Origin of the sequence: Sphingomonas sp. ABOLE (assembly GCF_003950455.1) — a bacterium.
In the GTDB taxonomy this organism is placed as follows: domain Bacteria; phylum Pseudomonadota; class Alphaproteobacteria; order Sphingomonadales; family Sphingomonadaceae; genus Sphingomonas; species Sphingomonas trueperi.
The window spans coordinates 1-43,299 of sequence record NZ_QQWY01000041.1; the positions used below are offsets into that span (position 1 = coordinate 1).

A 43,299-nucleotide genomic window follows, 5' to 3' on the forward strand; every position below is an offset into this window, starting at 1 on the left:
TGTGTGAGCAGCCCCGCGCCGAGGCCCCTCCGCTCTCTCCCGAGGAACAGCTCCTCCTGGGCGACTGGCGCATCACCGGCGTCGACGGGCACGCGACCGTGCCCGGCAGCCGCGCCCGGCTGAAGCTGGAGGGCCTGCGGATCAGCGGCTATACCGGCTGCAACGCGCTGGGCGGCAACTACCGGGTGGAGCGCGGCTACCTCACCACCGGCGGCGTGATCACCACCCGCCGCGCCTGCTCGGCGGCGCTGATGCGGCAGGAAAAGGCGCTGCTGGCGCTACTCGACCAGCGCTTGGCGGTCCGCCAGAGCCATCGCGGCCGGCTGCTGCTGACCGGGCGCGACGGGAAGACGCTGGTGCTGGTGCGGGCACTTCACTCAGCGGCCTAGATTCGGAGGCCGCCGAGCTATTGCCTTTCTCATTCCTCCAGCATGTCCCGCACCATGCCGTGCGGATCAAACGCGAACTGGCGCTGGATACGGAAGTGCGGCGTGTCCTCAAGTTCCACCGTGTCGATGCCGTATTTGCCCATCCCCAGAAGCCGCGCCTCAGGCAGAGCCATCAGGATCGGCGAGTGCGTCGCCATGATGACTTGTGCCTGCCCCGCCGTCTGAATGCGTCGAAGTAGCTTGAGAAAATCAAACTGTCGCAAGGGCGAAAGCGCGGACTCGGGCTCGTCGAACAGGAACAGGCCCGGCCGGGCACAGCGCTCCTCGAAAAGTCTGAGAAAGCCTTCGCCATGCGAATGCGAGAGGAAGTTCGCCGAGGTGCTCCCCGCTTCATCGAGATAGCGCGCGACCGAGAAGAAACTTTCGGCGCGGAAGAACCAGCCCTGCCCGATCTTAGGCAGCCAGCTCGCCTTCAGCGCCGAGACAAGCGCGCCGCCACTGCGTTCCAGCGCACGGCTATGATCCACCGCCCGATGACCGGGGGCACCACCAGCCTCATCGAAGCCGGCCAGAACGGCGATAGCCTCCAAAAGCGTCGATTTCCCAACGCCGTTTTCGCCCGCAATGATGGTGACGGGCGAATCAAACTCCAGCGAGAACTCGCCCCGAAAAAGCGGCAGGCACCACGGGTAGGCCTGCCGATCGATTTCGGATTCGCCGTTTAGCCAGACGCGCTTGAGATAGGGCGGCGGCAACGTCGTATGGCGATACCGCACCATCCCGCCTCACTCCGCCGCAGCCGCTTCCTCGACCTCACCCCCCTCAGGCGCCGGCAGTTCCGCCGTCGGCGCCCGCGCGATCACGTCGACGCTGTCGATCGTGTCCAGATTGCTGTTGCCGATATCCACGTTGAGCGCCTGGAAGCGCCGCGCGGAGACCATCACCCGGCCTTCGAAGCTCGCGACGAACTTGTTGTAATTCTCCACCGCGCTGTTCAGCCCGCCGCCGACGCGCTTGAGGTGGCTCGCCGCCGTCGCCAGCCGCTCGTACAGCTCCTTGCCCAGCTTGCCGACTTCGCGGGCATCCTCGGTGAGCTTCTGCTGGCGCCACATCGCCGCCACGGTGCGGGCGAGTGGCAGGAAGGCCGAGGGGCCGGCGATGATCACCCGGTTGCGCGCCGCGCGCTCCCACAGCTCCATGTCCACCTCCAGCGCGCTGGACAGGAAATTGTCGCCGGGGATGTACATGATCACGAAATCGGGCGCCTTTTCGAACTGCGCCCAATAGGCCTTGCGCGACAGCGCGTCGGCATGGGTGCTCATCGCTTTCGCATGCGATTTCAGCGCCGCCGCGCGCTCCTCGGCGCTGGTCGCCTCGGCCGCCTGGAGATAGCCGTCGAGCACGCATTTCACGTCGACGATCAGCTGCTGGTCGCCCGGCAGGCGGATGATGAAGTCCGGCCGCAGCATGCCGTCCTCGGTAGTGACCGAGACTTCCGATGCGAAATCGACATGGCCGGAAAGCCCGGCGATCTCGATCAGGTTGCGGAACTGCTGCTCGCCCCAGCGGCCGCGCGTCTTGGGGGCGGCGCGCAGGGCATTGACCAGCTTGGAGGTTTCCGCGCGCGTCTCGCCCAGGCTGGCATGGACGGCGCTGATCGCCTCGCGCAGCTGGCCATAGCTGTCGCTGCGATCCTTCTCGACGCGCTGCAGCCCTTCCTCATAGCGCTTGAGCGTGGTGTCGATCGGCTGGAGCAGCGTGCGCAGCCGCTCCTCGTTCTTCTCGCCAGCCTGGTGGAAGCGCGCCTCGGCGCGTTCGAGGAAGGCGCGCTGCGTCTCGCCGAGCATGGTCGAGGCGAGTTCGCGGAACTGGCCGGCCATCACTTCGCGGGCGTTGACGAATTCGGCGAGCCGCTCCTCGAACGAGCCGGCCTTGGCCTTGAGTTCGGCCAGCTCGATGCGCGCGGCGTCGCGCTCGTTGCGGAGCATCGCCGCTTCCTCGCGCAGGCGGGGGAGCTGCGCCACGCGTTCCTCGGCCATGGCGAGATCGGTGATCGCGGCCTTGAAATCGGCCTCGCGCCGGGCGCTTTCGGCCCGCGCCTCGCTCGTGCCGCGCGCGCCGATCAGCCAACCGACCACCACGCCCACGACCAGGGCAACCATCACAAAGGCAACAACAAACGGATCCAACACACGCCTCCCGGGGAACAGGACGCGAACTTACGCCGTGCGGGACGGGGCCGCAAGGGCGGGTGCGGTCGGTTCGGCGCGGGTTGGAGAGGGTTCGGTGGATAAGTGGCGGACGCCCCTCGTCCCCCTCCGTCATTCCGGCGAAAGCCGGAATCCATTGGGGTCACCGTCACGGCTTACGCCGAAACGGCGTGGCGAATGGATCCCGGCTTTCGCCGGGATGACGGCAGAAGGGAATGGCAGCCCTCAGGCGGCCTTGCGCGCCTTGTTGAGCTTCTTCAGCAGCATGTCGCGCTTGAGCCGCGAGAGATGGTCGAGGAACACGATGCCCTCCAGATGGTCCATCTCGTGCTGGATGCAGGTGGCGAGCAGGCCCTCGAACAGTTCGTCATGGGCCACGCCCTTCTCGTCGAGCCAGGTCACCCGGCAGCGCGCGGGGCGCTCGACATCGGCGAACTGGTCGGGGACCGACAGGCAGCCCTCGGTATAGACCGAAAGCTCCTCGGCGGGCTCGTGGATCTCGGGGTTGATGAAGACGCGCGGGTGCCGGATCGGCTTGCCCTCCTCGTCCTCTTCCTCCTGCAGGTCCATCACGATCAGCCGCTTGGGCACGCCCACCTGGATCGCGGCGAGGCCGATGCCCGGCGCATCGTACATCGTGTCGAACATGTCGCCGATCAGCGTGCGGATGTCGTCGTCGACCGCCTCTACGGGAGTGGAGACGAGACGCAAACGCGGATCGGGTACTTCGACGATGGGAAGGATGGCCATCGCCCAAATTTAGGAGCGCGGCCCCAAAGCGTCAAGCAACCGGCCGCCGCGCGCGCAGCGCCTGGGCGAGCGTCCCCTCGTCGAGATAGTCGAGCTCGCCGCCCACCGGCAGGCCATGGGCGAGCTGGGTGACGCGGATCGGGAAGGCTTCCAGCCGCTCGGAGACATAATGCGCGGTGGTCTGCCCCTCGAGCGTGGCGTTCATCGCGAGGACGACCTCGTCGATGCCGCCCGCGCCGACCCGGCGGACTAGCGCGTCGATGCGCAGGTCCTCGGGCCGCACCCCGTCGAGCGCGGAGAGCTTGCCGCCCAGCACATGGAAGCGGCCGGGGAACAGCCGCGCGCGGTCGAGCGCCCAGAGGTCGGCGACCTCCTCGACCACGCACAGCGAACGGTCGTCGCGGCGCGGGTCGGCGCAGATCGCGCAGGGGTCATGCGTGTCGACATTACCGCAGACGTGGCAGGTCGTAAGCTTCTGGCTGACCGCACTCAGCGCCGCGAGCAGCGGGTCGAGCATCGTCTCGCGCTTCTTGAGCAGGTGCAGCACCGCCCGCCGCGCCGATCGCGGCCCGAAACCGGGCAGCCGCGACAGGGCCTGGGTCAGCGCTTCGATTTCGGGAGAGGCCATGGCGCTTCACATAGGGGCTTGCATGCGCGCCTGCCAAGCGGTTGAGGGGAAGGCATGCGCATCCTCTTCATGGGAACCCCCGATTTCGCCGTGCCGGTGCTCGATGCCCTGGTCGAAGCCGGGCACGACATCGCCGCCGCCTATAGCCAGCCGCCCCGCCCCGGCGGCCGGCGCGGCAAGGTGCTGACCCCCTCCCCGGTCCATGCCCGCGCCGAGGTGCTGGGGATCGAAGTGCGGACGCCGCTGAGCCTCAAGGGGGCGGAGGAGCAGGCAGCGCTGTCGGCGCTCGAGGCGGATGTGGCGGTGGTTGCCGCCTATGGCCTGATCCTGCCCAAAGCGGTGCTGGCGGCGCCGCGGCTGGGATGCCTCAACGTCCATGGCTCGCTGCTACCGCGCTGGCGCGGTGCGGCGCCGATCGAGCGGGCGATCCTCGCGGGGGATGCCGAGACCGGCGTCGGCATCATGCAGATGGAGGCCGGGCTCGATACCGGTCCGGTACGGCTGGAGGGGCGCACGCCGATCGACCGCAAGACGGCGGGCGAGCTACGCGCCGAGTTGAGCGCAACGGGCGCGCGGCTGATGGTAGAGGTGCTCGCCGATTTCGACGCCTATCCTGCCGTATCGCAGCCCGAAGAGGGCATCACCTACGCGTCCAAAATCGACAAGGCCGAGGCTCGGCTGGACTTCACTCGCAGCGCCGTGGAAGTCGAGCGGGCCGTGCGGGCGTTCAATCCGGCCCCTGGGGCCTTCTTCGAGCTGGGTGAGGAGCGCTTCCGTATCCATTCCGCCGATCTGGTCGACGCTAGCGGACCGGCAGGCACCGTCGGAGAGAACCTGCTGATCCATTGCGGCGCAGGCGCGATCCAGCCGACTTCGATCCAGCGCGCCGGCCGCGGCGTGATGACGGTGCCCGAACTGCTGCGCGGCTTCCCCATCTCGGCGGGGACGCAGCTTTGACGCGCTTCGCCCTGACGGTGGAGTTCGATGGCCGGCCGTTCATGGGCTGGCAGCGGCAGGATCATGGCCCCAGCGTCCAGCAGGCGATCGAGGACGCGGCCTATGCGGTGACGGGGGAGGACGTGGTGGTCCATGCCGCCGGCCGTACCGATGCGGGCGTGCACGGCCTCGGCATGCGCGCGCATGTCGACATCGCCAAGCCGATCGCCCCCTTCCGGCTGATGGAAGCGCTCAATGCCCGCATTCGCCCGCATCCGGTCGCGATCCTCGCCTGCGAGGAAGTCTCTGAGGAATGGCATGCGCGTTTCTCATGTCTTAGTCGCCATTATGAATATCGCATCATAACGCGCCGCGCCCCGCTGACCTGGGAGAAGGGTCTCGCCTGGCGTCTCTCCGGGCCGCTGGATGTTGGGGCAATGCAGGCAGCCGCGGCCTATCTGGTGGGCCGCCACGACTTCACCACCTTCCGCTCGGCGCACTGCCAGGCGGAGAGCCCGGTGCGCACGCTCGACAGGCTAGAGGTCGTCGAGACCGGCGACCGGATCAGCATGTTCGCCTCGGCACGCTCCTTCCTGCACCACCAGGTCCGCTCGATGGTCGGTTGCCTGTCCTTGGTTGGCCAAGGCAAATGGGCGCCGGAAGACGTCCGCGAGGCGCTGGTGGCGCGCGACCGAACAACATTGGGCTTGAATGCGCCGCCCGATGGCCTGTTTTTCCTTTGGGCCGAATATCCTAGCGTGTGAACTTCGCTGCGAGTTCGACATGGGTTGACCAGCGGAACTGGCCCACCGGCTGCACCCATTCGAGGCGATAGCCGCCCTTGCACAAGACCTCCGCATCGCGTGCGAAGGTACTGGGATTGCAGGAAACATAGGCCAGAATCGGCGCCTTGGAGCCGGCCAGTTCGCCCACCTGCTCGCGCGCACCCGCGCGCGGCGGATCGAGCACCACGGCGTCGAACCGATCCAGTTCCGCAGTCGCCAGCGGCCGCCGGAACAGGTCACGATGGTCGCCGAACACCTGTCGCCCCGCGGCACCGCCCGCCGCTTTGAGCGACAGGATCGCGTCGCGCGCCGCCTCGCCCGCATAGACCCTCGCCTGGTTCAGCGCGAAGGTGAAGGTGCCCAGCCCGGCGAACAGGTCCGCAACGGCTCCCGCCCCGCCCGCGATCTCGCGTACGGCCGCCACCAGTGCCGCTTCACCCTCAGGCGTGGCCTGGAGAAAGCTGCCGCTCGGCAGCGGCACTGCGACCCCGCCCAGCGTGATCGTTACCGGCACCGGCTCCCAACGCGCGGTGGGGCCGAAGCCCTCGTCGATGGCGAAGCGGGCCAGCTTCTCGGTTTGGGCAAAGGCGGTGATCGCCTCGGCCGCCGCCAGACCTTCGGGATCGATACCCTCGACCAGCACGTCGCGCCCTTGGTCGCTCAGCGCGAGATGCACGTTCACCCGCCGCGCATCGGGCAGCAGCGTCGCGAACAACCGGCGCAGCGGTGCCAGCAGCGCGAACAGCTCGGGGGCAAGAACATGGCATTCGGCGAGATCGATCAGCTTGTGGCTGCCCGCCTCGGTAAAGCCGATCCGCACCTGCTTGCCGCGCCGCTCGGCATGCAGCGTCGCCCGACGGCGCGTGCGCGGCGGCGAGAGCAAGGGCGTGCGGATCTCGGTTTCCAGCCCCTGCGCTGCGAGCGCGGTCCGTACGCGCTCGGCGAGGAAGTGGCTCCACATTTCATCGTCGAGATGCTGGAGCTGGCAACCGCCGCAGCCCGGGAAATGGCGGCAGGGCGGCGTCTGGTGGTGCGGGCCAGGGCGGACGGCGCCATCCTCGCCGACCCAGTCGCCGGGCGCGGTGAGCGGGAAATGCCGTCCGTCGCTGGTCACCCCATCGCCCCGCGCCGCGACCCGCACCACTTCCACTTCGCTCACAGACATTCCGAACACGCTTCCGGCAGTTGAGCGACGAGCTGATCGGCGAAAAAGGCGGGACCTGCAAGCTGCGCCGCACGGCCGTGCAGCCACACCGCGGCCGCGGCCGGATCGACCCCGCTGCCGCCCTGCCCGATCTGCGCGCCCAGCAAGCCGGCGAGGACGTCGCCGGTCCCCGCAGTCGACAGCCAGGGCGAGGCGCCCGCGAGCACGCGAACGCGGCCATCGGGCCCGGCGATCACCGTGTCGCCCCCCTTGTGAACGACCGTCGCGCCGCTGGCCGCCGCCTGCAGCGTGCGATCAATCTTGCTGCCCGTGCCGGCGAACATCCGGTCGAACTCGCCGCCATGCGGGGTGATCCACACCGGCGCCTCGCGCGCGGCGAGCGTGGCGGCCGCGCTGGTCCCGAGCAGGCTCAGCGCGTCTCCATCCAGCACCAGCGGCTTGTCGACGGCGAGACCTGCCCGCAAGAACGCCTCGGCCCGACGATCACGGCCGAGCCCGGGGCCCAGCACGACGGCATCGATCCGGTCGCCGGCCAGGAAATCGGCAAGATCATCGGCGTCGTCGATCGTCCGGCGGACCAGCGCGTCAGGTGCAGGCCCCGCGGGGTCGGGCCCAGCAAGCATCACATAGCCCGCGCCGCTTGCCATGGCCGCGCGCGCGGCCAACCGGCCCGCGCCGGGCATCGCACCTTCGACCACCGCGACCAGCCCACGGCTGTACTTGTGGGTCCGCGGACCCGGCGTCTCCATCTGCGGCCGGGCAACGCTGCGCCAGGCACTTTCAACCGGGATGCCGATATCGGCAAGCAAGACATGGCCGCAGCGCGAGAGCCCGTCGCCAAGCACATGCGCCGGCTTGAGCGCGCCGAGCGCGACCGTGGCGTTCACGCCGCGCGGGGCGCCGAGCTCGTCGCCGCTATCGGTATCCATCCCCGAGGGCAGATCGATCGCCAGCGTGAACTCGGCCCCGCGCACCAGTTCGGAGAGCACGGCGGCGATGCTGCGCTCCAGCGAGCGCGTGACACCGATTCCGAACAGCCCGTCGATCACCACCGGCCGCACCGGCGCGCCATAGAGCGAGGTCGTTGGCCCCTTCCAACGGGCGTGCATCCGTTCGGCAGCGCCCTGCTTGGGTGCGCCCGAGGCGGCGACCAGCACATCGAGCCCTGCTTCGCGCAAATGTCGAGCGACGACATAGGCATCGCCGCCGTTGTTGCCGGGGCCTGCGAGCACCAGCACCGACCGCCCCATCGCGAAGCGCACCGCCTCGCGCGCAACCGCGGCGCCGGCGCGCTCCATCAGTTCGTCCTGGGAAACGCCGCGCGCGAAGACCGCCTCCTCGGCGGCACGCATTGCGTCGGCAGTGAGGATCGGGGCGCCGGGCGGGATCATTGCCCCGCTGTAGCGCCCTTGCCCGCAAGACGATAGCGCATCCCGCCGATCGCCACCTCGGTGGCACCGCCGACATGGCGGGTCGCTGCAAGCTCGGCGCCATCCGCCGCCGTGATCGCGTTGCCTTCCATCCGCAGCCGCCGAAAGCCGCCGTCCGGATGGTGGAGGACCAGCAACCCATCCGCGCCGCGCTCCAGCGTGCAAACCGGCAGCAGGGTCTCGCCGACCGGCCCGCACGCGACCGTCTCCCCCGCTTGCGCAGCGGGCTGCGATGCCGGATCGGCACCGCAGCCCGCCACAAGCAGCATCAGCGCGAGACTAGATATCCGCGTAGACATGGCGCTCGGCCTTGGCTCCGGGGTGCGTCACCGCCCCCTGATAGGCCGGGCCGACATTCTGCGCATAGCGGTAGAGCGCGCCCGACTGATAGTCGTTCACCCGCGGCTGCCAGCGCGCCCGGCGCTCGGCGAGCACGTCCTCGGCGACGTCGAGGTCGATCGTACCGGCTTCCGCGTCGATGCGGATCGTGTCGCCATCCTCGACCAGTGCAATCGGGCCGCCCTCCGCCGCCTCCGGGCCGACATGGCCGATGCAGAAGCCGCGGGTGCCGCCCGAGAATCGGCCGTCGGTGATCAGCGCCACCTTCTCGCCCATGCCGAGGCCGTAGAGCGCCGCAGTGGTCGACAGCATCTCGCGCATGCCCGGGCCGCCCTTGGGGCCCTCATAGCGGATGATGATGACCTCGCCCTCGTTGATCAGGCGATTCTCGACCGCCTGGAAGGCATCCTCCTCGCAATCGAACACCCGCGCCGGACCGGTGAACTGGAGCCGATGCATGCCCGCCACCTTCACGATCGCCCCTTCGGGCGCGAGGGTGCCGCGCAGGCCGACGACGCCGCCCGTCGGGGTGATCGGCGTCTTCACGTCGTAGATCACCTTCTGGTCGGGGTTCCAGGTGACCTGGTCGATATTCTCGCCCAGCGTCTTGCCGGTCACCGTCCTGCAGCTGCCGTCGAGCAGGCCGTTCGCCAGCATCGTCTTCATCAGCATGTAGACACCGCCCGCCGCGTGCATGTCCTTCGCAACATACTTCCCACCCGGTTTCAGGTCCGCGATGTAAGGCGTTGATTTGAAAGCTTCAGCAACGTCGTGCAGATCGAACTCGATGCCAGCCTCGTTCGCCATCGCCGGCAGGTGCAGCGCGGCGTTGGTCGAGCCGCCGGTCGCCGCCACGACGCGGGCCGCGTTAATGAACGCCGCCCGCGTGGCGATGTCGCGCGGGCGCAGGTTCATCTCCAGCAGGTTCATCACCTGCGCGCCGGCAGCGATCGCGATCTCTTCACGGCTCTTGTACGGAGCGGGCACCATGTTGCTGTTCGGCAACGACAACCCCATCGCCTCGCCGACGCACGCCATGGTGTTGGCGGTGAACTGCCCGCCGCAGGCACCGTGGCCGGGGCAGGCGACCTTCTCGAGCGCGGTCAGGTCCTTGAGCGGGCAGTTGCCGGCGGCGAACTTGCCCACCGCCTCGAACACGTCGACCACGGTGACGTCGCGGTCCTCGAACCGGCCCGGCAGGATCGAGCCGCCATAGACGAAGATCGACGGGATGTTGAGGCGGAGCATCGCCATCATCATGCCGGGCAGCGACTTGTCGCAGCCTGCGAAGGCAACCAGGGCGTCATAGCAATGACCGCGAACGCTGAGTTCCACCGAGTCGGCGATCACTTCGCGGCTGACGAGCGAGGACTTCATCCCCTGATGGCCCATGGCGATGCCATCGGTCACCGTGATGGTGTTGAACCGGCGCGGCATGCCGCCATTGGCGATCACGCCCTGGCGGGCGGCGTCGGCCTGGAAATCGAGGGTGGTATTGCACGGCGCACTGTCGTTGCCGGCGCTCGCCACGGCGACGAACGGCTTGGCGATATCCTCTTCGTGAATCCCCATGGCATAGTAATAGCTGCGGTGCGGCGCGCGCTCGGGCCCCACGGAGACGTGGCGGCTGGGGAGCTTGGACTTGTCGAATCGGTTGGTCATGGCGCGCAAGCCTATGTCGCGGTAACACCCTTTGACGCAAGAGTGTTACGCAGAAAAAGCGCAAGTTGCTGGAGCCGCGCTGCCCACGCCTGCACGCCAGCTGTGTCGCGGATCAGGTCGTTGCGGATCTCGATCGCGATCGAGGGGATGCCCTGCGCCTCGGCATGGCGGTTGAGCGTCGCGTTGAGCAGGCGGCCGGAATAGGGTTCGTTGTCGCCGGTCACCAGGCCCTGCGCGCGCAGCCACTCGACCGCCGGACCGGCGGCGCGGGTGTCGCGGTTGTAGAGAATCCCGATCTCCCAGGGCCGCGGCGTACCGCCATGTTCGAGGCACGGCGTGAAACTGTGGATCGACAGGATCAGGCTAGGTCGCTGGCGGCGGACCCGGTCGCGCAGCACGCGGTGATACGGCGCATGGAAGCGCGCGATGCGTGCGGCACGGTCGGCTGCCTCGTTGCCGGGGATGGCATGGCCATCGCTGCGATGGGGGATCAGGCCGATATGGTCCGGCTCGCGGTGGAGGTCGATCACCAGCCGCGATACGGTGGCGAGGATCGCCGGGGCATCGAGCCTGGCGGCGAGCGCGCGGGTCAGGTCGGCCGCACCGATGTCGATGCCGATATGCAGGTCGAGCAGCGCCGGATCGATGCCGAGATCGATGTGGGCCGGCACCGCGTTCGAGGCATGGTCGCAAAGCAGCAGCACGTCCTGCGCACTGCCGGGAAGGATCTCCGCGACGCTCATGCGAACACCGGGCGTCGGCGGGCGTGGAACGCGGCCAGTCCCTCGGCGAGCTCGGCGCCGCCAAATGCGGCCTCGAAGGCGGCGTCGAGGTGGGAGTCGGCAGGGTTGCGCAGGGCCCGCTTGAGCTGGCGGACGGCAGCGGGTGCGTTCTCCGCGATGCGCTGCGCCAAATCGAGGGCCGCGGCGCCAGCATCGGGGGCGCGGCGCTCGACCAGGCCGATCCGCGCCGCCGCATCGGCGTCAATCGCTTCGCCGGTGAAGAGCAGCTCGGCTGCCCGCCCCTGCCCCACCTGCGCCGCCAGTCGCACGACATCCTCGCGCGGATAGCCGAGCCCGAGGCGCGCGGGGGGTACCGCGAATTGTGCCCCGTCTCCGGCAAGCCGCACGTCAGCGGCGAGGACCAGTGCCACCGCCGCGCCGAAGCAGCCGCCGTCGATCGCCACGAGGACCGGCATCGGCAGCGCGGCCAGTGCATCGATTCCGGCACGCATGGCGAGGCGGAAGCGGGTGCGCGCGTCGGGATCGGTTTGCAGCTGGGGAAACTCGCCGATGTCGGCACCGGCCGAGAAGATGCCGGGCATGTCCGAGCGAAGGATCACCGCGCGGGCGGCGTCCAGGCCGGTGGCGGCGGCGGCAAGGTGCTCCCAGCCGGCGATCGGCACCGCATTGCGCGCCGATCCGCGTGCGAGCGCGATCGTGGCGATCGGCCCATCCCAACGAACTTCGATCATGCGGAGGCTCTGCCCGATCCACGCGCCCAAGTCACGCGATGGCGCGCGGGGGGACTTCCCAGAGGGAAGCGCACCCGCGGGCCAAGGGCAGACGTTCGCGAACGCGCCAGATCCGCCGCGCAAAGCCCTGTCGCAAAACAGTAAAGATTCGCTTACCGGCTCAGCAAAGTCGGGTCGCGGCGAGCCACCATTCGGGTCGCCGCAGGGTTGCGGCCGCAGCATCCCGCGCGGCCTCGGTCTCGAACAGCGCGAAGCAGGTCGCGCCCGAGCCCGACATGCGGGCGAGCAGCACCCCCGGCTGCGCAGCGAGCGCTGCCAGCACGGCGTCGATGGCAGGCGCAATGGCGCGCGCCGGAGGCTCGAGGTCGTTGCGCCCAACCTGCGCGACCGCCAGCAGGTCCCCTGCGCCGATCGGGCCGCGGTCCTCGCCATCCCACGCCTTGAACACCGCCGCCGTCGAGACGCCCACGCCCGGGTTGACCAGCAGCGTCGGCGTGCCGGCCAAGCCCTCCAGCGGCGCCAACCGCTCGCCCCGCCCCCTGCCAAGCGCGGTGCGGCCGAGCAGGCAGGCGGGCACGTCGGAGCCGAGCGCATCTGCAATCGCGAACAGCTTCGGGTCCGCCAGATCCACCCCGTGGAGTGCAGCCAGCGCACGGAGCGTCGCCGCCGCGTCCGCCGAGCCGCCGCCGATGCCCGAGGCGACCGGCAGGTGCTTCTCCAGTTCGATCGCATGCGCGCCGCCGCCGAACGCCTCGCGGAACCGCGTGGCGGCGCGGGTGACGAGATTGTCCCCCTCGCCTGCCAGCACTGCCGCGAACGGCCCGGCCAGCGTGAAGCTGTCGGTCTCCGCCGGCGTCACCCGCACAAGATCGCCATGGTCGACGAAGGCGAACAGCGTTTCCAACTCGTGATAGCCATCGGGGCGGCGATGGCGGACGTGGAGCGCGAGGTTGAGCTTGGCGCGCGCGGGCTCGGTGACGGTGCGGAGGTCTTGCATCGTCGCCGCCCCTAGCGCGATCAGGAGGCGGCCGTCAGCCCCTCTCGCAGCTTGCGCGCGATCCGCTCGGCATCCGCCGGCGCGGCATGGATCGCCGCGGCCCGCCAGGCATAGCGCGCCTCGAACTGCCGCCCGAGCCGCCAATAGGCGTCGCCCAGATGCTCGTTGGCAGCACTGCCCGCCGGATCGCTGCGCGTCGCGGCTTCGAGCAACGCCGCGCCGCGCGCGACCTCACCCTGGCGGACATAGGCCCAGCCGAGCGCGTCGGCGACTTCGGCATCCTCCGGCGCGATCTTGCGCGCGCGTTCGAGCAGCCGCAGCGCTTCGACACCGTCGCCGCCATGGGCGATCAGCCCGACGCCCAGCGTCCGCAGCATCTCGGCGCGGTTGGGCGCGAGTTCGGCGGCTTTGCGGAGTTCCGGAAGCGCCTGGTCCCAGCGGCCCGCCTGTTCCAGCGCCAGCCCGTAATCGAGATGGAGGTCGGCGCTGCCCTCTCCGCCGCGCCGCAACGCCTCGGCATAGACCCGCGCCGCCGCCTCGTGGCGACCGGTATCGGTGAGCAGCTGGGCGTAGCGCTCTACCTCCAGCGGGGTCGCGCCGCGGTCCTCGGCGAGTGCCTTGGCATCGGCGAGCGCGGCATCGGCACGACCGGCATCGCGCAGCACGGCGACGCGGACGCCGGCGGCGCGGCGGGCGAAGGGACTGTCCTTGGGGATCGCCGCCAGAGTCTGCAGCGCGAGGTCCGGTGCCCCTGCACCGTTGATCGCATCGGCAAGCACGATCCGCGCTCGGGTCTCGCCGGGGTCGAGGATCAACGCGCAGCGAGCGAGCACGATGGTCAGCGTCGCCATCCGGTCGCCCCCCAGATCGCTCGCCATCGCGCGGAACATGCGCGAAAGGCCGTAGATAATCGTCACCGGCTGCGGCGCGCCGAGCGACCGCGCGACCGCCTCCAGCTCCGGACCGCCGCCGTCAAGCAGGAACCGCCCGCCCTCGCGCCCGCGCACGGTCGCCAGGTCGATACGGGTGTCGGCATCGCCGTCGCCGACCAGCGTTGCCATCGCGTCCAGCGCGACGGTTGTATCCTTGCCCTGCGCCAGCAGCATCAACGTGCGCTGCGGCGCGGCATAGCGGCGACCGAGTGCGCCAAGGTCGAGGCTTTCGATCACCGCGACACCGTCCAGCCCGCGCGCCTGGGCGAGCCAGGCGGTGAAGATCGGCATCAGGAAATCGAACGGGGTGCCCTTGAGCCGCTTGACCGCATCGGCGGCGCCGGGCTGGTTGCCGGCGGCGAGCGCCACCGCCATGTCGACCAGCGCCGTGTCGGGCGGGGCGACGCCCGCCTTCTCCATCACCGCCGCGGCGCGGGTGGCGAGCGCCATGTCGCCGACCATCAGCGCCTGGCGATAGGCGCGCAGCGCGATCACCGGATCGCCGGGGGTCGCCGCCAGCGCCCGGCCATAGCCTTGCGCCGCGATCCCCGCCGCGCCCGCCGCATCGGCGGCGCGGGCGCGGACATAGTCGGTCAGGTCCGCGGTCTGCGCCGCTGCGGGTCCCGCCAGCAGCAGCGCGAGACCAAGGCTACATGTTCGGATAATTGGGGCCACCGCCACCTTCTGGCACCACCCAGTTAATGTTTTGGGTGGGATCCTTGATGTCGCAGGTCTTGCAGTGCACGCAATTCTGCGCGTTGATCTGGAACCGCAGATCATCGCCTTCCCCTACGACCTCATACACACCGGCCGGACAATAACGCTGCGCAGGCTCGGCGTACATCGGCAGATTGTAGCCGATCGGAATATCCTTGTCCTTCAGCGTCAGATGGACCGGCTGGTCCTCCTCATGGTTGGTGTTCGAGACGAACACCGAGGAGAGCCGATCGAAGGTCAGCACGCCGTCGGGCTTGGGATAGTCGATCTTGGGCGCCTGGTCGGCGCGGAGCAGGCCCTCATGGTCGGGCTTGTGCTTCATCGTCAGCGGCCAGCGCAGGCCGAGATGCTCGCTCCACATCGCGGCGCCTGCGAGCAGCGTGCCCCAGGTATCGCCGAACTTCTTGACCAGCGGCGCCACGTTGCGGACGCCGCGCAGCTCCTTGTAGACCCAGCTCGCCTCATAGGCTTCCGGATAGGCGGTGAGCTCGTCGCTCGCCCGCCCCCCCTGGATCGCCGCGAACGCCGCTTCGGCCGCCATCATCCCGCTCTTCATCGCGGTGTGCGTGCCCTTGATCCGCGGCACGTTGAGGAAACCGGCACTGTCGCCGATCAGCGCCAGACCGGGCGCGACCAGCTTCGGCACCGACTGCCAGCCGCCGTCGGAGATCGCGCGTGCGCCATAGGAGACGCGCTTGGCCCCCTTCAGCAGTTCCGCAATCTCCGGATGCGTCTTCCAGCGCTGCATTTCCTGGAAGGGCGACAGCCAGGGGTTCTTGTAGCCCAGCCACACGACGAAGCCGATCGCGACCTGACCGTCGGCCTGGTGATAGATGAACCCGCCGCCATTGCTGCCGTCGGTTAGCGGCCAGCCCTGGGTGTGGATCACCCGCCCCGGCATATGCTTGGCGGGATCGATGTCCCAAAGTTCCTTGATGCCGATGCCGTACACCTGCGGCTGGCTCTCGGCGTCGAGCTCGAACTGGCGGATCATCTGCTTCGAGAGATGCCCGCGGCAGCCTTCGGAGAGGAAGGTGTACTTCGCGTGGATCTCAAGTCCCGGTTGGTAGTCCGGCTTGTGGCTGCCGTCCCTGGCGACGCCCATGTCGCCAGTGGCGACGCCCTTCACGCTGCCGTCCTCGTTGTACAGCACTTCGGCGGCGGCGAAGCCGGGGAAGATCTCCACGCCCAGCTCACCGGCCTTCTCCGCCATCCAGCGGCAGAGATTGCCGAGGCTGCCGGTATAGGTGCCCTTGTTGTGCAGATAGGGCGGCGTGAGGAATTCCGGATAGGCGGACTTGCCCTTCTCGCTCAGCACCCAGTGATGGTTCTCGGTCACCGGCGTGCGCGCCAGCGGGCAGCCATCGTCGCGCCAGCTAGGCAGGAGCTCGTCGAGCGACTTGGGATCGACCACCGCACCCGACAGGATGTGCGCGCCGACCTCGGAGCCCTTCTCCAGCACGCACACCGAGAGCTCGGCACCGGCCTCGTTCGCCAGCTGCTTGAGCCGGATCGCCGCGGAAAGACCGGCAGGCCCCGCGCCGACGATCACGACGTCATAGGGCATCGACTCCCGTTCGCTCATCCTTGTTCCCCTAGGTCCTTCGTACTAACACGCCCGTTCGGGCACCTGTCGTCGCGCGCCCGCAACGTTCCGTCTATCCGGCGATGAAGCCAGATTGACCCCGCCGTCAACTGGGATTCAAAGAATGGGTATGGGGGCAGAACCAGACAATAGCTGGCACAAGTCGCTCGCAAGCGCGCTCGAATGGTGGGATTCCGCCGGGGTCGACGTGCTCGTGGAAGACGAAGTGCGCGACTGGTTCGCCAAGCCGGCGCCGCTCTGCGCCGAGCCGCAGCCCGAGCCTGCCGTAGCGGCGCCGACGCCCGCGCCTCCGCAGACATTGCCCGAATTCCTCGCCTGGCGGACCGGCGAAGCAACCCCCGAGGCCGGGTGGCACAGCCCGCTGATCGCCCCCGCAATCGTCGAAAACCCGGCCTGGACGATTTTTGTCGACATGCCCGAGCCCGAGGACAGCCATATGCTGTGGAGCGGCCCGGCGGGTGCCCTGCTCGACCGGATGCTGGCCGCGGTGGGCCTGTCCCGCGACTCGGTGCAGCTGGTGCCGTTGTGTTTCGCGCGTCCCGCCACCGGCCAGGTGCCCGCTGACGTCGCGCCGAAGCTGGTAGAGCTCGCGACCCAGTTCCTGTCGTTCGTCCGCCCGACGAAGTTCCTCCTGCTCGGCCATGCGGCGACCCGTGCGGTTCTCGGGGCGGATGCCTGGCCGCCGGAACTTCGTTCGCACGACGTTAACCGCTACGAAGCCAATACCCAGGTGGTGGCGACCTACCATCCGCGTTCGCTGATCGAGCGCCCGGCCGCCAAGAGCGAAACCTGGAAACATCTGTTGCTGCTGAGCCGGGGACCGAGCCTTTGACCTTGCGCATCCTGCTTGCCGCCACGCTGATGACGGCGCCGATCGCCACGCCGGCCCTTGCCGCATGGTCCGACGACACCAGCCCCGCGGTCATCGACGAGGACTCCCCACCGCCCGCCACCGCCAAACGCAAGGGCGACGGCATTCCGCCGCAGCTCGATGCCGACCAGCGCGCCGATTACCGCTTCGTGTTCGATGCCATCCGCGCCGGCCGCTGGGCGGATGCGCAGATCAAGCTCGATTCGATGAAGCCGGGCCCGCTCCACGCGATCGCCCGCGCCCAGCTCTACACCGCCAAGGGCTCGCCTCGCGTCGAGGCCGACCAACTGGTCGCGCTGATCACCGAAGCGCCCGAACTGCCCCAGGCCGAACAGCTCGTCCGCCTCGCCAAGATCCGCGGCGTCAGCGATCTGCCGACGCTGCCGGTCGCCCAGCGGCTGATCTGGTTCGACGGCGCGCCGATCCGTAGGCGCGCCCGCTCGGTCCGCAGCGACAATGCCGCGACCGAAGTCGCGATCCTGATGGCGCCCTATGTGAAGACCGACAACGGCCCCGCCGCCGAGGCGGTGGTCGCGCGCTTCGCCAATGACCTGACGCCCGAGGCGCTGACCGAGTGGCAGCAGAAGGTCGCCTGGATCTATTATGTCGCCGGTGACGATGCCAATGCCCGCCGCATGGCTGCCAAGGCCGAGCAGGGCCTGGGCGAATGGGCCGCGCAGGCCGACTGGGCCGATGGCCTCGCCGCCTGGCGCCAGCAGGATTGCGCCGGCGCCACCGCCGCCTTCGAGCGCGTTGCCACCCGCGCCGGCGACACCGAGCTGCGCGCCGCGGGCCTGTTCTGGGGCTCGCGCGCCGAAATGGCATGCGGCCGTCCCGATCGGGTCGCCGCCAAGCTGCGCGCCGCCAGCCAATATGGCGAGACCTTCTACGGCCTGCTTGCCCGCTCCAGCCTCGGCCTCGAGGAGAAGCGGCTGGAGGGCGATCGCTTCGTCAGCAAGGACTGGACCGCGCTCGAACGGCGTCCGAACGTCCGCGTCGCCGCCGCGCTGAGCGAGATCGGCGAGACGACGCTGGCAGACCAGGTGCTCCGCCACCAGGCCAAGTTCTGCACGCCCGACGATCACGGCGCACTCACCCGCCTCGCGGCGCAGCTGAGCCTGCCGCAGACCGAGCTGTGGCTCGCGCATAACGGCCCGGCCGGCGCCAAGCCGATCGTCGAGGCGCGCTATCCTGTGCCGAACTGGTCGCCCGATGGCGGCTGGCGCGTCGATCGCGCGCTGGTCTTCGCCCACACGCTCCAGGAATCGCGCTTCAACGCCGAGGTCCGCAGCGCCGCCGGCGCGATGGGGCTCATGCAGGTGAAGACGGGCGCGGCGATCGACGTGGGCCGTCGTCGCGGCATCACCTATGCCGCGAGTGACCTGACCAAGCCGTCGGTCAACATGGAGATCGGCCAGTCCTATCTCGAACAGCTGCGCGACATGCCGCAGACCCAGGGCCTGCTGCCCAAGGTGATCGCGGCCTATAATGCCGGCCCCAGCCCGGTCGACGCCTGGAACCAGGCCTCGCGCGACGGCGGCGATCCGCTGCTCTACATCGAGAGCATCCCGTACTGGGAAACGCGCGGCTATGTCGTGACGGTGCTGCGCAACTACTGGATGTACGAGCTGCACGACGGCAAGCCCTCGCCGAGCCGCATCGCGCTGGCCGGCGGCATGTGGCCGCGCTTCCCGGGCATGGCCGGGGCCAAGGCGGTCAAGCTCAAGACCCAGCGCGCGCCGGCGCTGACCTTCCCGGCGCCGCAGCCGGTGGAACCCGCGCCGATCCAGCAGCAGTTCCAGCTGCCGGCCACGGGTGCCGCGGTGACGATCAGCGCCGCCAAGCTGCCAAGCGAGGTCACGCGTGGCAATTGACGAAAGCATCGCCTTCCGCCCCGTCCGCATCGCCGTCCTCACCGTCTCCGACACCCGCACGCTGGCCGAGGATCGCTCGGGCGACCGGCTGGTCGAGCGGCTGACCGAGGCGGGGCATCTGCTCAGCGATCGGGCGATCCTACGCGACGATGTCGACGCGATCACGGCGCAGTTCGAGGCGTGGATCGCGGCACCCGGCGTCGAGGTGATCCTCGCCACCGGCGGCACCGGGGTGACCGGCCGCGACGTGACGCCCGAGGCGCTTGCCCGGGTGTGGGACAAGGAAATCCCCGGCTTCGGCGAGCTGTTCCGCTGGCTGAGCTACGCCAAGATCGGCACCTCGACGATCCAGTCGCGCGCCACCGCCGGAGTCGCGCGCGGTACCTATATCTTCGCGCTGCCGGGCTCGACCGGCGCGGTCACCGACGCTTGGGACGGCATCCTCGCCAGCCAGCTCGACATCCGCCACAAGCCCTGCAACTTCGTCGAGCTGATGGGCCGGCTGCAGGAGCGGTAGACGCTTACGAAAGGCTCCACGGTGCAGTGCCCCTGCGAAAGCAGGGGCACCGAAATCACAGCGCGCTTCAATCCTCCATCACCCACGCCGCCAGCTCATGCCCCTGCGGGTCGCGGAAATGGAACCGCCGCCCGCCGGGGAACGAGAAGATCGGCACCGTCACGACGCCGCCCCCGGCTTCCACCGCCGCCAGCGTCGCCTCCAGATCCTCCACCGCGATGACCGGCAGCAACTGCGTCCGCCCCTGCGCATCGCCGTCGATCCCGACATCGGTATCCCCGCTCATCGTCGCAGCATAGCTCGGTCCGAAGTCGGTGAACTGCCAGTCGAACACCGCGCCGTAGAAGCCCTTGAGCGCGCCCACGTCGCCCGCGGGCAGTTCGAGATAATTCAGTCGCGCCATCGCCAACCCCCTCATTGTTCTTGCTTCGTTCTATCGCTCAGCTTAGCATCGCGCAATGGCAAAGAGTCGCCCCGTCCGCGGCGCCACGTTCAACGACGCGAGCGCGCGCTTCAATCTCCTCGCCCGCGAGGCGGACGGCGACTGGCGCGACGCGCAGGCGGTGATTGACGGCGCCCCGCCGCCGCTGCGCACCACGGTGACGCTGGAGACCGCGCGCACGATCATCAGCCGCAACCAGTCGCCCGACATCAGCTTCGAGCAGTCGGTGAACCCCTATCGCGGCTGCGAGCATGGCTGCATCTACTGCTTCGCCCGCCCGAGCCACGCCTATCTCGACCTCTCGCCCGGGCTCGATTTCGAAAGCCGGCTGTTCGTGAAGCCGACCGCACCGGACCTGCTCCGTGCCGAACTCGGCAAGCGCGGCTATATCTGCAAGCCGATCGCCTTCGGCACCAATACCGATCCCTATCAGCCGATCGAATCGACCTGGCGGATCACCCGCAGCTGCCTCGAACTGCTCGCCGAATGCCGCCACCCGGTGACGATCACCACCAAGTCGAACCGGGTGGTGAAGGACCTCGACCTGCTCGCCCCCATGGCGGCGCAGGGGCTGGCAGCGGTGATGCTGTCGGTAACCTCGCTCGACCCCAAGATCGCGATGACGGTGGAGCCCCGCGCGCCGCATCCCGAGCGCCGCTTGGCCGCAATCCGAACGCTCACCGATGCCGGCGTGCCGGTGTTCGTCTCGATGTCGCCGGTGATCCCGCACGTCACCGATCACGAGATGGAGCATATCCTCGAGCGCGCAGCGGAAGCAGGCGCGCGCGGTGCCTTCTTCCTGCCGGTGCGGCTGCCCTGGGAGGTCGCCCCGCTGTTCCGCGCCTGGCTTGACGCGCATTTCCCCGATCGCGCGGGCAAGGTGATGGCGACGATCCAGTCGATCCGCGGCGGCAAGGACAATGATCCCGGCTTCTTCACCCGCATGCGCGGCCAGGGTCCCTGGGCGGAGCTGCTCCGCACCCGCTTTACCCGCGCGGTCAAACGCTACGGGCTGGACGGCGAACGAATGCGGCTCCGCACCGATTTGTTCCGCCCGCCCGCCGGACCGCAGGGAGAGCTGTTCTAGCGCAGCAGCGCCAGCGGCACCGCCTGCGCCATCGCCGCATAGCCCGCGATCGAGGGGTGCAGCCCGTCGCCGCTGTCATAGTCCTTGCGCAGCCGCTTGGGGTCGGCCGGATCGCGCATCGCCGCGTCGAAGTCGATCACCGCGTCGAAATTGCCCGGCGTGCGGATCCAGCGGTTGACCGCCTGGCGATCGGCCTCGTTCTGCGCATCGGGATGGTAATAGCCGGAGCCCGCATAGGGCATGATCGTCGCGCCGATCGCCTTGATGCCGCGGGCATGCGCGCGCGCGACGATCTGGCGATAGGCGTCGATCATCCGCGCCACCAACGCCGCGTGCGCCGCTGCCGGCACCGGCGTCTCGCGGGTCAGCGTGCCGAGGTCGTTGACGCCCTCCAGCACGATCAGGTGGGTGACGCCGGGCTGGCCGATCACGTCATGGTCGAACCGCGCCAGCGCGTTCGGGCCCAGCCCGTCGTTGAGCAGCCGGTTGCCGCCGATCCCGGCGTTGAGCACCGCGACCTCGCCCATCCCCGGTGCCGACCGCAGCCGGCGCTGGAGCGCATCGGTCCAGCGCGCGTTGGTGTTGGGCTTCACGCCGTACCCGTCGGTGATCGAATCCCCGAACGCGACGACCGCGCGCGCCTTGGGCGCCACCGCCTCGATGCCGGCGATCTGGAACCAGTGGTCGACCGTCTTGGCGCCCGTCAGATCGGGATCGGCGCTGTGGTTGCCATGGACGAGATAGGAGGTCGCGCGCGAGCCCGGATGCCCGGTCTGCTGCGCGGGCGGATTGGCGACGTAGAGCGAGATGGCAAGATCGGTGCCGCCCGCACCCTTGAGGTCCACCGGGTCGCTCCAGTAATCGGCACCCGCCGGAATCGTCACCGCCGTCGCGCCGCCGAAGCGGAGCGGGCGCAGCGTGGCGGCCTCGATCCTCGGGCTCGCAACATCCACCGCACGGGCGATCGTCGCGCCGTCGATGGTCAGCGGCGCGCTGCCGAAGCGGTTGGTGAAGCGCACGCGCAGCCGCGTCGCGGGTCCCTGCAGCCGAACGATCTGGCGCAGCGTCGCATCGGTGAGATCGGCGGCGGGCAAGCCATTTTGCGCATCGAGCGCCAGCTGCGAGGTCCACCAGGCCGTCGTCCAGCGATCGCCCGGCGCGGCCTGCGCCGTCGCCGCCGCAAGCAGCCCCACCGCGACCCAGCGCAGCATCTTCGCCATACACCGTCTCCGTTAACGCGTTGATAGCGGTACCATAGTCCGGAGCGGAGACAGGGCAAGCCTTTCGGGCGTGCCGCTGTGCTATTGCGGCAATGCAGCGGCAGACCTAAGCAGTTGCCTTCTTCGACCAAGGAACCTTGATGCGCGCGCTTCTCTTCGCTTCCTCCGCCTTGTTGCTGCCCGTCGCCGCCCTCGCCCAGACGCCCGCCCAACCCACCGGCAAGCTGCCCGATGCGGCCACGCCGATCGCCTATCGGCTCGATTTCACCATCCTGCCCGAGAAGGATCGCTTCAACGGCCATACCGAGATCGACATCGACCTGAAGGCGCCGGCGCGGACGATCTGGATGCACGGGCGCGACCTCCACGTCGCCAAGACGATCGCGCGGAGCGGCGGCAAGTCGGTGACCGCCACCTTCACCCAGAAGAGCGCCACGGGTCTCGCCCAGCTCGACTTCGGCAAGACGCTGCCCGCCGGCCGTGTGACCCTGGTGTTCGATTATGACGCCGCGTTCGGCACCGGCACGCAAGGGCTCTACCATGTGAAGGTCGACGACGCCTGGTACAGCTGGACCCAGTTCGAATCGATCGAGGCGCGCGCTGCCTTCCCGTCCTTCGACCAGCCCGGCTACAAGACGCCGTTCACCGTCTCGATCACCACCAAGCCCGACTTCACCGCGGTCAGCAACGCACCCGAGGCGAGCAGCCGCAAGGCGGGCGCGCTGGTCCGCCACCAGTTCGCCCCCACCAAGCCGCTGCCGACCTATCTCATCGCACTCGTCACCGGGCCCTTCGCCACCGCCGCCACGATGATCCCGCCGACGCCGCAGCGCAGCACGCCGATGCCGCTGGGCGTGGTCGGCACCAAGCCCAATGCCGGCCAGATGGCCTACGCGCGCGACGAATCGGGCAAGATCGTCTCGCTGCTCGAGAAGTATTTCGGCCAGGCCTTCCCCTTCCCCAAGCTCGACCAGATCGGTTCGCCGATCATGCCGGGCGCGATGGAGAATGCCGGCGCCGACATCTATGGCGACGGCATCCTTTTCCTCGACGAGAAGGCCTCGAGCGAGCGCAAGCAGGCGTTCGGCATGGTCGTCGCGCACGAGTTGGCGCACCAATGGTTCGGCGATCTCGTCACCCCGGCATGGTGGGACGATATCTGGCTGAACGAGAGCTTCGCGAACTGGATGGGCTATCGCATCGGCAATGAGTGGCGCCCGGGCCTCCAGATCGAGCTCAACGCGATCGAGGAAGGCTTCGACGCGATGGACCTCGACGCGCTCGCCGCCGGTCGCCCGATCCACCAGCCGATCCCGAACGACGGCGACATCGACGCGGCATTCGACCAGATCACCTATGGCAAGGGCGGCCAGGTCGTCGCGATGATCGCCGCCTATATGGGCGACGAAGCCTTCCGCGAGGGCGTTCGGCTGCACATGCAGCGCCACGCCTATGGCAACGCCAGCACCGACCAGTTCTTCACCTCGCTCGCCGATGCCGCGCATGATCCGCGTGTGCTCGCCTCGCTCAAGAGCTTCGTCGACCAGCAGGGCGTGCCGCTGGTGACGCTGCATCGCGAGGGCGACGCGCTCACCGCGACCCAGTCGCGCTACGGCTTCTTCGGCGCCAACCTGCCCGCCGAGCAGTGGATCGTGCCGCTGTGCGTGCGCCAGGGCGAGACCAAGAACTGCACGCTGCTCGACAAGCCGAGCATGACCGTCTCCGCCAAGGGCAGCGGCGCGCTGGTGCCCAATGCCGGCGGCTGGGGCTATTATCGCTTCGAGCTCGATCCCGCCGATTGGGACGCGCTGATCGCCGCCGCCCCCACCCTGCCCGCGGCCGAGCTGCTCGCCGTGGACGACAGCGTATGGGCGAGCTTCTATGCCGGCCGCAGCCCGATCGCCCGGCCGATCGCGCTCACCCGGGCCACCGCCACCAATGCCTCGACCAAGATCGTCTTCGACAATGCGCATCGCCTGCGCGACCTCGAGAAGCGCGGGCTGATCACCGCCCAGGCGCTGCCGGCCTATCGCAAGCTGTTCGTCGACCTGTACGGCCCGATGCTGACCAAGATCGGCTTCGATCCGGCGACGGACGCCTATGCCAAGGAAGAGGCCGACCAGCGAGAGTTGCGCAAGGATCTGGTGGGCCTGGTCGCGGTCACCGGCCACGACGCGGCGCTCCGCGCCAAGCTGACGACCGCGTTCGATGCGTTCGTGGGCGGTGACGACAAGGCACTCGACCCGGCCTGGCGCGGGGTTGCGGCGGGCATCGCGCTCAACGAGCGCGGCGTGCCCTTCGCGCAGACGCTGCTCGCCCAGAGCGTCGGCAAGCCGGCGCTGTTCCTGGCCCTCGGCCAGGGCGTGACGGCGTCGAACAATCCGGACATCGCGCGCTGGTTCCTGAACGACTTCCAGGATCCGCGCGTCGATGCCCGCCAGCGGCTGTTCACCGTCGCCGGCTTCCTCCGCTCGCCCTATACCCGCGATCTCGCCAGCGACTTCATGATCGCGCATTTCGACGAGTTCGTGAAGAATGGCGGTGGCGGCGGCGTGTTCTCGGGCCGGGCGGCGCAGATGTTCGGCGCGCTCTGCTCGAACGCACAGGCCGATGCGGTCGACGCCAAGCTGCGCCCGACCACCAAGGGCAGTACGCTCAACCTCGACCGCGCGATCGAGACGATCCGCACCTGCGCCCGCTTCCGCGACGCCAAGGCGGGCGAAGTGAGCGCGGCGATCGCCGCGGGGAAGTAACCTTGACGTGGTGGGGGTGCCGTCGCGCCTCCACCATCCTTCCGACGTAAGCCGGTACCGTCACCAAGGCGCCGAACCCGACCGGCCCGCGAACGCCGTGCGCGTCGCCGACTTGCCAGCGTCATCTTCCGCGCTTAGCGATGGAAGATGACTCAAGCCTCCGATATCGTCGCCGACCTCGATCGGCTCTATCGCGCCTCGGTCGAACGACTGCAGCAGGCGCTCAACCGCTACATCACCGACGGCACCACGCCCGATCCCGAGACGCGGACCGACGGCAGCTTCGCCTATCCCGAACTGCGCGTCACCTATCGCGGCGGCGTCAACAAGCCGATCCCGCGCCGCTCGTTCGGCCGGCTGGTCGAGGCGGGCGATTACCGCATCTCGGTGACGCGCCCGGCGATGTTCGCCGAATATCTGACCGAGCAGCTGACCTTCCTGATCGAGGATTATGACGTCGAGGTGCATGCGGTCACCGGGCGGCAGGAAATTCCCTTCCCCTATGTGCTCGATCCCAACACGATCCTGAGCCTGGACGACGTCTCGGCGACCGAGCTGGGCCGCCATTTCCCGGCGACCGAGCTGTCGCATATCGGCGACGAGATCGCCGACGGCATCTGGGTGAGCCAGGACGAGACGCGGCCGCTGGCGCTGTTCGATGCGCTGCGCACCGATTTCTCGCTGGCGCGGCTCAAGCATTACACCGGCACGCCGGTGGAGCATTTCCAGCAATATATCCTGTTCACCAACTATCACCGCTATGTCGACGAGTTCGTCCGCTGGGCGTGCGCGCAGCTGGGGCCGGACAGCCGCTTCACCGGCGTGTCGGGTGCGGGCGGGATCGTGATCGAGGATGCGGCGGACGCCGACCGACTGGTAAGCGACGGCGCATGGCGGCGGCACCAGATGCCCGCCTATCACCTGATGGCCGAGGGCGGCACGGGGATCACGCTGGTCAATATCGGCGTCGGCCCGTCCAACGCGAAGACGATCACCGATCACCTCGCGGTCATCCGCCCCGAGGCGTGGCTGATGATCGGCCATTGCGGCGGCCTGCGCCCGAGCCAGCGGATCGGCGACTACGTCCTCGCCCATGCCTATCTGCGCGACGACCATATCATGGACGACGTGCTGCCGCCGGAGATCCCGATCCCCGCCATCGCCGAAGTCCAGCAGGCGCTGGCGCGCGCGGCGGAGACGGTCTCGGGCCAGTCGGGCGACGAGCTCAAGCAGCGCTTACGCACCGGCACGATCGTCACCACCGACGACCGCAACTGGGAGCTGCGCTACTCACAGTCGGCGCTGCGCTTCTCGCTGAGCCGCGCGGTGGGCGTCGACATGGAGTCGGCGACGCTGGCGGCGCAAGGCTATCGCTTCCGCGTGCCCTATGGGACGCTGCTCTGCGTCTCGGACAAGCCACTCCACGGCGAGCTCAAGCTGCCCGGCCAGGCCAATCGCTTCTACGAACGCGCGATCGCCGAGCATCTCAAGATCGGCATCGAGGCCTGCGAGGAACTGCGCCGCGAGGGCGCCAAGCTCCACAGCCGCAAGCTGCGCGCGTTCAACGAACCGCCGTTCCGTTGAGGCGAAGCGGTGCCCTGGCTGCAGCCGGGGCACCCTCGATCAGAATACCGTTTCGAGCAGCACCACGCTGGGATCGCCCTCGACCTCGCGGGCGACGAAGCCCATTTCGCGCTCCAGCTCGATCGCGAGATGGTTCTCGCGGCTCTCGATCGACTGGAGCCGCTTCACGCCGCGCGCCTTGGCCTCGGCGGTGATGTAGTTGAGCAGGCTCCAGCCCACCCCCTGCCCCTTGCGGTCGGCGCGGATCGAGATCGCCACTTCGGCGGTCTCCAGCGTGTCGTCGCAGGCGAGCATGCCCGAGCCGACCAGTTCGCCCTCGGCGGTGAACGCCAGATAGCTCTCGGTCTTGTGGTGGTCGACCTCGATCAGCGCCTTGGCCTGGTGGGGCTGGAGGTGCGGGCTGGCGGTGAAGAAGCGGAAGCGGCGATCCTCGCTCGAGACATGGTCGAAAAAGTCTCGGAGGACTGCCTCGTCGTCGGGACGCACGGTGCGCACGTCGATGACGAGCCCGGAGCGGGTCGGCAGCTGGACAGGCTCGGCGTTGGTTGCGGTCATGACGGAATCTCCCGATGTTGCTGGCCTGCCCGTATCATGGCGGGCCGGTTCGGCCATCCGTAAACGCCCGATGGCTGGCAATTTCCGCGAAAAGCCCTATGTGCGCCAACGATCATGGCAACGCGACTCCCCGAAGCCCCCAGGGTGGGCATGGTGTCGCTCGGCTGTCCCAAGAATCTGGTCGACTCCGAGCGTATCCTCACGAAGCTCCGTTCGGACGGCTATGCGCTGTCGCCGGACTATGCCGGCGCGGACGTCGTGCTGGTGAATACCTGCGGCTTCCTCGACAGCGCCAAGGAAGAATCGCTGGAAGCCATCGGCGAGGCGATCGCCGAGAACGGCCGGGTGATCGTCACCGGCTGCATGGGCAAGGAAGCCGAGGTCATCCGCGCCCGCTTCCCCAATGTGCTCGCGGTCACCGGCGCGCATCAATATGAGGAAGTGGTCGGCGCGGTGCATGACGCAGCGCCGATGCCGCCCTCGCCCTTCGTCAACCTGGTGCCGGACAGCGGGCTCAAGCTCACCCCGCGCCACTACAGCTATCTGAAGATCTCGGAAGGCTGCAACCATCGCTGCAGCTTCTGCATCATCCCGTCGCTGCGCGGCGACCTGGTCAGCCGCCGCCCCGACGCGATCCTGCGCGAGGCCGAGAAGCTCGTTGCGGCCGGCACCAAGGAACTGCTGGTCATCAGCCAGGACACCTCGGCCTACGGGATCGACATCCGCAAGGAGCCGCGCGCCTGGAAGGGCCGCGAGGTGGTGCCGCACATGACCGACCTCGCCCGCGAGCTCGGCCAGATCGCACCCTGGGTGCGGCTGCACTATGTCTATCCCTACCCCCATGTCGACCAGGTGATCCCGCTGATGGCGGAGGGGCTGGTGCTCCCCTATCTCGACATCCCGTTCCAGCATGCGGCACCGAACGTGCTGCGCGCGATGAAGCGCCCGGCCAACGAAGCCAAGGTGCTCGAGCGGCTTCGCGGCTGGCGCGAGATCGCCCCGGACATCACCATCCGCTCGACCTTCGTCGTCGGCTTCCCCGGCGAGACCGAGGAAGACTTCCAGTATCTGCTCGACTGGCTGGACGAGGCCCAGCTCGACCGCGTCGGCGCGTTCCGCTTCGAGCCGGTCGAAGGCGCCTCCGCCAATGACCTCCCCGGCGCGGTGCCCGAGGACGTCAAGGAAGAGCGCTACGCCCGGATCATGGAGAAGACCGCTGCGATCAGCGCCGCCAAGCTCCAGGCCAAGATCGGCCGCCAGCTGGAGGTGATCATCGACGCGGTCGACGAGGACGGCGGCGCCACCGGCCGCAGCCAGGCCGACGCGCCGGAGATCGACGGCGAAGTCTTCCTGCGCGACGCGGGGCATCTGGGGCAAGGCGACATCGTGAAGGTCCTGATCGAGGACGCCGACGAGCACGACCTCTACGGCGTCCCGATGGGCTGATCGTCGTTGGCAGGGTGCGCCGGCAGCGCTAAGCCTCCGGGACCATCTCCCGGAGGCCCGATGTTCCGTTCCGCTGTTGCCGCCACCCTGCTGATCGCCACCCCCGCCGCCGCGCAGCAGCTCACGCCCGAGCAGAGCGCCAAGGTCGACACCATCGTCGCGGATGCGCTCAGGAGCAGCGGCGTGCCATCGGCCTCGATCGCGATCGTGCGCGACGGCAAGATCGTCTTCACCAAGGCCTATGGGGACCAAGGCCCCGGCATCGCCAAGGGGCCGGACGTAAACGCCAAGTACCAGATCGCATCCGTCTCCAAGCAGTTCACCGCCGCGGCGATCCTGCTGCTTGAGAACGAAGGCAAGCTCAGCCTCGACGACAAGGTGTCGAAATGGGTGCCGGACGTCACCGACGCCGACAAGATCACCATCCGCCAGCTGCTCAGCCACACCGCTGGCCTGCAGGATTACTGGCCGCAGGACTATAGCTTCAAGGCGATGGAGACGGCGGTGACGCCGCAGCAGATCGTCGATCGCTGGGCCAAGAAGCCGCTGGATTTCACTCCCGGCACCGCATGGCAATATTCGAACACCGGCTATGTCGTCGCGGGCATGATCATCGAGAAGGCGTCGGGCAAGAAGCTGCTCGACTATCTCCAGGCGAAGATCTTCAAGCCGCTGGGCATGCAGGCGATCGATCAGGACAAGGCGGTCGGCAAGGGCTTCCCGCAGGGCACCCATCGCTATGCCCTCGGTCCCGTGCGCCCCGCCAAGCCGGCGGCGGACGGATGGCTCTGGGCGGCGGGCGAGCTGGCGATGAGCGCCGCCGACCTCGCCAAATGGGACATCGCCCGGATCGATCGAAAGCTGCTCACGCCCGAGGATTGGGCGATGCAGGAAACCGAGGTGAAGCTCGCCGACGGCACGCCGACGCGGTACGGCCTGGGCGTGTCGCTGGGCGAGCATGGCGGCAAGAAGGAAGTCTCGCACGGCGGCGAGGCGGTCGGCTTCCTGTCGAGCAACGTCGTGATCCCTGAGGCGCGCTTCGCCGTGGTCTCGCTGGTCAGTGCCGATTTCGGCGGCGCGAACGACGTCATCGCCCAGGGCATCACCGATCTGCTGCTGCCCGTCGCCAAGCCCGCCGCTGCGCTCACCCTGGATCAGCAGCGCGATGCGCTCGCCCGGAAGCTGTTCGACCAGCTCCGCGCCAGCGCCCCCGATCGCAGCCTGATGACCGAGGATGCCAATTACTTCTTCGATGCGACGGTGCTCGGCGACTATCGCGCCAGCCTCGCCCCGCTCGGCGAGCCGCTCGCGTTCGAGCCGATCGGCAAGCCGCGGCTGCGCGGCGGCTTCGTCAACCGCAACTACCGGATCCGCTACAAGGATCGGATGCTCGTCGCGGTGACCTATGCCGAGCCTGGTGCCGACGGCAAGTTCGAGCAGTTCCTGGTGATGCCGCGATGAAAGACGACTCCGAGAACCGCGCCAAGGACCGCGCCGAAGCCGCCAAGGTGCGTAAGCGCTGGATCACGCTGGGCGAGGTGCTGGGGGTCGCCGCGGTGCTGATCTCCGGCCTCACGCTCTGGAACAACTGGAGCGATCGCCGCGAGACCAAGGCCGAGAAGGCGGCGACCGAGCAGCGCGCCTCCGCCAAGGTGGCGAAGCTGGTGCTGGTCGCAGCCGATGGCGGCAAGCAGACGCTGGCGCTGAAGCCTGCCGCTGCCGAGCAATCCGTGCAGAGCCAGACCATCCTGTTCCCGTCCGCGCTGGCCGTCTCGCCCGCCGCCACCACCGGCGAACCGCGCATCGAAGGCGGCTGGTTCGAGCATGCGCTGGTCAAGGCACGCGAGGCCGCCGGGCTGGCCGACAACAGCCGCGGCGACGAGCGGCTGCCGGTGGTGATCGTCACCCAGTACCTTGCCGATGGCGACCCCCACGAGGATGTGGCGCTGTACGATGTCGGCTATACCATCTCGGGCAAGTTCCTCGGCGGGCACAGCGTCACGCTGCGCGGCATCTCGCTGGTGGCGAAGGTGAAGCGCGACCATGCCCAGGCCAGGCTCGACGCGCGGTGGAAGACGCTGCTGCCCCCCGCGAAGTGATCCGGCGCCCCTGGCCAAAAAACCAGGGGGGTCCGGGCTAGGCGCGGGGCGCGCGGCGTCCTAGATCAGGCGCATGACGGATCTCAACACGCTCGTTCAGCCCGACCGCGGCCAGGCCGCTCGCACCATCCACCTGATCGACGCCAAGGGCTATGACGCCTGGCTCGCCGCGCAGCCGCCGCGCCATCGTGCCGCCGCCGCCGCGCAGAAGCTGGCCCCGGTGGGCTATGCGAGCGCGATCCTGCCCGGCGACTCGCCCGAGGACTGGTCGGTCGTCTCGGTGGTCGCCAATGTCGAGAAGCTGTCGCCCTGGTGCCTCGCCAAGCTGGCCGAGACGCTGCCCGAGGGCAGCTACCGCGTCGAGGGGATCGAGCCCGGCAAGGCGATCTATGGCTGGCTCGTCGCCCAGTACAAGTTCGATCGCTACAGGAAGGCCGATCCCAAGGCACAGGGCCCGCGCGTGCTGCTCACCGCCGATCCGGTGAAGATGGAGGAAGCGGTGCGCATGGCCGCCGTTACCTTCAAGCTGCGCGACCGGATCAACACCGGCGCCAACGACATGAGCCCGGCCGATCTCGAAGAGGCCGGTGCCGAACTCGCCAAGGCCTATGGTGCTACCTTCTCGGTGGTGAAGGGCGACGAGCTCCAGCAGGGCTATGGCATGCTGCACGCCGTCGGCCAGGCCGCCGGCAAGGGCCGCGAGCCGCGGCTGATCGAGCTCGAATGGGGCAATCCCGAGCATCCGCGCATCGCGATCATCGGCAAGGGCGTCTGCTTCGACAGCGGCGGGCTCGACATCAAGCCGGCCAGCGGCATGCGGCTGATGAAGAAGGACATGGGTGGTGCTGCCCATGCCTTCGCGCTCGGCGAGCTGGTGATGCAGAACAAGCTGCCGGTGCGGCTGCACCTGCTGGTCCCGGCGGTCGAGAACTCGATCTCGGGCGAGGCGACGCGCCCGGGCGATGTGATGATTTCGCGCAAGGGCATCACCGTCGAGAACAGCAATACCGACGCCGAAGGCCGGCTGATCCTGGGCGACGCGCTCACCAAGGCCGAGGAGAAGGATCCCGAGCTGGTGTTCGACTTCGCGACGCTGACCGGAGCCGCGCGCGTGGCGCTGGGCGCGGACCTGCAGGCACTGTTCGCCAATGACGACACACTGGCGGCCGAGATCCTGGCGGCTGGCGAGGAAGAGAGCGACCCGATCTGGCGGATGCCGCTCTACGATCCGTACAAGGATCTGCTGAAGTCGGACGTGGCGGACATGGTCAACGCGGCCGAGGGTCCGTTCGGCGGCGCGATCACCGCAGCGCTGTTCCTCAAGGAATTCGTGCCGGCCAAGGCCCAATGGGCCCATTTCGACATCTTCTGCTGGAACGGCAGCCCCAAGCCGGGCCGCCCCAAGGGCGCCGAGGCGGTCAGCCTGCGCGCCACCTGGAAGGTGCTCAAGGACCGCTACGGCGGATAAGCGCTTCGGCCGCCGGCGGCATCACGCCGTCGGCGAGCCAGCGCTCGACTTCTTCCTTGTCCATCGGGCGACCGAACAGATAGCCCTGCCCCTGCGCGCAGCCGAGTGACCGAAGCATTTCGGCCGTCTCCAGCGTCTCGATGCCCTCGGCCACCACCGGCAGCTCCAGCGTGCCGGCCAGGCCGAGGATGGCGCGAACGATCCGCAGCTTCTCGGTGCTCTCATTCAGCGAGTCGACGAAGGAACGATCGATCTTGATCTTGTCGAACGGCAGCATGCGGAGATGCTGGATCGAGGCATAGCCGGTGCCGAAATCGTCGAGCGCCAGCTGCACGCCCTGGTTCTTGAGCGACTCGATCGCGTGGTGCGCCTTCGCGGCATCGACGATCAGCGCATTCTCGGTGATCTCGACGGTCAGTCGCTGCGGCGGGAAGCCGGTGCGGGCGAGCACCGACAGGATCTTGTGGCTCAACCAGTCGTCGCGCAGCTGGCCCGGCGAGATGTTGATCGCGATGCTGGCGGGCACTGTCCAGTCGCGCGTCTCCGAACAGGCGCGATCGAGCAGGTCGAGCATCAGCGTATTGAGCAGCCCGCATTCCTCGGCGATCGGGATGAACTGGTCGGGCCCGATCTCGGCATCCTCGCGGCGCCAGCGGGCGAGCAGCTCGAAGCCGGTGACATGGCCGGTGCGCAGATCGATGATCGGCTGGTAACGCGGGTAGAACAGCCCCTGGGTGAGCCCATCGCGCATTTCCGCCTCGATCGTCGAGCGGCGTCGGATCTCGGCGTCCATCTGGCTGGCAAAGGCGCAGTAGCAGCCGCGGCCGGCTTCCTTGGCCTGATAGAGTGCGACATCGGCGCGCCGCATCAGCGTGTCCGCGTCGGAAGCGTCGTCGGGATAGAGCGCGATACCGACGCTGGCGCCGATATGGTGCATGCGCTCGTCGATCAGGAAAGGGCGTGCCACCTCGCGCACGATGGCGTGGGCGACGCTCCGCACCCGGTCAAGGTCGTCGCCGTCGTATGGAAGGGTGATCGCGAACTCGTCGCCGCCCAGTCGGTAGCTGCGGCCGCCCTCCCCCACCACCCAGCTCAGCCGGCCGGCGACGGCACGGAGCAGTTGGTCGCCGATCGGATGGCCATGCACGTCGTTGATCGACTTGAAGCGGTCGAGATCGACCAGCATCAGCCCGAAGCGATGCGGCTCGGCGCTGCGAAGATACTCGGCCAGTGCGCGGCGATTGGGGAGGCCGGTGAGCGGATCGTGATAGGCGAGCTGGTGTGCGCGCTGTTCGGCCAGTCGCGCGCGGCGCTGTCCGGCGGCCATCTCGGCCCGTGAGGCAAGCACGTCGACGAAGCCGGCATGGGTGGCGCCGAACATCCGCAGCACTACCGCCGAGACGAGGATGATGTTGATCCCCAACCCGATCAGGAACCGGTCGCCCGAGGCGATCAGGCACAGGATGACCGGCGAGGCGCCGAAGCCCATCACGAGCCAAGCCGCGACCGGGAAGGTCTGCAGGCAGTAGCAGCAGGTGATTGCCCCGATGAAGATGTAGAGCGCGATGCAGGTGCGTCGCGCAAGGTCCGCCTCGAAGAAGAGCAGCAGCGCCCACCCGCCAAAAGCGAGGCTGAGCAACGCCCCCGCTATGACGGTACCGATCAGATAGCGGCGGATCTTGCGGAGGCTGGGAATGGCGTCGCCACGTCGGGCAACCCACAACAGGCTGCGCGTTGCGGCGGCGATCCCCAGCAGGATCGGCGCGAGGATGCTGAGGCGAGTCGATACCGATCCGTAGGAGGCGAAGCCAAGGAACACCGCGTCGAGAAAGACGAGCGTGTACATCAGCGGGATCTGCTGGCCGAGCACTCGATATTGCTCGGTCAGGATCGCCCGGTCGAGCTTGGTCCTTCCCGATCGTACGAGGTGAATCCGCGGCAGCATGGAGGCCTTGTAGCGCCAGACCCCCGACAACAGGTTAATCCCCTGTCGCTATTTGCGCCGCCGCTTCGATGATCGGCACGAACTTGGCGGCGGTCAGGCTCGCCCCGCCGACCAGCGCGCCATCCACATCGTCGGCCGCCAGGATCGATGCCGCGTTGGCGCCGCTCACCGAGCCGCCATAGAGGATCCGCATCTCGTTGGCCGAAGGCCCGATCATCCCGCGCAGCTTGGCGCGCAGGATCGCATGCATCGTCGCGATCTCGTCCAGCGTCGGCGTCTTGCCGGTGCCGATCGCCCAGCGCGGCTCATAGGCGATGGTCAGCCAGTCGGGTGCGGCGCCGTCGGGCAGCGACTTTTCGATCTGCGACTGGACGATGCGCTCGGCGCGGCCTGCATCGTGCTCCGCTTCGGTCTCGCCGCAGCAGAGGATCACGTTCAGCCCATGGCGACGCGCAGCGGCTGCCTTGGCCCAGGTGTGGTGGCTGGTCTCGGCATGATCGGCGCGGCGCTCGGAATGGCCGACGATCACCACCTTGGCGCCCGCCTCCACCAGCATCGGTGCGGAGATGTCGCCGGTATGGGCGCCCTGATCGCTTTCGTGCACGTCCTGCGCACCGATCGTGAAGTCCGGGGCGATGTCCGCGGCGGCCGCGATCAGCGTGTACGGCACGCAGAGCAGCGCATCGACCTGGGGGTGTGCCCGTGCAGCGGCGGCGATCGCGTCGATCTCGCGCAGATGCGGCCGCATGCCGTGCATCTTCCAGTTTCCGGCGACCAGCTTGCGGCGCATCCATCACTCCCCGAATGTTTCGGCACAGTCGATACCGATTGCGCCGCGCGGCACAAGCTTGAAGGCGCGCGACACCGGCCCTAAAGCGGGCCCAAATTCCTCGAACGAACGGCTCTCCATGCTCAACGCCTTCCGGAACTTCACCAAGTCGCGCTACGGCCTGATCATCGTCTTCATCTTCCTGGGCCTGCTCGCGATCGCCTTTGCGGCAAGTGACGTCACCGGCATGCGCCAGGGGATCACCGGCAGCAGCGGCGCGCTGGCGACGGTGGCCGGCGAGAAGGTGACCGAGCAGCAGGTTCGCGATCGACTGGAGCGCTATGTCCGCAACGCGCAGGCGCAGGGGCAGAACATCACGATGGCACAGGTGCTGGCGCAGGGCGGGTTCGAGGCCGCGCTGAACGATGCCGTCAACACCGCCGCGATGGAAGCATTTGCAAACCAGAACGGCATGGCCGTCGGCAAGAAGCTGATCGATACCGACATCGCCAACAACCCGCAGTTCGCCGGCATGGACGGCAAGTTCAGCCAGCAGACCTTCGAGCAGTTGCTCGCGCAGAACCGGCTCACCCCGGCGGTGTTCCGCGAAGGCATGACCACGCAGCGCTACGCTGCCTGGCTGGTCGGCCCGGTCGCGCTGCGCGCCCCTGCCCCCGCCGGCGTGGTGACCCCTTATGTCGCGACGCTGCTCGAGCGCCGCACCGGTATCGTCGGCTTCGTTCAGTCGCTGGCGATGGACCCGGGCCCCGCGCCCGACGCCACCACGCTCGCCGGCTATTACGCGCAGAACCGCAGCCGCTATCAGGTGCCCGAGCGCCGCATCGTCCGCTATGCGCTTGCCCAGCCCGATGCGCTGAAGGGCCAGGCGACTCCGACCGAGGCCGAGATCGCCGCCGCCTACAAGAAGGATTCCGCCAAGTACGCCGCCAGCGAGAAGCGCGGCGTCGAGCTAGTGCAGGCGATCAGCCAGTCGGTTGCCGCCAAGGTTGCGGCCGCTGCCAAGGGCGGTGACCTCGCCGGTGCCGCCAAGGCCGCTGGTCTCGAGGCTCGTACCATCGACGCCGGCGACAAGGCCGGCCTCGCCAGGCAGGTCTCGGCACCCTTCGCCGACGCCGCCTTCGCCGCTCCGGCGAGCGCGCTGCAGGGCCCCGTCCAGCTCGGCGGCGCCTGGTTCGTCTACCGCGTGAGCAAGGTCGAGAAGATCGCCGCACGCACGCTCGACCAGGTCCGCGCCGAGCTCACCGAGGAAGTCGCCAAGCGCAAGCTCGCCGCGCTGCTCGCCGATTCGCGTCAGGCGATCGAGGATGCCGTGGGTGACGGCGCGACCTTCGACGAAGCCGTCGCCAAGGCCAAGCTGACCACGGTGCGCAGCCCCGCGCTGATCGCCAACGCCACCGATCCCGACAATGCCGCCTACCAGCCCGACGCGACCGTCACGGCGGCGATGAAGGCCGGCTTCGGCTTCGAGCAGGCCGGCGACGAGCCGCAGGTGGTGCCCGTCGGCCCGGACGGCGGTTTCGCGCTGGTCTCGCTCGACAAGATCGTGCCCGCCGCACCGCGGCCGCTCGCCCAGATCACCGACAAGGTGAAGGCCGACTATCTGCTCGACCAGGCACTCGCCAAGGCGCGCACGGCCGCCACCGCGATGCTGCCCAAGCTGCAGAAGGGCGTGCCGATGGCGCAGGCGCTCGCAGAGGCTGGTGCGACCAAGGGTGCCCCGCCCAAGCCGTTCGACTTCAAGCGCAGCGAGCTGCGCGGCAAGGAGAATTTCATTCAGATGGCGTTCGACATGCCGGCCAAGACCGCGCGTCTCGTCGAGGCGCCGAACCGCGCCGGCTATTACGTCGTCTATGTCGACACGATCCAGCCGGGGTCCATCGCGGGCGACCCGCAGGGCCCGCAGATGCTGCAGTCGATCACCCAGGCGCTGGGCCAGGTGGGCGCGCAGGAATATGAGAGCCAGTTCGCCGCCTCTCTGGTGAGCGCGCTCAAGGTCCGCCGCAACGAAGCCGCGATCGCCCGCCTCCGCGCCGATCTGCAGCGCAACGGCGGCCAGTGATCCAGGGCATCGACGCCGCCCGTGCCGCGCTCGCCGCCGGCCGGCCCGCCTTGGTCTGGCGCCGACAGGTCGCCGATACCGAGACACCGGTCGCGGCCGCGCTCAAGCTGATCGAGCCGGGTCGGGGCGACTTCCTGCTGGAGTCGGTCGAGGGCGGGTCGGTCCGCGGCCGGCACAGCCTGATCGGGCTCGCGCCCGACCTGGTGTTCCGCGCGACCGGCACCACGGCCGAGATCAACCGGCACTGGCTCACCGACCGCAACGGGTTCGATCCGCTGTCGGACGACCCGCTCACCGCCCTGCGCACGCTGGTCGCCGATTGCCGGATGGACGTGCCGGCCGAGCTGCCGCGCGCGCTCGCCTGCCTCGTCGGTTATTTCAGCTACGAAACGGTCGGGCTGGTCGAGAAGCTTCCCCGCCCGCCGCAGAGCCCGGTCGGCGTGCCGGACATGATCTTCGTGCGCCCGACGGTGCTGCTGGTCTTCGATCGGCTGGCGGACACGCTGTTCTTCGTCGCGCCCGTCTGGCCCGGCGCCGATCCGGCAGTCGCAGCCGAGCGCATCGATGCCGTCGCCGCGCAGCTCGCCAGCGCGCCACTGCCGGCACCCGTTCGCGCCCACCCGCTGCCGATCGTGCCGACCCCGGTGCTGCCGGAAGGCCGCTATGGCGCAATGGTCGCCGCGGCGAAGGAGTATATCGCGGCAGGCGACATCTTCCAGGTGGTGCTGGCCCAGCGCTTCACCGCACCCTTCCCGCTGCCGCCGTTCGAGCTCTACCGCGCGCTGCGGCGGATCAACCCCTCGCCCTTCCTCTACCATCTCGACCTGCCGGGCTTCGCGCTCACCGGGTCGAGCCCGGAAATCCTGGTCCGCGCCCGCGACGGCGAAATCACCATCCGCCCGATCGCCGGCACCCGCCCGCGCGGCCGCACCGCCGCCGAGGACGAGGCCAACCGCGCCTCGCTGCTCGCCGATCCGAAGGAGCGCGCCGAGCATCTGATGCTGCTCGATCTCGGCCGCAACGATGTCGGCCGCGCCGCTGCGCCCGGCACGGTCAAGGTGACGGACAGCTATACGGTCGAGTTCTACAGCCATGTGATGCACATCGTGTCAAACGTGGTGGGCAGGCTGCGCAAGGACGCCGATGCGATCGACGCGCTATTCGCCGGCTTCCCGGCGGGAACCGTGAGCGGCGCTCCGAAGGTGCGCGCCTGCGAGATCATCGCCGAGCTGGAGGCGGAGACGCGTGGGCCCTATGCGGGCGGCGTCGGCTATTTCTCGCCCGACGGCTCGATGGATTCGTGCATCGTGCTCCGCACCGCGCTGGTGAAGGACGGAGTGATGCACGTGCAGGCGGGCGCCGGCATCGTCGCCGACTCCGATCCGGCCTATGAGCAGCGCGAATGCGAGGCCAAGTCCGGGGCATTGTTCGCCGCCGCGCGCGAGGCGATCGCGCGGGCCGGCGAGGCGGGCTTCGGCCAATAGGCCGGACCCCGCCTGACCTCCGCGGCTAATCACCACAATCGTCATCCCGGCGGAAGCCGGGATCCAGTCGCCTCTCGGCTGCAGCAGGAGCCGAAACGGAGGCATCAATGGATCCCGGCGTTCGCCGGGATGACGGCTTGTGAAGAGCAATCAGGGCGCCCGATCAGGGCACGCGCGAGCCCTTCACTTCGCGGTCGAGCTTCTCCTGATACCATTGCTGCAGCGCCTGGCGGCTGCAGCCCGTCTGGCCGCCGGTGCCGATGGCAGAGCAGCTGTTGGGAAGTCCCGCGCGGTTGACTTCTTCCACCACTTCCATGCGACGGGACCAGCTGGTCGAGGGTGCATCTTCCTTGGGCTGGTCGCGGAAGCGCTTGGGGATGCGATAGGGCGAGTCGCCGGCATTCGAGCAGACGACGATCTCGTCGGGGTTGGCCGGCTTGGGGCAGCTCTCCTCCCCATAGAGCAGGATGCTGCGCACCCGCTTGGGCGGGCCGTCCTGCGCCGTCTGGTCCTGGGTCTGGGCATACGCCGGTGCGGCGAGCAGGGCGGTGGCAAGCATCAAACGGGCAAGCATGGGGGATACTCCTGGAAGGTGACACAACGTCCCTGCCGCGCCAGCGGTGCCGCCGCACTGTGGCACCCGCAAGGCCGGATTGTGTAAGCGCGCGGGAGCGCCTAGGTCTGCGCCCATGATCCTCGTGCTCGACAATTACGATAGCTTCACCTGGAACCTCGTCCATTATCTGATGGAATTGGGTGTCGAGGTGCAGGTGGTGCGCAACGACGCGCTGACCGCGAGCGAAGCGATCGCCAGCAATGCGCAGGGCTTCCTCATATCGCCGGGCCCGTGCACGCCCAATGATGCCGGGATCAGCCTCGATCTGGTTGCGGCCTGCGCCGATCTGGGCAAGCCGCTGCTCGGCGTATGCCTGGGGCACCAGGCGATCGGCCAGCATTTCGGCGGCAGCGTCGTGCGCGGCGGGCTGATGCACGGCAAGACTTCGCCGGTCCGCCATGACGGCACCGGCCTGTTCAGCGACCTGCCCTCGCCCTTCACGGCCACGCGCTACCACTCGCTGATCGTCACCGACATTCCCGACAGTCTGGTGGTCAACGCCACCGCCGAGGACGGATCGGTGATGGGCTTCCGCCATGCGTCGCTGCCGATCCACAGCGTGCAGTTCCATCCCGAAAGCATCGCTACCGAGCACGGCCACGCGATGCTCGCCAATTTCCTGCGGCTGGCCGGCATCGAGGCGACTGCCACCGCCTGACCTGCTTCAGCCTCGGTTCATCGCAGTCGTGCCAGGAGAAACGCCATGAAACCGATCCTCGCAACCCTGCTCGCCGGTGCCGCGCTGCTCGCGGCGCCCGTCGCCAACGCCCGCCACCGCGATACGCCGGAACAGCAGCTCGCCAAGCTGCTCGCCGGCCGAGTCGCGGGCAAGCCAGTCGATTGCATCAGTCTGGTCCGCACCGGCTCCAGCCAGATCATCGACGGCAAGGCGATCGTCTACACCGTCGGCAACACGCTCTACGTCAACCAGCCGCGCGGCGGTGCCGAGCAGCTCGACGACAACTCGATCCTGGTGACCAACACCTTCGGATCGCAGCTGTGCAGCATCGATACGGTGCGGCTGATCGACCGCAATTCCTTCTTCCCTCGCGGCTTCGTCTCGCTCGGCGAGTTCGTGCCCTACACCAAGCCGAAGAAGAGCAACTAAGCCCCCCAAGCAGGATTTGCTCGACAGGCTGGCCGCGCCCCGGAATAGAGGCGGCGTGACCAGCCTGAGCCTGCTTCCCGATCCGTCCTCCCCGCTCGCCCGCGAAACTGCGGCGCAGGCGTTCGCCGACATTCTCGACGGCACCGCGCCCGAGGCGGAGATCGAGGCCTTCCTCATCGCGCTTTCCGTGCGCGGCGAGACCAGCATCGAGATCGCCGAGGCCGCGCGCGCGCTGCGCAACCGGCTGATCCCCGTGACGGCGCCCGAGGGGGCGATCGACGTATGCGGCACCGGCGGCGACGGGCACCACACGCTCAACGTCTCCACCGCCGTCAGCCTGGTCGTGGCTGCGGCCGGGGTGCCGGTGGCCAAGCACGGCAACCGCGCCGCCTCGTCCAAGGCGGGTGCCGCGGATACGCTGGAGGCGCTGGGGTTGAACCTCGACCGCGCCGCGGCGCGCGCTGAGGAAAGCCTGAACGAAATCGGCATCGCCTTCCTGTTCGCCCAGCACCACCACCCCTCGCTGGGCCGCATCGCGCCGATCCGGCGACGGATCGGACGGCGGACGATCTTTAATTTGATGGGTCCGCTGGCGAACCCCGCGCATGTCCGGCACCAGCTGATCGGCATTGCCCGACCCGATTACGTGCCCGTCTATGCCGAGGCGCTGGAACAGCTCGGCGTCGAAGCGGCGGCAATCGTGTCCGGCGAAGATGCGCTGGACGAGCTGTCGACCGAAGCCGCGAGCGTCGTCGTCAATGTCGGCCGCGCCAAGCTGCCCACGCGGATCACCCCCGAGGACGCCGGCCTGCCCCGCCATCCGCTTTCCGCCATTCGCGGCGGCGATCCCGAATACAACGCCCTTGCCCTCCGCCGTCTGCTCCAGGGCGAGCATGGCGCCTATCGCGACGCGGTGCTGCTCAACGCGGCCGCGGCACTGATGGTCGCGGGCCGCGCCGACGACCTACGGGACGGGGTGGAGGAAGCCGCCGAGATGCTCGACAACGGGCTTGCCAACGCCCTGCTCGACTGCTGGATCGCCTTCGCATGAGCACGATTCTCGATACGATCATCGCCACCAAGCGCACCGAAGTCGCCGCCCGCAAGGCAAGCCCCCGCGCTTGGCCGACGCCCAGCGCGCCGCGCGGCTTCAAGGCGGCGCTCGACGCACGCGCTGCGGCCGGCGGCTATGGCCTGATCGCCGAGATCAAGAAGGCCAGCCCGTCCAAGGGCCTGATCCGCGCCGATTTCGATCCACCCGCTCATGCTCGCGCCTATGCAGCGGGCGGCGCGGCCTGCCTCTCGGTGCTCACCGACCACGACTATTTCCAGGGGCACGAAGACTACCTGATCGCCGCCCGCGCCGCCTGCGACCTGCCGGTGATCCGCAAGGACTTCCTGATTGACCCCTGGCAGGTCGAGGAATCGCGCGGGATCGGCGCCGACGCGATCCTGATCATCGTCTCGGCGCTCGACGACGGCCAGATGGCCGAGATCGAGGTCGCCGCGATTGAACAGGGCATGGATGCACTGGTCGAGGTGCACGACGCCGAGGAACTGGAGCGCGCGCTCAAGCTCAAGTCGCGGCTGATCGGGGTGAACAACCGCAATCTCAAGACCTTCGAAGTCAACGTGCAGAACACGTACGACCTCGTGCGCCATGCCCCGAAGGATTGCACCTTCGTGGCGGAGTCCGGCCTGAACACCCGCGCCGACCTCGACGCGATGGCCGAGCACGACATACGCTGCTTCCTGATCGGCGAGTCGCTGATGCGGCAGGCCGATGTCGAGGCGGCAACGCGGGCGCTGGTCGAATGAGCGGGCTCACCCATCTCGACGAAAGCGGCGCGGCGCACATGGTCGATGTCGGCGGCAAGGCGGTCACCGCGCGCGAGGCGGTGGCGCGCGGCCGGATCACCATGTCGGCGGAGGCCGCCGCGGCGATCCGCGACGGCAGTGTGAAGAAGGGCGACGTGCTCGCCACCGCGCGCATCGCCGGCATCATGGCGGCGAAGAAGACCTCCGAGCTGATCCCGCTCTGCCACCCCCTGCCCCTCACCCGCGTCGCGATCGACCTCGATCTCGACGAGACCGGCGTAACCGCCACCGCAACCGCCGCGACCGAGGGCAAGACGGGCGTGGAGATGGAAGCGCTCACCGCCGTCTCGGTGACACTGCTCACGCTCTACGACATGGCCAAGGCGCTGGATAAGGGCATGGTGCTCGGCGACATCCGCCTGCTGACCAAGACCGGCGGCAAGTCCGGCGACTGGCGCGCGGAAGGCTGAGACGCGGGCGGCAAAGAATCCCTTAGCCGCCCCAAACCGATCCTCCATTGCCCCGCAGCGGCCACCGGGCCATGTGCGGCACCATGGCAACGCTTCTCGACCCCAACTCCCGCGGCCGCGTGATCCTCGTCGGCGCGGGTCCCGGCGACCCCGGCCTGCTCACCGTTCGTGCCGTCGAGGCGCTGAAGATCTGCGATGTGCTCGTCCATGACGGGCTGGTCGACGATCGCGTGCTCGATCTCGCCCCCCAGGCACACCGCATCTCGGTCGCCAAGCGCCGCTCGAAGCACACGCTTCCCCAGGAATCGATCAACGCGCTGATCGTCGCGCATGTGAAGACCGGCGCGGTCGTCGTCCGGCTCAAGGGCGGCGACCCGTTCATCTTCGGCCGTGGCGGCGAGGAAGTGGAGGCCGTGTGCGAAGCCGGGCTGCCGGTGGAAGTGATCCCCGGCGTCTCCGCAGCACTTGGTGCCGCCGCCGAGGCAATGCTGCCGCTCACCCATCGCGACTGGTCGAGCGCGGTCAGCTTCGTCGCCGGCCAGTGCAAGGGGCTGACCGACCAGAACTGGTCGGGCCTCGCCGGCAAGGGCCGCACGCTGGTGATCTATATGGGCGTCGCCACCGCCTCGGCGATCGCCGACAAGCTGATGGCCGACGGCGTTGCGCCCGACATGCCGGTCGCGGTGCTGGAGCGTGCCACGCTGGAGGGCCACCGCGCGATCCGCACCCTGCTCGCCGATCTCGGCCCGATGGTCGAGCGCGAGAATGTGCAGAGCCCCGCGATCATCGTCGTCGGCGAGGTGACATTGCTCGCCGACGCCGAGGACAAGCTCGCCCGCTGGGCGCGCACTGCCGAGACTCTGGGGGAAGACCAGGCATGAAGCTGCTGACGGGCAACGATCTTTCGACCGGCGACGTGGTCTGGTGGACCGGCGAAAGCTGGTCGCGCCACCTCGCCGAAGCCGTCGACGTGGGCGACAAGGGCGACGTGCTCGCCGCGACCGAGGAGGCCGCGCGCCGGGTCAACGTGCCCTATGTGATCGATGCGGAGGCGGCCCCCGAAGGCCCCCGCC

41 protein-coding genes are annotated in these 43,299 nt (G+C 68.7%); 22 read left to right on the forward strand and 19 right to left on the reverse strand.

Annotated elements, in window-relative coordinates:
• Positions 1 to 389 (forward strand): META domain-containing protein (locus CA234_RS19575; RefSeq protein WP_164521883.1); only part of this gene is annotated, 389 nt, incomplete at its 5' end.
• 29 nt (positions 390 to 418) lie between these two features.
• On the opposite strand, the gene CA234_RS19580 is transcribed toward CA234_RS19575, so the two are convergent.
• From CA234_RS19580 to recR, 4 genes are all read right to left on the reverse strand, one after another.
• Complete coding sequence (locus CA234_RS19580) at positions 419 to 1,168, reverse strand: AAA family ATPase (RefSeq protein ID WP_126002545.1); 750 nt, start codon at positions 1,166 to 1,168, stop codon at positions 419 to 421.
• 6 nt (positions 1,169 to 1,174) lie between these two features.
• A complete protein-coding gene (gene rmuC / locus CA234_RS19585) occupies positions 1,175 to 2,551 on the reverse strand; it encodes a DNA recombination protein RmuC (protein ID WP_126002546.1) in 1,377 nt (458 codons plus the stop codon).
• 273 nt (positions 2,552 to 2,824) lie between these two features.
• Positions 2,825 to 3,349 (reverse strand): peptide deformylase, encoded by a 525-nt coding sequence (def, locus tag CA234_RS19590; RefSeq protein WP_125976215.1) that lies wholly within the window; start codon positions 3,347 to 3,349, stop codon positions 2,825 to 2,827.
• 31 nt (positions 3,350 to 3,380) lie between these two features.
• The gene (recR, locus tag CA234_RS19595) at positions 3,381 to 3,977 is read right to left on the reverse strand and encodes a recombination mediator RecR (RefSeq protein WP_126002547.1); all 597 of its coding nucleotides are present in this window, start codon (positions 3,975 to 3,977) and stop codon (positions 3,381 to 3,383) included.
• A gap of 54 nt (positions 3,978 to 4,031) precedes the next feature.
• On the opposite strand from recR, the gene fmt reads away from it, so the two are divergent.
• Complete coding sequence (gene fmt / locus CA234_RS19600) at positions 4,032 to 4,934, forward strand: methionyl-tRNA formyltransferase (RefSeq protein WP_125976212.1); 903 nt, start codon at positions 4,032 to 4,034, stop codon at positions 4,932 to 4,934.
• Positions 4,931 to 5,677, forward strand: a complete 747-nt coding sequence (gene truA / locus CA234_RS19605) for a tRNA pseudouridine(38-40) synthase TruA (RefSeq protein WP_126002548.1) — start codon at positions 4,931 to 4,933, stop codon at positions 5,675 to 5,677. Before fmt ends, truA begins: the two co-directional genes overlap by 4 nt.
• Here the strand turns inward: truA and CA234_RS19610 are convergent.
• From CA234_RS19610 to CA234_RS19650, 9 genes are all read right to left on the reverse strand, one after another.
• On the reverse strand, positions 5,667 to 6,857 hold the full coding sequence (locus CA234_RS19610) for a class I SAM-dependent RNA methyltransferase (protein WP_206431251.1): 1,191 nt from the start codon (positions 6,855 to 6,857) through the stop codon (positions 5,667 to 5,669). The genes truA and CA234_RS19610 overlap by 11 nt on opposite strands.
• Complete coding sequence (locus tag CA234_RS19615) at positions 6,854 to 8,254, reverse strand: NAD(P)H-hydrate dehydratase (RefSeq protein WP_126002549.1); 1,401 nt, start codon at positions 8,252 to 8,254, stop codon at positions 6,854 to 6,856. Before CA234_RS19615 ends, CA234_RS19610 begins: the two co-directional genes overlap by 4 nt.
• Positions 8,251 to 8,592 (reverse strand): hypothetical protein, encoded by a 342-nt coding sequence (locus CA234_RS19620; protein WP_241213591.1) that lies wholly within the window; start codon positions 8,590 to 8,592, stop codon positions 8,251 to 8,253. The genes CA234_RS19615 and CA234_RS19620 overlap by 4 nt, the downstream gene beginning before the upstream one ends.
• A complete protein-coding gene (ilvD, locus tag CA234_RS19625) occupies positions 8,573 to 10,294 on the reverse strand; it encodes a dihydroxy-acid dehydratase (RefSeq protein WP_126002550.1) in 1,722 nt (573 codons plus the stop codon). The genes CA234_RS19620 and ilvD overlap by 20 nt, the downstream gene beginning before the upstream one ends.
• 11 nt (positions 10,295 to 10,305) lie before the next feature.
• Complete coding sequence (locus tag CA234_RS19630; protein ID WP_126002551.1) at positions 10,306 to 11,037, reverse strand: N-formylglutamate amidohydrolase; 732 nt, start codon at positions 11,035 to 11,037, stop codon at positions 10,306 to 10,308.
• On the reverse strand, positions 11,034 to 11,768 hold the full coding sequence (locus CA234_RS19635) for an enoyl-CoA hydratase-related protein (protein ID WP_126002552.1): 735 nt from the start codon (positions 11,766 to 11,768) through the stop codon (positions 11,034 to 11,036). The genes CA234_RS19630 and CA234_RS19635 overlap by 4 nt, the downstream gene beginning before the upstream one ends.
• Before the next feature lie 160 nt (positions 11,769 to 11,928).
• Positions 11,929 to 12,765: a 4-(cytidine 5'-diphospho)-2-C-methyl-D-erythritol kinase gene (locus CA234_RS19640; RefSeq protein ID WP_126002553.1), complete on the reverse strand. Its 837-nt coding sequence runs from the start codon at positions 12,763 to 12,765 to the stop codon at positions 11,929 to 11,931.
• A 20-nt stretch (positions 12,766 to 12,785) separates the two neighbouring features.
• Complete coding sequence (locus CA234_RS19645) at positions 12,786 to 14,372, reverse strand: tetratricopeptide repeat protein (protein WP_241213592.1); 1,587 nt, start codon at positions 14,370 to 14,372, stop codon at positions 12,786 to 12,788.
• Positions 14,347 to 15,999, reverse strand: a complete 1,653-nt coding sequence (locus CA234_RS19650) for an electron transfer flavoprotein-ubiquinone oxidoreductase (protein WP_125976197.1) — start codon at positions 15,997 to 15,999, stop codon at positions 14,347 to 14,349. Before CA234_RS19650 ends, CA234_RS19645 begins: the two co-directional genes overlap by 26 nt.
• Before the next feature lie 130 nt (positions 16,000 to 16,129).
• Here CA234_RS19650 and CA234_RS19655 point away from each other — a divergent pair, with 130 nt between their 5' ends.
• Genes CA234_RS19655 through moaB form a run of 3 tightly spaced genes read left to right on the forward strand, consistent with a single transcriptional unit; the run spans position 16,130 to position 19,282 of the window.
• Positions 16,130 to 16,852, forward strand: a complete 723-nt coding sequence (locus CA234_RS19655; RefSeq protein ID WP_126002554.1) for a uracil-DNA glycosylase family protein — start codon at positions 16,130 to 16,132, stop codon at positions 16,850 to 16,852.
• Positions 16,849 to 18,765 carry a lytic transglycosylase domain-containing protein gene (locus tag CA234_RS19660; protein ID WP_125976193.1) on the forward strand — a complete coding sequence of 639 codons (1,917 nt, stop codon included), beginning with the start codon at positions 16,849 to 16,851 and terminating at the stop codon, positions 18,763 to 18,765. The genes CA234_RS19655 and CA234_RS19660 overlap by 4 nt, the downstream gene beginning before the upstream one ends.
• Positions 18,755 to 19,282, forward strand: coding sequence for a molybdenum cofactor biosynthesis protein B (moaB, locus tag CA234_RS19665; RefSeq protein WP_125976191.1), 528 nt, complete (start codon positions 18,755 to 18,757; stop codon positions 19,280 to 19,282). Before CA234_RS19660 ends, moaB begins: the two co-directional genes overlap by 11 nt.
• Positions 19,283 to 19,349: 67 nt before the next feature.
• Here the strand turns inward: moaB and CA234_RS19670 are convergent, their stop codons facing one another.
• Complete coding sequence (locus CA234_RS19670) at positions 19,350 to 19,685, reverse strand: VOC family protein (RefSeq protein ID WP_125976189.1); 336 nt, start codon at positions 19,683 to 19,685, stop codon at positions 19,350 to 19,352.
• 55 nt (positions 19,686 to 19,740) lie between these two features.
• Between CA234_RS19670 and CA234_RS19675 the strand changes: the two genes are divergently transcribed.
• On the forward strand, positions 19,741 to 20,811 hold the full coding sequence (locus tag CA234_RS19675) for a PA0069 family radical SAM protein (RefSeq protein ID WP_126002555.1): 1,071 nt from the start codon (positions 19,741 to 19,743) through the stop codon (positions 20,809 to 20,811).
• On the opposite strand, the gene CA234_RS19680 is transcribed toward CA234_RS19675, so the two are convergent.
• Positions 20,808 to 22,031 (reverse strand): SGNH/GDSL hydrolase family protein, encoded by a 1,224-nt coding sequence (locus tag CA234_RS19680; RefSeq protein ID WP_126002556.1) that lies wholly within the window; start codon positions 22,029 to 22,031, stop codon positions 20,808 to 20,810. The genes CA234_RS19675 and CA234_RS19680 overlap by 4 nt on opposite strands.
• A gap of 140 nt (positions 22,032 to 22,171) precedes the next feature.
• Here CA234_RS19680 and CA234_RS19685 point away from each other — a divergent pair, with 140 nt between their 5' ends.
• On the forward strand, positions 22,172 to 24,784 hold the full coding sequence (locus tag CA234_RS19685; RefSeq protein ID WP_126002557.1) for a M1 family metallopeptidase: 2,613 nt from the start codon (positions 22,172 to 22,174) through the stop codon (positions 24,782 to 24,784).
• A gap of 147 nt (positions 24,785 to 24,931) precedes the next feature.
• Positions 24,932 to 26,368 carry an AMP nucleosidase gene (locus CA234_RS19690; protein WP_125976181.1) on the forward strand — a complete coding sequence of 479 codons (1,437 nt, stop codon included), beginning with the start codon at positions 24,932 to 24,934 and terminating at the stop codon, positions 26,366 to 26,368.
• Positions 26,369 to 26,407: 39 nt separating this feature from the next.
• Here the strand turns inward: CA234_RS19690 and CA234_RS19695 are convergent, their stop codons facing one another.
• The gene (locus CA234_RS19695) at positions 26,408 to 26,923 is read right to left on the reverse strand and encodes a GNAT family N-acetyltransferase (RefSeq protein ID WP_126002558.1); all 516 of its coding nucleotides are present in this window, start codon (positions 26,921 to 26,923) and stop codon (positions 26,408 to 26,410) included.
• A 114-nt stretch (positions 26,924 to 27,037) separates the two neighbouring features.
• Here CA234_RS19695 and rimO point away from each other — a divergent pair, with 114 nt between their 5' ends.
• From rimO to CA234_RS19715, 4 genes are all read left to right on the forward strand, one after another.
• Entirely contained in the window at positions 27,038 to 28,369 is a 1,332-nt protein-coding gene (gene rimO / locus CA234_RS19700) for a 30S ribosomal protein S12 methylthiotransferase RimO (protein WP_126002559.1), read from the forward strand.
• A gap of 60 nt (positions 28,370 to 28,429) precedes the next feature.
• The gene (locus tag CA234_RS19705) at positions 28,430 to 29,830 is read left to right on the forward strand and encodes a serine hydrolase domain-containing protein (protein WP_125976175.1); all 1,401 of its coding nucleotides are present in this window, start codon (positions 28,430 to 28,432) and stop codon (positions 29,828 to 29,830) included.
• Positions 29,827 to 30,468, forward strand: coding sequence for a hypothetical protein (locus CA234_RS19710; RefSeq protein WP_125976173.1), 642 nt, complete (start codon positions 29,827 to 29,829; stop codon positions 30,466 to 30,468). The genes CA234_RS19705 and CA234_RS19710 overlap by 4 nt, the downstream gene beginning before the upstream one ends.
• Before the next feature lie 73 nt (positions 30,469 to 30,541).
• Positions 30,542 to 31,936 carry a leucyl aminopeptidase family protein gene (locus tag CA234_RS19715; RefSeq protein WP_126002560.1) on the forward strand — a complete coding sequence of 465 codons (1,395 nt, stop codon included), beginning with the start codon at positions 30,542 to 30,544 and terminating at the stop codon, positions 31,934 to 31,936.
• Here the strand turns inward: CA234_RS19715 and CA234_RS19720 are convergent.
• Together CA234_RS19720 and tpiA are read right to left on the reverse strand one after the other, a co-directional pair.
• Positions 31,914 to 33,911 (reverse strand): EAL domain-containing protein, encoded by a 1,998-nt coding sequence (locus tag CA234_RS19720; protein WP_241213593.1) that lies wholly within the window; start codon positions 33,909 to 33,911, stop codon positions 31,914 to 31,916. The two genes, CA234_RS19715 and CA234_RS19720, sit on opposite strands and share 23 nt — an antisense overlap.
• Positions 33,912 to 33,915: 4 nt before the next feature.
• Positions 33,916 to 34,671, reverse strand: a complete 756-nt coding sequence (gene tpiA, locus CA234_RS19725; RefSeq protein ID WP_126002561.1) for a triose-phosphate isomerase — start codon at positions 34,669 to 34,671, stop codon at positions 33,916 to 33,918.
• A 118-nt stretch (positions 34,672 to 34,789) separates the two neighbouring features.
• Between tpiA and CA234_RS19730 the strand changes: the two genes are divergently transcribed.
• Both CA234_RS19730 and CA234_RS19735 read left to right on the forward strand, forming a co-directional pair.
• Positions 34,790 to 36,730 carry a peptidylprolyl isomerase gene (locus tag CA234_RS19730; RefSeq protein WP_126002562.1) on the forward strand — a complete coding sequence of 647 codons (1,941 nt, stop codon included), beginning with the start codon at positions 34,790 to 34,792 and terminating at the stop codon, positions 36,728 to 36,730.
• Complete coding sequence (locus CA234_RS19735; RefSeq protein WP_125976165.1) at positions 36,727 to 38,214, forward strand: chorismate-binding protein; 1,488 nt, start codon at positions 36,727 to 36,729, stop codon at positions 38,212 to 38,214. Before CA234_RS19730 ends, CA234_RS19735 begins: the two co-directional genes overlap by 4 nt.
• A gap of 163 nt (positions 38,215 to 38,377) precedes the next feature.
• Here the strand turns inward: CA234_RS19735 and CA234_RS19740 are convergent, their stop codons facing one another.
• On the reverse strand, positions 38,378 to 38,788 hold the full coding sequence (locus CA234_RS19740) for a hypothetical protein (RefSeq protein ID WP_241213594.1): 411 nt from the start codon (positions 38,786 to 38,788) through the stop codon (positions 38,378 to 38,380).
• Between the two features lie 115 nt (positions 38,789 to 38,903).
• Between CA234_RS19740 and CA234_RS19745 the strand changes: the two genes are divergently transcribed.
• The 7 genes from CA234_RS19745 to CA234_RS19775 all read left to right on the forward strand — a co-directional run.
• Positions 38,904 to 39,488 carry an aminodeoxychorismate/anthranilate synthase component II gene (locus tag CA234_RS19745; protein WP_126002563.1) on the forward strand — a complete coding sequence of 195 codons (585 nt, stop codon included), beginning with the start codon at positions 38,904 to 38,906 and terminating at the stop codon, positions 39,486 to 39,488.
• A gap of 45 nt (positions 39,489 to 39,533) precedes the next feature.
• On the forward strand, positions 39,534 to 39,938 hold the full coding sequence (locus tag CA234_RS19750; protein WP_126002564.1) for a hypothetical protein: 405 nt from the start codon (positions 39,534 to 39,536) through the stop codon (positions 39,936 to 39,938).
• A 55-nt stretch (positions 39,939 to 39,993) separates the two neighbouring features.
• Positions 39,994 to 40,989: an anthranilate phosphoribosyltransferase gene (gene trpD, locus CA234_RS19755; RefSeq protein WP_126002565.1), complete on the forward strand. Its 996-nt coding sequence runs from the start codon at positions 39,994 to 39,996 to the stop codon at positions 40,987 to 40,989.
• Entirely contained in the window at positions 40,986 to 41,756 is a 771-nt protein-coding gene (trpC, locus tag CA234_RS19760) for an indole-3-glycerol phosphate synthase TrpC (protein WP_126002566.1), read from the forward strand. Before trpD ends, trpC begins: the two co-directional genes overlap by 4 nt.
• Positions 41,753 to 42,226 (forward strand): cyclic pyranopterin monophosphate synthase MoaC, encoded by a 474-nt coding sequence (moaC, locus tag CA234_RS19765; protein WP_125976156.1) that lies wholly within the window; start codon positions 41,753 to 41,755, stop codon positions 42,224 to 42,226. The genes trpC and moaC overlap by 4 nt, the downstream gene beginning before the upstream one ends.
• An 83-nt stretch (positions 42,227 to 42,309) precedes the next feature.
• Entirely contained in the window at positions 42,310 to 43,107 is a 798-nt protein-coding gene (gene cobA / locus CA234_RS19770) for a uroporphyrinogen-III C-methyltransferase (protein WP_125976154.1), read from the forward strand.
• The coding region (locus CA234_RS19775) for a DUF2849 domain-containing protein (protein WP_126002567.1) at positions 43,104 to 43,299 on the forward strand (196 nt) is incomplete at its 3' end. The genes cobA and CA234_RS19775, both read left to right, overlap by 4 nt.

What these genes read in the sequence shown, in the direction of transcription:
- CA234_RS19580 (WP_126002545.1), bottom strand. Translation starts at nt 1,168, where the DNA reads ATGGTGCGGTATCGCCATACGACGTTGCCGCCGCCCTATCTCAAGCGC.
- rmuC (WP_126002546.1), bottom strand. Translation starts at nt 2,551, where the DNA reads ATGGTTGCCCTGGTCGTGGGCGTGGTGGTCGGTTGGCTGATCGGCGCG.
- def (WP_125976215.1), bottom strand. Translation starts at nt 3,349, where the DNA reads ATGGCCATCCTTCCCATCGTCGAAGTACCCGATCCGCGTTTGCGTCTC.
- recR (WP_126002547.1), bottom strand. Translation starts at nt 3,977, where the DNA reads ATGGCCTCTCCCGAAATCGAAGCGCTGACCCAGGCCCTGTCGCGGCTG.
- fmt (WP_125976212.1), top strand. Translation starts at nt 4,032, where the DNA reads ATGCGCATCCTCTTCATGGGAACCCCCGATTTCGCCGTGCCGGTGCTC.
- CA234_RS19615 (WP_126002549.1), bottom strand. Translation starts at nt 8,254, where the DNA reads ATGATCCCGCCCGGCGCCCCGATCCTCACTGCCGACGCAATGCGTGCC.
- CA234_RS19620 (WP_241213591.1), bottom strand. Translation starts at nt 8,592, where the DNA reads ATGTCTACGCGGATATCTAGTCTCGCGCTGATGCTGCTTGTGGCGGGC.
- ilvD (WP_126002550.1), bottom strand. Translation starts at nt 10,294, where the DNA reads ATGACCAACCGATTCGACAAGTCCAAGCTCCCCAGCCGCCACGTCTCC.
- CA234_RS19630 (WP_126002551.1), bottom strand. Translation starts at nt 11,037, where the DNA reads ATGAGCGTCGCGGAGATCCTTCCCGGCAGTGCGCAGGACGTGCTGCTG.
- CA234_RS19635 (WP_126002552.1), bottom strand. Translation starts at nt 11,768, where the DNA reads ATGATCGAAGTTCGTTGGGATGGGCCGATCGCCACGATCGCGCTCGCA.
- CA234_RS19640 (WP_126002553.1), bottom strand. Translation starts at nt 12,765, where the DNA reads ATGCAAGACCTCCGCACCGTCACCGAGCCCGCGCGCGCCAAGCTCAAC.
- CA234_RS19650 (WP_125976197.1), bottom strand. Translation starts at nt 15,999, where the DNA reads ATGAGCGAACGGGAGTCGATGCCCTATGACGTCGTGATCGTCGGCGCG.
- CA234_RS19655 (WP_126002554.1), top strand. Translation starts at nt 16,130, where the DNA reads ATGGGGGCAGAACCAGACAATAGCTGGCACAAGTCGCTCGCAAGCGCG.
- CA234_RS19670 (WP_125976189.1), bottom strand. Translation starts at nt 19,685, where the DNA reads ATGGCGCGACTGAATTATCTCGAACTGCCCGCGGGCGACGTGGGCGCG.
- CA234_RS19675 (WP_126002555.1), top strand. Translation starts at nt 19,741, where the DNA reads ATGGCAAAGAGTCGCCCCGTCCGCGGCGCCACGTTCAACGACGCGAGC.
- CA234_RS19680 (WP_126002556.1), bottom strand. Translation starts at nt 22,031, where the DNA reads ATGGCGAAGATGCTGCGCTGGGTCGCGGTGGGGCTGCTTGCGGCGGCG.
- CA234_RS19685 (WP_126002557.1), top strand. Translation starts at nt 22,172, where the DNA reads ATGCGCGCGCTTCTCTTCGCTTCCTCCGCCTTGTTGCTGCCCGTCGCC.
- CA234_RS19690 (WP_125976181.1), top strand. Translation starts at nt 24,932, where the DNA reads ATGACTCAAGCCTCCGATATCGTCGCCGACCTCGATCGGCTCTATCGC.
- CA234_RS19695 (WP_126002558.1), bottom strand. Translation starts at nt 26,923, where the DNA reads ATGACCGCAACCAACGCCGAGCCTGTCCAGCTGCCGACCCGCTCCGGG.
- rimO (WP_126002559.1), top strand. Translation starts at nt 27,038, where the DNA reads ATGGCAACGCGACTCCCCGAAGCCCCCAGGGTGGGCATGGTGTCGCTC.
- CA234_RS19705 (WP_125976175.1), top strand. Translation starts at nt 28,430, where the DNA reads ATGTTCCGTTCCGCTGTTGCCGCCACCCTGCTGATCGCCACCCCCGCC.
- CA234_RS19710 (WP_125976173.1), top strand. Translation starts at nt 29,827, where the DNA reads ATGAAAGACGACTCCGAGAACCGCGCCAAGGACCGCGCCGAAGCCGCC.
- CA234_RS19715 (WP_126002560.1), top strand. Translation starts at nt 30,542, where the DNA reads ATGACGGATCTCAACACGCTCGTTCAGCCCGACCGCGGCCAGGCCGCT.
- tpiA (WP_126002561.1), bottom strand. Translation starts at nt 34,671, where the DNA reads ATGCGCCGCAAGCTGGTCGCCGGAAACTGGAAGATGCACGGCATGCGG.
- CA234_RS19730 (WP_126002562.1), top strand. Translation starts at nt 34,790, where the DNA reads ATGCTCAACGCCTTCCGGAACTTCACCAAGTCGCGCTACGGCCTGATC.
- CA234_RS19740 (WP_241213594.1), bottom strand. Translation starts at nt 38,788, where the DNA reads ATGCTTGCCCGTTTGATGCTTGCCACCGCCCTGCTCGCCGCACCGGCG.
- CA234_RS19745 (WP_126002563.1), top strand. Translation starts at nt 38,904, where the DNA reads ATGATCCTCGTGCTCGACAATTACGATAGCTTCACCTGGAACCTCGTC.
- CA234_RS19750 (WP_126002564.1), top strand. Translation starts at nt 39,534, where the DNA reads ATGAAACCGATCCTCGCAACCCTGCTCGCCGGTGCCGCGCTGCTCGCG.
- trpC (WP_126002566.1), top strand. Translation starts at nt 40,986, where the DNA reads ATGAGCACGATTCTCGATACGATCATCGCCACCAAGCGCACCGAAGTC.
- moaC (WP_125976156.1), top strand. Translation starts at nt 41,753, where the DNA reads ATGAGCGGGCTCACCCATCTCGACGAAAGCGGCGCGGCGCACATGGTC.
- cobA (WP_125976154.1), top strand. Translation starts at nt 42,310, where the DNA reads ATGGCAACGCTTCTCGACCCCAACTCCCGCGGCCGCGTGATCCTCGTC.